At 36.6% G+C, this 57671-nt stretch carries 61 protein-coding genes, 5 tRNA genes, 2 other RNA genes and 1 pseudogene (1 of these 69 running past the window's edge); 21 read left to right on the top strand and 48 right to left on the bottom strand.

The window, feature by feature from the left end:
• The 7 genes from N2Z58_01865 to N2Z58_01895 form a co-directional block, all read left to right on the top strand.
• The coding region (locus tag N2Z58_01865) for a PD-(D/E)XK nuclease domain-containing protein (protein MCX7653416.1) at positions 1–290 on the top strand (290 nt) is incomplete at its 5' end.
• Between the two features lie 173 nt (positions 291–463).
• Positions 464–539 (top strand) — tRNA-Lys (locus tag N2Z58_01870).
• A gap of 9 nt (positions 540–548) precedes the next feature.
• Positions 549–638 (top strand) — tRNA-Leu (locus N2Z58_01875).
• 21 nt (positions 639–659) lie between these two features.
• Positions 660–734 (top strand) — tRNA-Gly (locus N2Z58_01880).
• A 139-nt stretch (positions 735–873) separates the two neighbouring features.
• A tRNA-Leu gene (locus N2Z58_01885) sits at positions 874–961 on the top strand.
• Between the two features lie 104 nt (positions 962–1065).
• Positions 1066–1428: a transfer-messenger RNA gene (ssrA, locus tag N2Z58_01890) on the top strand.
• Between the two features lie 313 nt (positions 1429–1741).
• Positions 1742–2692, top strand: a complete 951-nt coding sequence (locus N2Z58_01895) for a radical SAM protein (GenBank protein ID MCX7653417.1) — start codon at positions 1742–1744, stop codon at positions 2690–2692.
• Positions 2693–2754: 62 nt separating this feature from the next.
• On the opposite strand, the gene N2Z58_01900 is transcribed toward N2Z58_01895, so the two are convergent.
• The 8 genes from N2Z58_01900 to N2Z58_01935 all read right to left on the bottom strand — a co-directional run bounded on the left by N2Z58_01900 (position 2755) and on the right by N2Z58_01935 (position 10411).
• The gene (locus N2Z58_01900; GenBank protein ID MCX7653418.1) at positions 2755–3777 is read right to left on the bottom strand and encodes a thiamine pyrophosphate-dependent enzyme; all 1023 of its coding nucleotides are present in this window, start codon (positions 3775–3777) and stop codon (positions 2755–2757) included.
• Between the two features lie 15 nt (positions 3778–3792).
• On the bottom strand, positions 3793–4962 hold the full coding sequence (gene porA, locus N2Z58_01905) for a pyruvate synthase subunit PorA (GenBank protein ID MCX7653419.1): 1170 nt from the start codon (positions 4960–4962) through the stop codon (positions 3793–3795).
• Between the two features lie 12 nt (positions 4963–4974).
• On the bottom strand, positions 4975–5325 hold the full coding sequence (locus N2Z58_01910; protein ID MCX7653420.1) for a 4Fe-4S binding protein: 351 nt from the start codon (positions 5323–5325) through the stop codon (positions 4975–4977).
• The gene (locus N2Z58_01915) at positions 5318–5893 is read right to left on the bottom strand and encodes a 2-oxoacid:acceptor oxidoreductase family protein (GenBank protein ID MCX7653421.1); all 576 of its coding nucleotides are present in this window, start codon (positions 5891–5893) and stop codon (positions 5318–5320) included. The genes N2Z58_01910 and N2Z58_01915 overlap by 8 nt, the downstream gene beginning before the upstream one ends.
• 135 nt (positions 5894–6028) lie before the next feature.
• Positions 6029–7630 carry a DUF1957 domain-containing protein gene (locus tag N2Z58_01920; GenBank protein ID MCX7653422.1) on the bottom strand — a complete coding sequence of 534 codons (1602 nt, stop codon included), beginning with the start codon at positions 7628–7630 and terminating at the stop codon, positions 6029–6031.
• Positions 7631–7632: 2 nt separating this feature from the next.
• Positions 7633–8421: a DUF4912 domain-containing protein gene (locus N2Z58_01925; GenBank protein ID MCX7653423.1), complete on the bottom strand. Its 789-nt coding sequence runs from the start codon at positions 8419–8421 to the stop codon at positions 7633–7635.
• Positions 8422–8798: 377 nt separating this feature from the next.
• Positions 8799–9668, bottom strand: a complete 870-nt coding sequence (locus N2Z58_01930; protein MCX7653424.1) for a PfkB family carbohydrate kinase — start codon at positions 9666–9668, stop codon at positions 8799–8801.
• Complete coding sequence (locus N2Z58_01935) at positions 9665–10411, bottom strand: hypothetical protein (protein MCX7653425.1); 747 nt, start codon at positions 10409–10411, stop codon at positions 9665–9667. Before N2Z58_01935 ends, N2Z58_01930 begins: the two co-directional genes overlap by 4 nt.
• 188 nt (positions 10412–10599) lie before the next feature.
• On the opposite strand from N2Z58_01935, the gene N2Z58_01940 reads away from it, so the two are divergent.
• The 7 genes from N2Z58_01940 to coaE all read left to right on the top strand — a co-directional run bounded on the left by N2Z58_01940 (position 10600) and on the right by coaE (position 14900).
• Positions 10600–10956: a DUF1292 domain-containing protein gene (locus N2Z58_01940; protein ID MCX7653426.1), complete on the top strand. Its 357-nt coding sequence runs from the start codon at positions 10600–10602 to the stop codon at positions 10954–10956.
• A gap of 53 nt (positions 10957–11009) precedes the next feature.
• Positions 11010–11086 (top strand) — tRNA-Thr (locus tag N2Z58_01945).
• 139 nt (positions 11087–11225) lie between these two features.
• On the top strand, positions 11226–12164 hold the full coding sequence (locus N2Z58_01950) for an inorganic phosphate transporter (GenBank protein ID MCX7653427.1): 939 nt from the start codon (positions 11226–11228) through the stop codon (positions 12162–12164).
• A 55-nt stretch (positions 12165–12219) separates the two neighbouring features.
• Entirely contained in the window at positions 12220–12732 is a 513-nt protein-coding gene (locus N2Z58_01955) for an adenine phosphoribosyltransferase (protein ID MCX7653428.1), read from the top strand.
• 44 nt (positions 12733–12776) lie between these two features.
• Entirely contained in the window at positions 12777–14138 is a 1362-nt protein-coding gene (locus tag N2Z58_01960) for a glucose-6-phosphate isomerase (protein ID MCX7653429.1), read from the top strand.
• Complete coding sequence (locus N2Z58_01965) at positions 14138–14356, top strand: hypothetical protein (protein MCX7653430.1); 219 nt, start codon at positions 14138–14140, stop codon at positions 14354–14356. The genes N2Z58_01960 and N2Z58_01965 overlap by 1 nt, the downstream gene beginning before the upstream one ends.
• A gap of 4 nt (positions 14357–14360) precedes the next feature.
• Positions 14361–14900: a dephospho-CoA kinase gene (coaE, locus tag N2Z58_01970; protein MCX7653431.1), complete on the top strand. Its 540-nt coding sequence runs from the start codon at positions 14361–14363 to the stop codon at positions 14898–14900.
• Positions 14901–14916: 16 nt separating this feature from the next.
• On the opposite strand, the gene N2Z58_01975 is transcribed toward coaE, so the two are convergent.
• On the bottom strand, positions 14917–15288 hold the full coding sequence (locus N2Z58_01975) for a hypothetical protein (GenBank protein MCX7653432.1): 372 nt from the start codon (positions 15286–15288) through the stop codon (positions 14917–14919).
• Between the two features lie 113 nt (positions 15289–15401).
• Between N2Z58_01975 and nadE the strand changes: the two genes are divergently transcribed.
• Genes nadE through N2Z58_02000 form a run of 5 tightly spaced genes read left to right on the top strand, consistent with a single transcriptional unit; the run spans position 15402 to position 21593 of the window.
• Entirely contained in the window at positions 15402–16250 is an 849-nt protein-coding gene (gene nadE, locus N2Z58_01980) for an NAD(+) synthase (GenBank protein MCX7653433.1), read from the top strand.
• A gap of 28 nt (positions 16251–16278) precedes the next feature.
• Positions 16279–18963 carry an ATP-binding protein gene (locus tag N2Z58_01985; protein ID MCX7653434.1) on the top strand — a complete coding sequence of 895 codons (2685 nt, stop codon included), beginning with the start codon at positions 16279–16281 and terminating at the stop codon, positions 18961–18963.
• Positions 18964–18984: 21 nt separating this feature from the next.
• On the top strand, positions 18985–19335 hold the full coding sequence (locus N2Z58_01990; protein MCX7653435.1) for an aspartate 1-decarboxylase: 351 nt from the start codon (positions 18985–18987) through the stop codon (positions 19333–19335).
• Positions 19336–19369: 34 nt separating this feature from the next.
• Positions 19370–20755, top strand: coding sequence for a FapA family protein (locus tag N2Z58_01995; GenBank protein MCX7653436.1), 1386 nt, complete (start codon positions 19370–19372; stop codon positions 20753–20755).
• Between the two features lie 22 nt (positions 20756–20777).
• Complete coding sequence (locus tag N2Z58_02000) at positions 20778–21593, top strand: class I mannose-6-phosphate isomerase (GenBank protein ID MCX7653437.1); 816 nt, start codon at positions 20778–20780, stop codon at positions 21591–21593.
• Positions 21594–21659: 66 nt separating this feature from the next.
• On the opposite strand, the gene N2Z58_02005 is transcribed toward N2Z58_02000, so the two are convergent.
• The 20 genes from N2Z58_02005 to N2Z58_02100 form a co-directional block, all read right to left on the bottom strand.
• Positions 21660–21911, bottom strand: a complete 252-nt coding sequence (locus N2Z58_02005) for an acyl carrier protein (protein ID MCX7653438.1) — start codon at positions 21909–21911, stop codon at positions 21660–21662.
• Between the two features lie 138 nt (positions 21912–22049).
• Complete coding sequence (locus tag N2Z58_02010) at positions 22050–23780, bottom strand: M3 family oligoendopeptidase (GenBank protein ID MCX7653439.1); 1731 nt, start codon at positions 23778–23780, stop codon at positions 22050–22052.
• A gap of 20 nt (positions 23781–23800) precedes the next feature.
• Complete coding sequence (gene lepA, locus N2Z58_02015; protein MCX7653440.1) at positions 23801–25615, bottom strand: translation elongation factor 4; 1815 nt, start codon at positions 25613–25615, stop codon at positions 23801–23803.
• Positions 25615–26412, bottom strand: coding sequence for a mechanosensitive ion channel family protein (locus N2Z58_02020; protein ID MCX7653441.1), 798 nt, complete (start codon positions 26410–26412; stop codon positions 25615–25617). The genes lepA and N2Z58_02020 overlap by 1 nt, the downstream gene beginning before the upstream one ends.
• Before the next feature lie 33 nt (positions 26413–26445).
• Entirely contained in the window at positions 26446–27429 is a 984-nt protein-coding gene (gene trpS, locus N2Z58_02025; GenBank protein ID MCX7653442.1) for a tryptophan--tRNA ligase, read from the bottom strand.
• A gap of 81 nt (positions 27430–27510) precedes the next feature.
• A complete protein-coding gene (locus N2Z58_02030) occupies positions 27511–28008 on the bottom strand; it encodes a ferritin family protein (protein ID MCX7653443.1) in 498 nt (165 codons plus the stop codon).
• A gap of 86 nt (positions 28009–28094) precedes the next feature.
• Positions 28095–28373, bottom strand: a complete 279-nt coding sequence (locus N2Z58_02035; GenBank protein ID MCX7653444.1) for a thioredoxin family protein — start codon at positions 28371–28373, stop codon at positions 28095–28097.
• Position 28374: 1 nt separating this feature from the next.
• Positions 28375–30036 carry a penicillin-binding transpeptidase domain-containing protein gene (locus N2Z58_02040; GenBank protein MCX7653445.1) on the bottom strand — a complete coding sequence of 554 codons (1662 nt, stop codon included), beginning with the start codon at positions 30034–30036 and terminating at the stop codon, positions 28375–28377.
• Between the two features lie 16 nt (positions 30037–30052).
• Positions 30053–32692, bottom strand: coding sequence for a CBS domain-containing protein (locus tag N2Z58_02045; GenBank protein MCX7653446.1), 2640 nt, complete (start codon positions 32690–32692; stop codon positions 30053–30055).
• Entirely contained in the window at positions 32689–33873 is a 1185-nt protein-coding gene (locus N2Z58_02050) for a metallophosphoesterase (protein MCX7653447.1), read from the bottom strand. The genes N2Z58_02045 and N2Z58_02050 overlap by 4 nt, the downstream gene beginning before the upstream one ends.
• 22 nt (positions 33874–33895) lie before the next feature.
• On the bottom strand, positions 33896–34732 hold the full coding sequence (locus N2Z58_02055) for an MBL fold metallo-hydrolase (protein MCX7653448.1): 837 nt from the start codon (positions 34730–34732) through the stop codon (positions 33896–33898).
• A 25-nt stretch (positions 34733–34757) separates the two neighbouring features.
• The gene (gene rplI / locus N2Z58_02060) at positions 34758–35207 is read right to left on the bottom strand and encodes a 50S ribosomal protein L9 (GenBank protein ID MCX7653449.1); all 450 of its coding nucleotides are present in this window, start codon (positions 35205–35207) and stop codon (positions 34758–34760) included.
• Positions 35208–35224: 17 nt separating this feature from the next.
• The gene (gene prmC / locus N2Z58_02065) at positions 35225–36052 is read right to left on the bottom strand and encodes a peptide chain release factor N(5)-glutamine methyltransferase (GenBank protein ID MCX7653450.1); all 828 of its coding nucleotides are present in this window, start codon (positions 36050–36052) and stop codon (positions 35225–35227) included.
• Positions 36049–36357: a metal-sulfur cluster assembly factor gene (locus N2Z58_02070; protein MCX7653451.1), complete on the bottom strand. Its 309-nt coding sequence runs from the start codon at positions 36355–36357 to the stop codon at positions 36049–36051. The genes prmC and N2Z58_02070 overlap by 4 nt, the downstream gene beginning before the upstream one ends.
• Positions 36354–37658: a phosphoglucosamine mutase gene (gene glmM / locus N2Z58_02075; protein MCX7653452.1), complete on the bottom strand. Its 1305-nt coding sequence runs from the start codon at positions 37656–37658 to the stop codon at positions 36354–36356. Before glmM ends, N2Z58_02070 begins: the two co-directional genes overlap by 4 nt.
• A gap of 43 nt (positions 37659–37701) precedes the next feature.
• Entirely contained in the window at positions 37702–38376 is a 675-nt protein-coding gene (locus N2Z58_02080) for a TIGR00266 family protein (protein MCX7653453.1), read from the bottom strand.
• Positions 38366–38929: a bifunctional pyr operon transcriptional regulator/uracil phosphoribosyltransferase PyrR gene (gene pyrR / locus N2Z58_02085; protein MCX7653454.1), complete on the bottom strand. Its 564-nt coding sequence runs from the start codon at positions 38927–38929 to the stop codon at positions 38366–38368. The genes N2Z58_02080 and pyrR overlap by 11 nt, the downstream gene beginning before the upstream one ends.
• A gap of 2 nt (positions 38930–38931) precedes the next feature.
• Complete coding sequence (locus N2Z58_02090) at positions 38932–39678, bottom strand: hypothetical protein (GenBank protein MCX7653455.1); 747 nt, start codon at positions 39676–39678, stop codon at positions 38932–38934.
• Complete coding sequence (gene tgt / locus N2Z58_02095; protein MCX7653456.1) at positions 39656–40777, bottom strand: tRNA guanosine(34) transglycosylase Tgt; 1122 nt, start codon at positions 40775–40777, stop codon at positions 39656–39658. Before tgt ends, N2Z58_02090 begins: the two co-directional genes overlap by 23 nt.
• Positions 40758–41384, bottom strand: a complete 627-nt coding sequence (locus N2Z58_02100) for a cyclodeaminase/cyclohydrolase family protein (GenBank protein MCX7653457.1) — start codon at positions 41382–41384, stop codon at positions 40758–40760. Before N2Z58_02100 ends, tgt begins: the two co-directional genes overlap by 20 nt.
• A gap of 304 nt (positions 41385–41688) precedes the next feature.
• Between N2Z58_02100 and ffs the strand changes: the two genes are divergently transcribed.
• Positions 41689–41952: signal recognition particle sRNA large type (gene ffs / locus N2Z58_02105), an RNA gene on the top strand.
• A 73-nt stretch (positions 41953–42025) separates the two neighbouring features.
• Here ffs and N2Z58_02110 read toward each other — a convergent pair.
• The 16 genes and pseudogenes from N2Z58_02110 to N2Z58_02185 form a co-directional block, all read right to left on the bottom strand.
• On the bottom strand, positions 42026–42406 hold the full coding sequence (locus N2Z58_02110) for a hypothetical protein (protein ID MCX7653458.1): 381 nt from the start codon (positions 42404–42406) through the stop codon (positions 42026–42028).
• The gene (locus tag N2Z58_02115; GenBank protein ID MCX7653459.1) at positions 42393–42518 is read right to left on the bottom strand and encodes a hypothetical protein; all 126 of its coding nucleotides are present in this window, start codon (positions 42516–42518) and stop codon (positions 42393–42395) included. Before N2Z58_02115 ends, N2Z58_02110 begins: the two co-directional genes overlap by 14 nt.
• A 70-nt stretch (positions 42519–42588) precedes the next feature.
• Positions 42589–43533: a phosphoribosylformylglycinamidine cyclo-ligase gene (locus N2Z58_02120; GenBank protein ID MCX7653460.1), complete on the bottom strand. Its 945-nt coding sequence runs from the start codon at positions 43531–43533 to the stop codon at positions 42589–42591.
• A gap of 27 nt (positions 43534–43560) precedes the next feature.
• Positions 43561–44769 (bottom strand): annotated as a pseudogene (gene purD, locus N2Z58_02125) (phosphoribosylamine--glycine ligase).
• Between the two features lie 9 nt (positions 44770–44778).
• Complete coding sequence (locus N2Z58_02130; protein ID MCX7653461.1) at positions 44779–45693, bottom strand: phosphoribosylaminoimidazolecarboxamide formyltransferase; 915 nt, start codon at positions 45691–45693, stop codon at positions 44779–44781.
• Positions 45694–45700: 7 nt separating this feature from the next.
• Entirely contained in the window at positions 45701–46306 is a 606-nt protein-coding gene (gene purN / locus N2Z58_02135) for a phosphoribosylglycinamide formyltransferase (GenBank protein MCX7653462.1), read from the bottom strand.
• Complete coding sequence (purF, locus tag N2Z58_02140) at positions 46270–47574, bottom strand: amidophosphoribosyltransferase (GenBank protein MCX7653463.1); 1305 nt, start codon at positions 47572–47574, stop codon at positions 46270–46272. The genes purN and purF overlap by 37 nt, the downstream gene beginning before the upstream one ends.
• 141 nt (positions 47575–47715) lie before the next feature.
• A complete protein-coding gene (locus tag N2Z58_02145; protein MCX7653464.1) occupies positions 47716–47946 on the bottom strand; it encodes a DNA-directed RNA polymerase subunit omega in 231 nt (76 codons plus the stop codon).
• Entirely contained in the window at positions 47939–48580 is a 642-nt protein-coding gene (gene gmk / locus N2Z58_02150) for a guanylate kinase (protein MCX7653465.1), read from the bottom strand. The genes N2Z58_02145 and gmk overlap by 8 nt, the downstream gene beginning before the upstream one ends.
• A 5-nt stretch (positions 48581–48585) precedes the next feature.
• Positions 48586–48867, bottom strand: coding sequence for a DUF370 domain-containing protein (locus N2Z58_02155; protein MCX7653466.1), 282 nt, complete (start codon positions 48865–48867; stop codon positions 48586–48588).
• Between the two features lie 37 nt (positions 48868–48904).
• Positions 48905–49780 (bottom strand): YicC family protein, encoded by an 876-nt coding sequence (locus N2Z58_02160; protein ID MCX7653467.1) that lies wholly within the window; start codon positions 49778–49780, stop codon positions 48905–48907.
• 117 nt (positions 49781–49897) lie between these two features.
• The gene (locus N2Z58_02165; protein ID MCX7653468.1) at positions 49898–51772 is read right to left on the bottom strand and encodes a transketolase; all 1875 of its coding nucleotides are present in this window, start codon (positions 51770–51772) and stop codon (positions 49898–49900) included.
• A gap of 20 nt (positions 51773–51792) precedes the next feature.
• Positions 51793–52947, bottom strand: coding sequence for an iron-containing alcohol dehydrogenase (locus N2Z58_02170; GenBank protein ID MCX7653469.1), 1155 nt, complete (start codon positions 52945–52947; stop codon positions 51793–51795).
• A 136-nt stretch (positions 52948–53083) separates the two neighbouring features.
• Positions 53084–54007 carry an ABC transporter substrate-binding protein gene (locus tag N2Z58_02175; GenBank protein MCX7653470.1) on the bottom strand — a complete coding sequence of 308 codons (924 nt, stop codon included), beginning with the start codon at positions 54005–54007 and terminating at the stop codon, positions 53084–53086.
• A complete protein-coding gene (locus N2Z58_02180; protein ID MCX7653471.1) occupies positions 54004–54717 on the bottom strand; it encodes an ABC transporter ATP-binding protein in 714 nt (237 codons plus the stop codon). Before N2Z58_02180 ends, N2Z58_02175 begins: the two co-directional genes overlap by 4 nt.
• On the bottom strand, positions 54702–55448 hold the full coding sequence (locus N2Z58_02185; GenBank protein MCX7653472.1) for an ABC transporter permease subunit: 747 nt from the start codon (positions 55446–55448) through the stop codon (positions 54702–54704). Before N2Z58_02185 ends, N2Z58_02180 begins: the two co-directional genes overlap by 16 nt.
• Before the next feature lie 159 nt (positions 55449–55607).
• Here N2Z58_02185 and N2Z58_02190 point away from each other — a divergent pair, with 159 nt between their 5' ends.
• The gene (locus N2Z58_02190) at positions 55608–55877 is read left to right on the top strand and encodes a hypothetical protein (protein ID MCX7653473.1); all 270 of its coding nucleotides are present in this window, start codon (positions 55608–55610) and stop codon (positions 55875–55877) included.
• A gap of 77 nt (positions 55878–55954) precedes the next feature.
• Here the strand turns inward: N2Z58_02190 and hydE are convergent, their stop codons facing one another.
• The 3 genes in view from hydE to hydG are tightly spaced (at most 14 nt apart) and all read right to left on the bottom strand, a layout consistent with a single transcriptional unit that may run on beyond the window.
• Positions 55955–56986 carry a [FeFe] hydrogenase H-cluster radical SAM maturase HydE gene (hydE, locus tag N2Z58_02195; protein ID MCX7653474.1) on the bottom strand — a complete coding sequence of 344 codons (1032 nt, stop codon included), beginning with the start codon at positions 56984–56986 and terminating at the stop codon, positions 55955–55957.
• A 14-nt stretch (positions 56987–57000) separates the two neighbouring features.
• Positions 57001–57249, bottom strand: coding sequence for a hypothetical protein (locus tag N2Z58_02200; protein ID MCX7653475.1), 249 nt, complete (start codon positions 57247–57249; stop codon positions 57001–57003).
• Positions 57236–57671, bottom strand: the end of a protein-coding gene (gene hydG / locus N2Z58_02205; protein ID MCX7653476.1) for a [FeFe] hydrogenase H-cluster radical SAM maturase HydG. 974 nt of this gene lie beyond the right edge of the window; the window shows 436 of its 1410 coding nt (coding positions 975–1410); the start codon falls outside the window, past its right edge; it ends in the stop codon at positions 57236–57238. Before hydG ends, N2Z58_02200 begins: the two co-directional genes overlap by 14 nt.

The raw sequence follows: 57671 nt of genomic DNA on the forward strand, positions 1-57671 counted from the left end.
TAATAAGTGGGATACTGATGGGTAGTGGGATATATCATGAGATAGAAGTAGAGGTAGCGGGGGGAATAATAGACATAGTGATAGAGAACAATGGGGTGGTGTACATAATAGAGTTGAAGGTAGACAGAAGTGCAAAAGAAGCACTTGAGCAGATAAAAGAAAGAAGGTACTATGAAGGTTTTGCAGGTAAGAAATGCTATTTGATAGGAGTGAATATAGACAGTAATAAGAGGAACATATCGGAATGGGAATATGAGGTGATAGAGTTAGATAAAAATTGTACTTTTTAGGTCTTAAAAACAATTTATAAGATTTTTTTGAAAAGCAACAATTGATAGTACTTGTTGTATTCAAAGTTGCAAAGCATAATCGAATATTACGAAGAAAGTGAAATATCAAATACCTACTTGACACAGGGAGTTGTCTATGATATTATTCTTATCGGCGCATGTGAGTCGTAGGTGACCTGGTAGCTCAGCAGGTAGAGCACCTGACTTTTAATCAGGGGGTCGCGGGTTCGAATCCCGCCCGGGTCACCAGAAAAAGGTGCGAGAGTGGCGGAATTGGCAGACGCGCTGGACTTAGAATCCAGTGGGACTGATAATCCCGTGAGGGTTCAAATCCCTCCTCTCGCACCAAAGAAAAGCTAATTCTGTAAAGCGGGTGTAGCTCAGCGGTAGAGCACTTGCTTGCCAAGCAAGGGGTCGCGGGTTCGAAACCCGTCACCCGCTCCAAAATGTAGGAGCGTGCAAGCGCTCCTTTTTTATTGAGTGAATCGGTATTAGACAGTGAGTGCATAAAATCATTCTTGACGATTTGAGCTTTTATGGTATAATATTTCATGGTTGTAGCAAGATAAATTTATTTTGGCATGCCGAGGTGGCGGAATTGGCAGACGCACATGGTTGAGGGCCATGCGGTCATTGGGACCGTGCGGGTTCAAATCCCGCCCTCGGCACCAAATTCGATAAGACGATGGTATGGTCCATCGTCTTTTTGTTTCAATCGAACGATTGAAAAATATCAGGTGTCTAAATTCACGAAGGATAGCAATTTATGATTTGAGGGGGCGAACGGTTTCGACGGGGGTAAGCTGTCCCAGGAAGCGAGTCGAGGTTGCCTGTTGTCCTCGTTAAAAAACAGCAGGAAAAAGATAAGTGCCAACGAATACGTTCCTCTTGCTGCTTAATTAGATAAAAGCAGCCGTCCGCTACGAAAGTTGGCTGACCTTTCGTAGGTGGGCGTGACCCTGTCAGCCAGGTAGTCAGAATGCGCCTCACGTTCTGAGCTACCTTAGTTAGTGAGGCTAGCTGTCTTAAAGCCTGTCTGTGGGCGTTAAGATAGCGAAAATCAAAACACAGACTGCGCTCGGAGAAGCCTGGGATGGTTTACTTTCGGACGCGGGTTCGATTCCCGCCGCCTCCACCAAAATTCTGAACAGAGAAAATACTTTATTGTTCGTGTAAAAGTCCTTGATTTCAGGGACTTTTATTGTTTTTTATGAGACAGTTGTTAAAATTCTTTAGAAAACTAGCAATTGATGAATAAGTTTGGACGTTTCCATAGAATTTTTGTTGATATTTTTGATTGTTAGTTTATAATGTCTTATTAATTAATTGCTGAAAATGTAAAAGGCCCTTTGATACAAAAGCTTTAAATTAAGAAGTTGTTTGGTGAGAAAGTTTTAGAATAATTTATGCTTCGATAATGTAAAGGCAGATAATAAGGAGGTATTTGCATTATGAGACCTCGGAATATTGAGTTTGAAATTACTACAGCTTGTAATTATTCTTGTTTGCATTGCTATTGTAATGCTGGAAAGAAATCGAAAGTTGAGTTGTCCACAGAGGAAATTTTTGAGGTAATAGATCAACTTGTTCAAGCTGAAGTTGAGATACTTGATGTTGTTGGTGGTGAACCTTTGCTAAGAAATGATCTATTAAAGATATTTTCGTATGCTAAATCTAAGGGTTTGAGTATGATTATGAACACAAATGCTTCTCTCGCAACAAAGGATTTGGTAAACAAGATAAAAGCTATTGTCCCTGATTTGCATGTTGGTGTTTCACTCGATGGACCTGTTTCCGAAGTGCATGATAAAATTAGAGGAAAAGGAACTTTCGAAAGCACTATGAAGGGACTTAAGAATTTTCTGGAAGCTGGATTTAATGTTACGGTACTTTTTGTGGTGAATAGGTTAAATTACAGTTATATTGATGACATGGTTCTATTAGCAAAAGATTTAGGAACAAGTTTGTATGTTGACAGATTTATTCCTGTTGGTCGTGGAATGATAAATAAGGAATTGTTACTTCCTACACGAGATATGATTGAGCATGTGGCAAATAGGCTTCAGATATTTTTGAAGCGTGAAAACAGTGTTGAGTTATATATTGAGGAAAATATATTCGGATTGGAAGAATGTACTGCTGGTAGAACACATGCATCAATTCTTGTAGATGGTAATGTGGTACCTTGTGGACATTTTAGGTATAATCCTGAATATTATGTTGGAAATGTTAATAAAGAACGTTTCATAGATATTTGGCGAAGAATGGAGGAATACAGAAGCAAATTAATACCGCAGAGTTGTTTATTGTGTGCTTTGAGGGGAAATATTTGTAGTGCTGGATGTTTGGCAGCAGCTAAGTTTTATAAAGCAGATATTGACAGCGTAATTTGTAAAAGATGACATGTTAAAAAACTGAAAAAGTCCCATGGCCAATACCATGGGACTTTTTTCTAATGAATTCATTACATTGCATGCTCATCAGTTTGTATATCTTTCTTCACTTGTCCTTTAACTCTTATTGGTTTGTCTTTTGTAGCTTCTTCAAGTGCAAGAAGTCGCTGATATCTTGTTGTAACGTATTCTTGAAGTTCGTCTATTATTTCTTGTGCGTCTGGTCTCGAAAGGAATAGTTTGAATCTTCCTTGTGATTTAATGTAATCAGCTACTGGTCGTGGATTTGTTATCTTCTTTGTTACTCTGTAAACACCTCTTTCGACTTCATACAAAGGCCAGTATAGTGTTTCGATTGCAAGCTTGCTTGTTTCAACAGCTTTATCATCGGAAACTCTCCAAAATCTTACACATGCTGAATGCGCAGCAATAAATGCTGGCCCATCGAATTCAAGGGCTTTTTCTATTTTTTTCATGAAGTCAATTGGCTCAGAAAGCGCAACCGTGGCAACGTAGACATTTTCGTGAGCGGCCATTATTTCAACCATATTCTTTTTGAGTTGTAATTTCCCAGCGAGTTTTTTTCCAACCGGAGCTGTTGTTGTATCTGAACCAGGAGGTGTTGCGCCAGATCTTTGGTTACCAGTATTCATGTAACCTTCGTTGTCGTAGACAATGTATATAAATTTGTGCCCTCTTTCTACAGCACCAGAAAGTGATTGTAAACCAATGTCGTACGTTCCACCATCTCCCGCAAAAGCAAAGAATGCAAGTTTCTTATCTTCAGGAATTTCTCCTCTCTTCTTTGCTGCTCTAAATGCTGTTTCCACACCACTGATTGTAGCTGCTACGTTTTCAAAAGCGTTGTGAATGTATGGTACATTCCATGCTGTATATGGGAATATTGTTGTGGATACTTCAAGACACCCAGTTGCAAGAGCAACTACAGGTTCGTAACCATTTGCCATGGCAGTCATCAGTGCAAATTTTACAACATTCGGTGCTCCACAACCAGGACACATTCTGTGACCCGGGGTTATTCCAGGGTTTTTGTCATAAAATAGCTTTGCAAGTTCTATAGCATTTAATGGCATTTAGTACACCTCCTTTTATTCTCTAAGCCCAAGGTATCTTTCTTCATCAGCAATCAAATAACCTTTAAAGGCGTCTTCGAATGCTTGTCTGATATGTTTCGGTGTTATATCTCTTCCACCAAGACCATACACATAGCTCCCAAGTTGGGGTCTAACTGCTACTTCGTAAAGTGCTGACTTGATAGTCTCGTAAAGTGGTGCTTCTGAACCAAATGAAACTGATCTATCGAGAACTATAACAGCCTTTCTTCCATTTAATATTCTTTGATATTCTTCTTTCGGGAATGGCCTAAACATCCAAGGCTTTACAAGTCCTACTTTTCTGCCTTCTTTTCGCAGTTCGTTAATTGTGTGTTTGATTGTTCCAGCTGTGGAACCAAGGGCTATCATAATATATTCAGCATCGTCTGCCATGTATTCATCAACAAGATCGTATTTTCTACCAGAGATTTTTGCAAAATCTTCTGCTACTTGTTTGAAAACTCTTGGAACGTGTTTCATCGCTTCAATTTGTTGCCTTTTGTGCTCGAAGTAATAGTCGTACAAGTCAAGTGGACCGTATGTAACTGGTTTCGAAGTATCAAGTAATGAATACATCTTTATAGGTTTTCCAACAAATTTTTTAACTACTTCATCATCAAGCGTTTCAACAACTTCAACACTGTGAGATATAATGAATCCATCAAAGTTCACCATTACCGGCAATCTGACATCTGGATGTTCTGCTATTCTGTAAGCCATCACTGTAAAATCGTAAGCTTCCTGCACATTTTCTGCCCACAATTGTATCCAACCACTGTCTCGTTCGGCCATGGCATCGCTATGATCACAATGGATATTGATAGGTCCTGAAAGCGCTCTATTTGCAACTGCCATGACTATCGGGAGTCTTAAAGAAGCTGCTATGTATACAACTTCGTGCATTAATGCAAGACCAACAGCCGCAGTTGCAGTGAATGACCTTGCCCCTGCTGCTGCTGCACCAACAAGGGCACTCATCGCTGAGTGTTCGCTCTCCACTGGAATCATTTCAGTATCAACAGCACCATCAGCAACGTATTTTGCAAAATATTCCACAACAGGTGTTTGCGGAGTGATTGGATAAGCTGCTACAACGTCAGGATTTATTTGCTTCATCGCGTAAGCTATTGCCTCTGCACCCGTAATAGCTTGTTTTAAAGGCATTTTCACACCTCCTTATTCTTCAGCAAAGTCAGTTTCAGGTTTCATTATTATTGCTCTCTTTTCTTCCGGAGCAGGCTGTTTTGTCTTTGGATCTATACTTTTTGGACAAACATTTGCACAAAGTCCACAACCTTTGCAATAGTAATAGTTATATCCTCTCATTTTTGGCTTTCCGTCAACAATCTCAACCACGATAGCCTGATCTGGACAGTACAGCCAGCACTGCATACAATGAATACAATTTTCCGCTTGGTAGATAGGTCTCATTACTCTCCATGTACCCGTTTTGTACACTTTGGCATTTCCTGGTTCAATTATAAGACCTCCGATTGGTAAATCTCTCCATCCTTTGAGCTCAGCCATTGCATATCACCTCTTCGTACCCTCTGTGCAAGGCTCTTATATTTTTCTGAACCACTTGTTCACCAAATTTTTTCAAAAACATGTCGCTGATCTTATCTTCAACATATTTAAGTTCAATTATGCCTGTTACTTTCGCAATAGCACCAAGCATAACCGTATTTGGCGTACCTCTACCGAGTTCTTCAAGAGCAATATCAGTCGCCTTTACAACGCAGATCTTTCCTTTAAAACCCGATTTTTTTCTTACCCATTCTGGTGTTCTTACTGTGTTTACAATAAGAATAGTTTCTTCGTTTGTACCAGCAAGTATGTCCGGATTACCCAAAAGTGTATCGTCGATAACAACAACAAGGTGAGGAGTTTCAACCGAGGAATGGAGTAGTATAGGTTCATCTGATATCCTGTTGAACGCTTTCATCGGAGCTCCAGTTCTTTCTGCACCATATTCTGGGAAAGCTTGCACATATTTTCCCATGTCGAGTGCCGCTTCTGCAAGCATTTGTGAAGCGCTCTTTGCACCCTGACCTGCCCGACCATGCCATCTGACTTCGAAAATGTTTGCAGGCACTGTAGTTACCTCCTTTCAAAAATTAAAGTTTTTTGTTTGATACCTCTTTCACAAGTATATCTAATATCCAAGACAACACCCCGAGATGCTCACGCACCTCGGGGGAGTATTGAAAATGGTTGCAAATTAAGAAGATTAAATCTTTAGGTACATTTTATAATCTGCATCTGGAAAAATGTCGTCTACGTATTCTAATCTCTGTAACTCCCCTACATTAATATTACCACTTTTGAGCATATCGTACAAGTTTAAGAATCGTTTAACATGCGTTTTGGTTCTGTTAACAGCATATTCCACACTTGTTCTAGTCGTCATGATGAATGCCCAGTCGCTTGATTGAGCCAAGAGTAATTCACGCGCCATTTGATTTAAAACACGTATTTTAATTGGATCAGTTTCTTGAGAATGTATTTTTGCCATCTCGGTCATTTTTTCCACAAGTTCATGCAAATGAGGATAAATCCAGTCATTTGTACCGTTCAACCAAACTTCGTTATATCCATTGGCACCCCAACTTGATGCCGCAGGTGTTAGTATTTGGACTTTTTCAATCCAGTCCACAACATCGCAAGCTCTTACAGGTCTCAATTTCTGACTTTTCATGACCTCTCTCATAAAGTACTCTATGAAGAAAGGACCTTCAAACCACCAATGACCAAATAACTCAGCATCAAAAGGCGCAACAATTATTGGTTCAAGACCATCAAAAAGATTCATCAAATATTCAACCTGGGATTCTTTTTTCCTTAGAAAATCTTTTGCATGTTCGTAAGCAACGAATTTTGCTTCATCAATATCATAAAAATCTTTCTTATCAAGAGGTGTGTCTTTTGACGTGATCTTATGATATTTTATGCCCGTGTTCATCCGTACACCACTTGGATCAATGTATGGCTTTATGTAGTCATATTCTCTATCAAAACCTATATCCCTGTAAAATTCCCTGTACCTGGAGTCACCAGGATAACCTATTTGTGCACTCCAAACTTGTTCTGAGCTTTCCGGATCTCGTGCAAAGACAAAGACATTATTAGGTGTAATAACAGGTCTGTAAACCCCGTATCTTGGTCGTTCATCTGCATACCAGAGTCCGTGAGAATCTACAAAGAAATATTCCAATCCGTATTCTGATAAGTATTTATCAAGTCCTGGAAAGTAAGCACACTCAGCAAGCCATATTCCTCTGGGCTTGACTCCGATGTGTCTTTCATACGTTTTTACCGCCTGCTCAAGTTGAGCTCTGATCGCTTGTGGGTATTGCTCCATAAATGGTAAATAACCATGTGTAGCATTACACGTTATTATATCTAAATATCCTTTTGAGAAGAATTCTTTAAAACCATTCAACAAATTTCTTTGATAGACATCCCTGAAAAGATGCAACGTTTCTTCAAAAAAGTTTTGGTAATACTTTGCCATTTTATGTTTCAGCGGATGTTCAATTTGTGTTCTGTTAACTTCTTTTCTTGAAAGTTCCAGCAATTTTTCAAGATGCTTCTCATACTTAACTTGCAGATCCGGATTTGCGAGCATTTCCATCAAAGGAGGTGTTATGGACATCGTCAGTTTAACAGATATTTTCTCTCTTTCAAGGGTTCTAAACATTCTTAATAGTGGAATGTATGTTTCTGTCATTGCCTCAAACAACCAATGCTCTTCCAAGAAAAACGGATATTCTGGATGATGCACGTAGGGGAGATGTGCGTGAAGTACAAACATTATTTGTCCGCGTGGCATATTTATATCCCCTTCCCACTAAGGCGTATAACACTGATGCTCCCGGCACTTGAAACCCAAAAAAGATGTTCCATTCCCTGGACCGAACCTGGTATTCGTTCCACTATAGGTGTCAACATACCACCTGATGGCATGACAATTCTTCTGCGCTTTCTGAGATCCATCCATCTTTCTCTTGTTGATTGACTTGGAGAATTCACTGGTATTTTGCAAAGATTTGATCTTAAAAGAACTTTGTAACTACCTTTGATATCATAATAGCCAATTTCACCAAGGTAATGAGCACCCGGGACAGGAACATTTAGATAGTAATTCTTAATGTTAATTGGATCAAGTGAAATTTCAAACGTTCTATGAGCATTAGTACCATCGAATTCAATGTAAGTGACGTCGTAAATCCTGAGAACTACTTTTGCAACCTCGCCTGATTTTAAAAACGCTTTGTTTTCCTCAGAGAAATCCCAGTAAAAATGAATCCAGTGAGGATTTACGGGCATAGCGACAAGTTTATCCTTTAAATAGGTATCTGGGAGGGATATATCTTCCTTTTCAGAGGCAACTGTTTGTAAAAATTCAGCGGGTGGAGATATCTGTGAAGAAGGTTTGTAACTTGCTTGTTCACCAGTAGTTGCAAGTTTGGCCCTTTCAAGAAACCGTTCAATCAGTTTTTTCACATCACTTTTACTCATTTGCTTTTTAACAGTTAATCCAAGATCTTTCGCTTTCGCTTTCAACTCTTGGATAGTTCTTTCTTCACTTAACCAATCCTCAAGTTCTTTCCACATCGACATAACCTCACCCCCGTTTTCACTTGGCCAATTATAATCATTATGATCATTGCCTAATTTGATCTCCACTTTTTCGATTCTATTGATTTGTAAGCTCAATAGAAATTATACGTGTTTTTTGAATGTTGTAAAATGTTGTAAAAAAACGAAAAGGTATTATATTTCATTATAAATTCGTTTATAAAACAATAGTCGTTGTTAATTATATAATTACAATTGTTGTAACATAGTTAAGAGTAATTATCACTTTGTTAATTGAATTTAATAAAAGGCCATGGATACATCTTCGGTATCGTTAAAGTGATTATCGAGATTTTATCGTATTCCATGCTTATCAAAACAATATCGAGAGAGAAAAAGTGGGTTTGATAAAATCAAGATCAAGATCGATTGAGGAGGCGAAAAACATCTTCAAGTAAAGGGAATGCTTCAGTTGTTCCTTTTTTTAGACATGTCAAAGCCCCGCAGGCGTTGGCAAATTTAAGAGTTTTTTGTTTATCGAAATTGTTCAGCAATGAGTAAATTATACCAGCAGTAAAAGCATCTCCCGCTCCGGTTGTATCAACAGCGTCTATCTTCAAAGATTCAATAAATATCGTTTCGCTTTTTGAATAGTACATACTACCTTTCTGTCCAAGCTTTAGAAAAATTTCTTTAATACCATAAGAATATAGTTTATATAGAGCTTTTTCTAAGTCAATTTCATCAGTTACTTTTGTTAGTTCATGCTGGTTTAAGGATATGTACTTTATGCCTTCTAATAATGATGGCTCCATTGGTTCTGTCAATTCAACAAATATGTTTTGGTTAATCTCTTTGATGTGTTGTAAAATTTGCGAATTCACGCCTGTTTGAAAAAATACAATATCTGAGCTGGATATAATTTCTTTAAAGTGTAAAACATCTTTGATGTTAAGTTCTTTATTAGCACCAAGGTAATTGAACATTGTGCTATTTCCTTTTCTATCAACAACAATGAAGGTTATTCCCGTGTTTTTTGACCTGCTCAAAAGTGGTATAACACCAAATTTCTTTAATTTCTCTAATGCGATCTTTCCGAATTCATCTTCTCCAATTTTTCCAATCAAGTAAGACTTTATACCTAGTTTACTTAATGCAACAGAAACGTTGGTGGCCTTACCACCAACGTTCATTTCAATTTCGTTACTGATATGGTTCTGGTTTAATTCGAGATTTTCAACTTCGTAAAATATATCGATGTTTACTTTTCCTATGCAAACAACACTCATTTTAGTTTTGATAATTCATCTTTTGCAGTCTTTACAGCCCCTTCATGGGTTTTTAAGAGCAATGGATGTGGTTTTGAGTCGATGACTTTCTGGAACATTTCCCTGGCCTTTACTTTATCGTTTGTTTTCAGATAAAGAAACCCCATTTCCAAGTAAATGTTTGGATAATTTGGCGTCAATTTTGATGCCGATGTGAGTAGTTCTTCAGACTTTTTGTAATTGTACAGTGGCCACGGAACGTCTCTGTACCTCATACCCGAAGCAATATATGCAAACGTTTTATACAACCTACCTTCATCATCGTTCTCGTCCAACAATTTTAATGCCGTGTCAATGTTCCTATCAAAATCACCAAGCATAAACAAACTCTGAATTATTCCTTTATACTGAGCTAATCTTCCGATAGCAGCTCCAGCTATATAATAGGCCCTCCCATTTTTTGAGTCTAACTTTACTGCTGCTTCTGCATTTGATCTGGCTTTTTCGAGAGTCTTTTCCTTATCTTTATCCGCTACCCCCCATGTAGCATATTCAAGATAACAATCTGCAAGAATAGTTAGTAATCTACTGTTCTTTGTATAGTCAGGAGTACTTTCAATTTCTTTAATAACCTTTAAAATCTTTTCAACATCGTAATCTCTTCGAGCTTCGTAAAATAGTTTGTTTAGCTCTTCAACTGTTGCAGAAAATGAAGTTGCAAAAAGTAATAACACAAAAAACGCTACCGAAAACTTTCTGAGCATCCTCAAACCCCTCCTTTGATGTCTTGATTTCAATGTACATTTTTATATTATAACATAACCTATAGAAAAATTCTCATAAGATATAGAAATAAACATATTTACAATTCAATGTTAACCGTTTCTTAAACAACTCTTGGCATTTTGTGGTATTATATATACGTATATTTTGTGTAGGAAGGAGAGATATTATGTTTGAACATGAACATGAACATGGACATCACCATCACGATCACGAACACATCGATGCATTCACACTTATGGATGAAGAGGGTAATGAGCATCATTTTGTTCTACTTGGCGAAGTTGAAAACAAAGGAAAGGTTTATTGGGTATGTGAAGAGATATTCGTGGAAAACGAGGAAATTTCTGAATTTGGTGACACGTTCTTGTTTCTAAAATCGGAAGACCAAGATGGAAATGTTTTCCTTGATTCTATACAAGACGAGGAAGAGTTCAATGAAGTTGTTAGAATATGGGAAGACATGATGGGAGATGAGGATTTCTTCGTTGACGTAGAAGAGGAAGACGAAGAAGACGAAGAATAAGATTCTTGACAGTTCTTCCATTTTTTTGTAAAATATGAACTGTTAAGTTTGGTGCAGGCGTAGCTTCAAGCGGTGGAGCGCCTCCTTGGTAAGGAGGAGGGTGTGGGTTCGAGTCCCACCGCCTGCTCCAATTTGTAAAAGTTTTTAGTGCAAGAGAGGACAAAAGGTCCTCTCTTTTATTTTTCGTTTGCCAAAGTATAAGATTTTGTTGTATAATATAATTTCAAAACCTCAATGTAAAAAAAGCTGTTAGAGGTGAGTTTTTTATAGTGGTATATAGCTTATTAATTTTTTTGCCCTCTATAGTACTTGGAATTATAATGGGAGCAACTGATGCGGGTAATATTCTGGGTCCAACTGTAGCCAATGGAATTTTTAAATTCAAAAAGGCGGTAGTAACTTGCTCTATAATGGTTGTCTTGGGTTCTTTGCTTGGTGGCCTGCCAGGACTAAAAGTTGCATCAAGTCTGTCGCAACTAAGGATTCCAGAAATAATTGTGATCAATTTAGCTGCATCGATTGTTAGTATGTTTTTCCTTATGCAAAAATTACCAGTTTCTATAACACAAGCTATTGTAGGTGCAAACGTAGGTGTTGGAATACTTAATCGACAGATAGAGCCCAAGGTACTTTTGGCTGTTATCTTAGGTTGGTTTTTAACCCCCGTTGTCTCTTATGTATTTGGTTTTATCCTTTTTAAAACTTTTTCTTTAATTTTCAAGAAGATCAAGAATATTAGATTTAGAACTATTTTTCTAAGGTTTTCCTTATGGTTGTTCACTATTTATGGTTCTTTTTCCTTAGGAGCAAATAATGCTGGAAAAATAATGGGCGTATTTTACCACAAAGGATTCAGTGTTTTGCTTTTACTTGTTTTGAGTGGTATTTCACTTTCTTTGGGTATTGTTTTGTTTGGTAAAAGAACCATTTACACTGTAGGGCGTGAGCTGATTCACATGGATGATTTTTCTGCAATGGTAGCTGTTTCTTCTTCGGCTTTTACGATATGGTTTTTTTCGTTATTTGGTTTACCTGTATCAGCAGCGCATGCTATTATAGGTGGTATACTTGGCATTGGAGTTGCCAATGGTACTAAAATAACTAATAAGAAAGTTCTCAAAAAAGTAATTTTCTCTTGGTTGGAAGCACCTGTCTACAGCGGGATTTTTTCAGGTCTACTACTTTCAATTTACAAACTTTTGTGGTAAAATACATACTGTTAATAATAGTAGTATAATAGTAGTAAATTTGGAGGTGTAAAAGGTGGACCTAAGAGCTTTTATAAGAGATATACCTGATTTTCCACAAAAAGGTATTATATTTCGTGATATTACTCCATTAGTAAGAAGTCCAGAAGCTTTCAGATATGCTATAGATACCATAGCAAGTGAACTTGAGAAATTCGATTTTGACTTAATAGTTTGTCCAGAAGCAAGAGGTTTCATGATTGCCGCACCTTTGTCTTATAAGTTGGGCAAAGGACTCGTTCCTGTTAGAAAACCTGGAAAACTTCCCTATAAAACTGTTAGTGACATGTATGAATTAGAGTACGGCAAGGCAGAGTTGCACATGCACATAGATGCTGTAGAAAAAGGACAAAAGGTTGTAATTATCGATGATGTACTTGCTACTGGTGGCACTGCTATGGCTCTTAAAAGACTCGTTGAGAAAGTTGGTGGTGTTGTCGTTGCCTCTGCATTTCTAATTGAATTAACATATCTCAACCCGCGGGAGTTGTTGAAAGATTTACCCATTGTTGCCCCAATAAAATATTAGTAATACGTTTCCGGTTGCTTTTTGTTGATTTGGAGGTGTTTCCTATGTTAAAGTTTGACTTTACCTACACAATCTCGGAAAACGTCTTAGGTGGACTAACCGAATCAGAAATTGGTGCGTGTGAGCAAAAGGTGTCTGATTTTTTACGCAGATTTGATGAAAATAAACCTGGTTTTGTGAACGCAGTTTTGACAAGAAAGTGGATAGACTCGGTTAATGAACTCAGTGATTTCTTGTTTACATTTGATAATATTGTTGTCCTTGGCATCGGTGGCTCAGCACTTGGAAATATAGCTATTCAAAATGCACTTAGACCTTTTAATTGGAATTCAATGAATTCTGAAGAAAGAAATGGGTATTTGAGGGTTTTTGTGGTAGATAATGTCGATCCAGACTATATAGCTTCCGTACTTGATAGTATTAATTTAAAAATGACGCTGTTTAACATAATTTCAAAGTCCGGAACAACAGCCGAACCAATGGCAAATTACCTGATAATACGGGGTATACTTGAAGCTAGTGGACTTGATCCAAAAGAACATATTGTTTTTACAACTGACCCGGAAAAAGGAGTACTCCGAAGAATTGGTAGAAGTGAAGGAATTAGAATGCTTGATATCCCACCAGATGTTGGTGGAAGATTCAGTGTTTTGACTCCTGTAGGTTTGCTTTCTGCAAAGGCTGCGGGTGTTGATATTGAAGAAATGATTATTGGAGCAAGGGACGCTTATGAAAAGACAGTTAAAACTCCTTTTTGGCAGAACCCAGCAGCACTGCTTGCAGTCATACACTATCTGCATTACAAAAAGGGTAGAAACATATCTGTTATGATGGCCTATTCAAATAAGCTTTATCACCTTGCAGATTGGTATCGACAACTCTGGGCAGAGAGTCTAGGAAAGATGTACGATAATGATGGAAATAGAGTGAACGTAGGGCAAACACCAATTAAAGCATTGGGAGCAGTTGATCAACACTCTCAAGTACAACTCTACAATGAAGGACCAGATGACAAGATTATAACGTTCCTTAAAACTGAAAAATTTGAACGAGAGATAACTATACCGAAACTGCACGAAAATGAACCGGAGTTAGTTTATCTTGGTGGCAAAAGGTTATCCACTTTATTAAACAGCGAGCAACTTGGAACACAATTGGCTTTGGCAAAGCATGGAAGACCTTCCATTACCGTTACATTCCCACAGATCGATGAGTACCATATTGGTCAGTTCTTCATGTATTATGAAATAGCCACTGCTATTACAGGAGATTTACTGAATGTAAATCCTTACGATCAACCTGGTGTTGAGCTTGGTAAGAAGATAACGTATGCCCTTATGGGAAGAAGTGGTTTCGAGGAGTTCAATTATTCAAAAAATGCTAACAAAAGGATTGAGATAGAATGATGAAAGAATACATAGATGCATTGAAGAGAATATTTGATCCAGTGGCAATTTTCATGAAGGATGAAGAATTCATTGTTATCGTGAAAGATGAGATCAATGTAAACGAAAAGGTGAAGGAGCTTTATGGAACAATAGATGGAGAATTAAGCCTTATGCTTTTAACCAAAGCTGAATATGAAAAACTTGAAGATAAAGACTTAGGAGAGAAATTAGTTTAAATGTATGATAATATGCGTCACTGGTAAGATAGGAACAGGAAAAAGTACTGTTTCGTTGTTTTTTAAAAACTTAGGATTTGTGTATATAGACGTCGATAAACTTGGTCATAAAGCTTTCGAACTGAATGCTGATCTGATTAGAAATGAATTTGGTACATCAGATAGAAAAGAAGTTGGGAAAATAGTATTTTCTAATTCCGAGAAGCTCAGAAAACTTGAAAGCTTAGTTCATCCCACGTTAAAAGAATTGTTAGACAAGGAACTACAAAAAAACGTCGGAAAACATATTGTCATCGAAGCAGCCATAAAAAGGAGGTTGAATATAAATCTTTGCGACCTTGTAATAACAGTTGTTGCAGATAAGCAAGTAATCAAAGAAAGATTAAAGGGCAGATACACTCCTGAGTTGGTTGACAAAATCTTGAACTTGCAAGAAGACATACTTGAAGAGGGAATAGTAATAAAAAACAATGGGACTTACGAGGAACTTGTTGAAAATTTAAGGAAAATATGGGAGTTTATATCAAAAGATTTTTTAAAATAAGTAGAGAAGGGAGCGGTTAGCTCCCTTTTTTCTTGTAAAAAACAAGGTTTGAAACACTGCCAACTGCAATTGTAATCAACATACTGGAAATTCCAAAAAGTACGCTTCCCTTTGCTATAGCAGTGAGTAAAATATCGAAGGTACCAAAATGACCAAAAAAGATGAAAGATAATACTTGAAGCAAAACAAAAGAAAAAGCAACTGAAAGAGCGGAAGTTATCAAAAGCTCTACTAATTTCAACTCCATTCCAAGGAAGAACGAGAAAGCAATCAGTAATATCTCTGGGAAAAATCGAAATGTGAGTTGTTGGAAAAGTCGGTGAACTACAATATATGAAGTTAGAAAACTTAGAAAAATTGTGTAAGAATAAACTTTTTTGCTTTTCATTCGATGCCCACCTTCTTTCGATTTGTTTTGCTCTATTTGGTTTATAAATATTTTACCACATAAATGTGGTAAAATATTTAAAGAAAGTTTATAAGAAGCGGGAGGTGAAATTTATGAGTTTTGATGTAAGAAGAGAATGTGATAGGATAATAGAATTCATAAATTCAGTTATTCGGACTTACAACTTCAAGGGTGCGGTAATAGGTGTTAGTGGAGGTATAGACTCCGCTGTGGTTTTAGCACTTCTTGTCCAAGCAGTTGGCAGAGAAAAAATCAAGGCGCTCATATTGCCAGAACGTGATAGCTCAAAGAAATCAGTTGAGGATGCAAAGTTAGTTTGTAAAACATTTGGTGTCAATTATGAACTACATAACTTATCAGCTGCACTAAGAGGCTTGGGAGTTTATTCATTATTTCCACCTGCTATACTTATACCCGAGAGTGTTAAAATACAATATTCAAGAAATAGATGGCAAAAATACGATGATCCATACATACTCGATCTCAAAAATGAGGGAGATGAAGAGTTTTTAAAAGGGATTGCTTATTATAGATCAAAGCATCGTATGAGAATGTGTAAACTTTACATGGAAGCTGAAAAATGCGGTTATTGCGTTGTTGGTACAACTAACAAAACAGAATTATTGCTTGGACTTTACGTAAAATGGGGAGATGATTCAACAGATATAGAACCTATCAAGCATCTTTACAAAACACAAGTCTTTGAACTTGGTAAGTATTTAAACGTTCCAGAAAGAATACTGAGTAAAAAGCCTACACCTGATCTGATTCCAGGTATTACAGATGAAGATGCTTTTGGTATAACCTACGAAGAAGTGGATAGTGTCTTGATGGATTTGGAGAGAGGTATAGAAAGAACAGATCCAGCTGGTTTAAGGGTCAAAAAGATTATGGAACTAACAAAACTTAGAGAATTGAAATCATTGGGACCGTTAGATTAACACAATATGTTAATAAGGTGGTGAAGTAATGATAAGTAAGAAGATTTGTGATGTACTGATAAAAATATTTGAAATAGATAAAAATTGCGGAGAAGTTACAAAGATCGCTGATGAGATATCACAACTAGTTGGTGTGGATAAATTATCAATTGCCATTTATGAAGAAGGGAAAACGCTTTTTAGAGTTTTGATAACAAACTTCTTACCTGCGTATTCAAAGATTCCATACGAATTTATCAACGAACATGAGTCGTTTTCAAAAATAGTTTTGGACGAAAAATATGAAGCATACGTTTATAGATTAAGAAATGGACATTCGAGTAAAGTTACTGGCCTGATACTCACAGATAGCGTACCGCAGAAGATGGCAAACTTTAACGAACTTTCAGATTTTCTGGGTTTTGCACTTGGGTTTGTACCAAGCTATGAAAAAACAAAAAAATATCTTGAGAAATACAGATCGTTGTGGATGTTAACGAATATATTTGAAAGCAGTGAAACAGTAACGGAACTAACCTCTGATTTTCTTAAAGTAATGTCACGAATAATAGATGCCGAAGTTTCCTACATTTTGAAAAGAAACGAAGAGAAATTTATTGTTACGCACTATAATTCTTTAACTGATGAACTAAACGAGTTTGAATTAGACCAAAGTGATATAGAAAAGGATGTTTTTCGATACTTCAAAGGTTCAGATAAGATTTTGTATAAACCTACAGGTTTAGAATTGTTATTGAAAGTTAATAAAGTGCTTTCCGCACTCATAGTTCGCTCTGACTTAGGATGGTTCATTTTTGCTAACAAGAAGGAGCCATATACTTATTCGACTTCAAAATCTTTTGATTCAATGGATCTGGATATAGTTCGCGACTCTGTCAATAGACTTTACTTAGCCAAGGGTAGAATCGAGTTTGAACGTAAGCTTAGGGAAGAAGTGGAAAAACTTCGGCAACTTCAAGTAAGTTATGAGTCGCTGATAGAAGATCAGAGAGAACAATTAAGAAAAATGAATGCCGTTCATTATATCAGCCAGGCGATAAGAACGATGTACAGTGTTAAGAACGTGTACAGGACACTTTTGCTCGGTATAACATCTGGGAGACTACTTGGCTACAATCGTGCTCTGTTACTTTCTTACGATGAAAGGAAAGATATATTAGTAGGTAAGGTATGGCTTGGTCCTGAAAGTGAAAATGTGGAAGATGATTGGAGAAAGGCAAACCAGAGAGCTATGAGGTATGCCGATGTTGTTCAATATCTCAGAGAAGAAGCCATGGTTCTTGAAATCAAAAATAAACTCACTGAAATGATAGAAGGAAAGGTATTTCCATACAAGGGTCATCCTATACTTGAAAGGTGCATCTTAAGAAAGAGAATCTTTATATCTAATGAAAAAATAATCGACACAATGGGATTGGATGCTATTGACTTAGTGAATTTACTCGGAACAAAAGAATTTGCCGTTATACCATTGGTTGGCAGAGAAGGAATATTTGGGGTTATTATCGTCGATAATTATTACACTAAGAAAGCAATCAAAGACACCGACGTTGAAATTCTTAAAATACTTTCTGACAGTGCAAGTCTTGCGATAGAAACAGCTATAAATTATGAGGAACTAAAAAATAAGACACTTTCCCTTGAACGTCAAAAGAGCTTAACAGAGTATTTAAGGGAATTTTCCGAATCAATACTCCAAAACATGTCCTCTGCCATTATTGTTATTGATAAGGAAGGCAAAATCACAGAATGGAATAGGAAAGCAGAAATATATTTTGGAAGACCAAAAGAACAGATGACAGGAGTTGAATTAAGAACGTTGGGTACAGAGTTTGATGATATACAAGAGATGGCCTATCAAAGTATGAAAATTAAAGAAGAAATAACCTTAAATAACTACTTGATACAGGTCATGGGAATCGAGAAATATTACGATATAAGAATTACTCCTTTCTGGGACGCAGAGAAAATAATTTTAAGAGGTGTTATTATTACTCTTGATGACGTAACTGATCGGGTTAATCTTGAAAAGGAACGTAAAAAGCAAGAAAAACTTGCCGCACTTGGTGAAATGGCGGCACGTGTTGCACACGAGCTGAGGAACCCTATCTCAGTGCTTGGTGGGTTTATAAAAAGGCTTGAAAGAAATATCGATATCCCAGAAGCGCGTGAAAAATATGTGAACATATTGAAAGACGAAATATTGAGATTAGAGAACATCGTTAACGAAATACTTGATTTTAGCAGAGAGCCAAGAACCCTTGAGTTTACTGATTTCAATATTAACAAGTTAATAAGCGATGTTTATTTGCTTTTGGAAGAGAAGATTAAAGAAAAAAAGATACTCTTTTCTTTTGTGTTTGACTCGGAAGAAGTTAATGTGCATGCTGAGTATTCGCGTATAAAACAGGTAATAATAAACATTCTTCAGAATGCAATTGAAGCAACACCAAACGGTGGTAAAATATTAGTAGAGACTCGCATAGGAATTGAAAAAATATTAGTTTCTATCTGGAACGAAGGTAAACCAATCGACAAAACCACCTCAGAGAAGTTGTTTACTCCGTTTTTCACAACAAAAGTGCACGGTACCGGACTTGGACTTGCTATTTGTAAGAAAATAGTAGAAGATGAACATAAGGGGAGGATATACCATGAAGCAACAGAAGATGGTAACAAATTTGTTGTTGAACTTCCAAAAAATACTAAGTAGCTGGATAGGAGGAGTTAAAGAATGATGGAAGTAATGTTAAAAGCCAAAATTCATATGGCAACTGTAACAGAAAAAGAATTAGAGTATGAAGGAAGTATAGGTATAGACGAAGAATTATTGGAATTGAGTGGCATAAAGATAAATGAAATGGTCTTAGTTTCAGATGTCAACAATGGAAATAGGTTAGTGACTTATGTTATTCCAGAACCACGTGGTAGCAGAAAAATTTCTCTCAATGGAGCTGCTGCAAGGCTTGTGGAAAAAGGAGATAGAATAATCATCATGGCTTTTGGAATCTACACACCGGATGAATACAAAGGTGCGAAAATTGTTATACTAAACCCAGATAACACGGTAAAGGAAATTAGATAAGTTGTTTGAGTTATGTACGTCAAGGAGGATAACAATGGATGCAACTGTTAGTGTATCACAAGACAAAATGGAAGCATACATAAAGATTTCCAATCTGCTCCCAGGAGAACAAGTAACCTTAGAAAAATTAATGGAGTATATTAGAGGAGCAAAAATCGTTCATAACATCGATTACGATGCACTGAGGACTTTTTGTAAAGATCCTGTTCAGGATGTTCCTGTTTTGTTCGCACGTGGCGATCCGCCAAAAGACGGTGAAGACGGTAGAGTTGTTTTTGAGGTCACAGCGACAAAAGGGCCGAGCACATTTTTAAAAGATAATCGCGTTGATTTTAGAGAATTTCCCGTTCAGAAAAGAATAATAGTGAAAAGAGGACAAAAAATCGCAACTATATATCCACCAACGGAAGGTATCCCTGGAAAAAATGTATATGGCGAAGTAGTTCCGGCAAGAAAGGGCAGTGAAGCTAAAGTAAACCTTGGAAAAAACGTCACACTGAGTGAAGATGGAATGCACATTCTAGCAACTTCCGAAGGTATTCTCAAAGTTGATCCTGAAAAAAATTATGTAGAAGTTAGTGAGTATTTAGAAGTAGAAAACAATGTTGATTACACAACCGGAAACATAGACTTTCCGGGTATAGTTTTAATAAAAGGTGATGTCAAACCAGGGTTTGTAGTAAGGGCAAAGGGTGATATAGACATAAACGGCGTAGCAGAAGCTGCGACAGTTATTTCTCTTGAAGGGAATGTCAGAATTTCTGGTGCTAAGGGAAAAGATAAAGGACTTATAAAGGCAAAAAAGGCTGTGTACGTTAAGTACGCAGAATCTATAACCATAGAAGCAGAAAATCTTTTTTTCGAACACGATCTGCTAAACTGCACAGTAAGGGTTACAAATTCAATAATTGGAAGGGGTAGGAATTCTTCCATAATAGGCGGGGAATACATTGCTTCAAGTTGCATTGAATGTGACGAAATTGGCTCAGACATGGGTGTTAAAACGTACTTGGAAGTTGGTGTAAATCCGTACATAAGAGAGGAAATTAAATTATTAAAAGCGCAAATAGAGATAGATAAAGCAAGCATTCAAAAACTTTTGGCTATCGTAAAACAGTACAAAGAACTCAAGGAAAAAGGTATAAATATTCCAGAAGGCAAAGAAGAGCAGTTCTCTAAAGTTACTAAAACTTTGATAAATCTGCGAGAACAACTTGAGAAAAATATCGCACGACTTCATGAACTTGAAGATAAAATTTCAAGAATTACTTTTGATTCAAAAATCATAGCACGGAAGGCTCTTTATCCGGGAGTTGAGGTGTTCATTCATAATACCAGATATTATTCCGAAATCTTACTCCAAAAAGTTGTTTTGCGATTTGATGGAGAAAAAATAGTGGCTGGGGGTTACTCTGAATAAGCTTACTAAAGGAGAGGGGTTTATGTCTTTCTTGAAAATTTTGCCAGAATTCAGACCTATGGTGTGGGGAAATGAAGAGATAAACAAGATATTTGATTTAAAACTGAAGGAACCGATAGGGGAAATTTGGCTTCTTTCAGGACATCCTTTGTTCGAAAGTAAACTTGAAGATGGCAGAACTATGAATGAATTTGGTAAAAGATTATATGATGCAAAATATCCAAGATTCCCCATTTTAATAAAACTTGTTTCCACAAATCAGTGGCTTAGTGTTCAAGTTCATCCTGATGATTATTTTGCAAAAACGGTTGAAGGTGAACCGTGGGGGAAAAGTGAGGCTTGGTATTTTCTTACAGATGGAGAATTTGCTATTTGCGAAAATGTCGAAAAAATGATTAAGATAATTGAAGATAATGATATCGAAAACATGGGACAAATTTTAACCTATGTAAAAGTCAAACGCGGCACCTTTGTTAATATACCAGCTGGTACGGTACACGCACTTGGTCCAAACAGTACGGTCTTAGAAGTTCAGCAAAGCTCAGATTTAACATACAGAATATACGATTGGGGAAGACCAAGGGAAACACACTTACCGAAAGCTCTTAAAGTCTCGAAAAACGTAAATATTTCGGATATAGTTTTTGAAAATATTCAAAAACTTTCGACAAATTATTTTACTATGGAAGTAAAAACTGTATCTGGAAGATTTTCAGAGGAAGTTTCGTTACCTGTAGTTTCCATACCTTTGGAAATAAACAAGGATTTTTGTGCTACTTTGAGTTTCGACAGGTCGTTTCAGAATGATAATCTGTATGTGTACAATTTCATAAAGTAACAATGCTTACATTGCAAAACAAAGCAGGCTTAACGCCTGCTTTGTTTTATAAAACCATCGAAAAATTTATTCTTCTTTAAGTTTTTCTATAAGAGTATCTAAAATATCCTTTACTGTTAGGAGCTTTTCAACTTCTTCGTCTTCAAGCTTGATTCCAAATTCATCCTCAAAAACCATGACTAAATCAAAAGCATCAAGTGAATCCGCTCCAAGATCCTCTATAAGATGGCTGTCTTCATCAATATCTTCAATTGGTACGTTTAGTTTCTCCGATATAATTTCAGCTACCTTCTTAAAGAGTTCTTCTCTATCCACTATAATCGACCTCCCAAAAGATTTGTGTTGATTTTGTTTTGCTTCTCAAATTTAGTGATTATCGTTTTTAAAATTTTATGATTTCCGCCTTTATGTCTTGGTATATTTTAATCAATCTTACTATTTTTGTCAATAAATTTTCTATTCTAGCGCGTATAATTGACCAGAAAGATAATTGATAAACTTAAACGAATCTTCCCAAAAACTTGGTTTTGATATGTCGATGCCTACTTTATCAAGTAATTGTTTTGGTGATAGGCTCCCTCCAGACTCAAGAAGTGACTTGTAACTTCTTGAGAACAGTTTTCCAGATTCAAGGTATTTCTGATAAAGTGATATAACAAGACAATGAGCAAAATTGTAAGCATAGACATAAAAGGGAGTTTCAAAGAAATGCGAGACCATAGCCCATTCATTTTTATACCATTCTGGTATGTTTACAACATCACCGAATGTATCTAAGAGCACTTTGTGATAAATTTCGTTCAATTCGTTCCAATCAGCAAAGCCTGTTGAGCTTATTAAGTCGTGCGCTTCGATCTCAAAATTAGTAAACATATTCTGCCTAAACGTTGTAGCGAAGGTGTCTTCTATTTTCGAGGCCATAAGTTGAATCTTTTCTTCATTCTCGATGGTTTCTTTTAGATATTCAAAAACTAAAAATTCTCCGAAAACTGACGCAAGTTCTGATAATGTAAGTGGTGTATCGTAGTTAAAGAATGTTTGTTTCTTAGAAAGAGTTCCATGCACTCCGTGCCCGAGTTCGTGTGCAAGGGTCATTATATCGTACATATCGCCGTTGAAGTTTGTTAAAATGTATGCAGGAAACTTTGTGGTTGAGTATATGCAATAAGCTCCTGATACCTTACCTTCTTTTGGATATAGATCAATTCTGTTTTCGTCAAAAAATGATTTCACAATCTTCCCCAAGCATTCATCAAACGAATAATATGCATTCAAAATGATATCTTTTGCCTCTTGAAATGTAAACTTCCTGACATTGTTACTAAGTGGTGCATAGAGATCTGCGAGTGTCAGTTCTTCACCAAGTACACCACTTTTCCATTTGTAGTAATTTCTGACTATATGTACATTTTCATTTGTAACATTTATCAGATTATCCACTATTTCATCTTCAACTTCGTTCTCAATATTCATCATACAGATAGGTCTTTCAAATTTTCTCAATTTGCTCTCTGTATCGTAATCTTTTACTATGAGATTATAAATTTCCGTTAGTACTATTGAATCGTTTGCAAAACGGTTTAACAACATCTTCATCGCATGTTTTCTCAACTTGGAATCCGGGTGGCGACGCAATGATTTTACTTCTTCTGTTGTTAATCTCTTTCTCTCACCTTCGATTTCCAATTCGAATACATAAGAACTTTCGAGTCTGCTGTGTATTTTAGAAATGGCACCACGTCTTGAACCAGACATCAAAGCCAATACTTTTTCCGCCTCTTTGTGAAGTATATGTGGCTTTTTTCTTTCTATAATATCTAAAAGATGCTTATAATTTTCTGCCTTGTTCTTGAAAGAAATTATTTTTTCATCGTTGAGTTGGGAAAGATGAAGTTCCATCCTTACTAAGATTTCATCTATCTTAGTTGATAAATCGTAAACTATCCCAAGCAATTTTTGACTTTCCAACTCGTTGGTTTTTACAGAGTATTTCATCCAAGCATACTGATTTGTTTTTGAAAATTCATCAGCATTTTCCTCAATGTCTTTAAGCAATCTTATTAACTTTTCCTCGTCAAATGTACTTTCAAATTCTTGTATTAAGTTTTCTAATTGTCTAAGATGCTTTTGTGCATGCTCAATTGCTTGCTCATCATTACTAAACAACTTTTCTAATTCCCAATCCAAAAAATCACCCCCTTGGAATTTTATTCTTCCTCCTCACCTATCCTGAGCATTGCGAGAAATGCCTCTTGTGGAATTGTCACGTTTCCAATTTCTCTGAGTTTTTTCTTTCCTTCTTTTTGTTTCTCCAATAACTTCATCTTTCTCGTTACATCTCCACCGTAACATTTTGCCAAAACATCTTTCCGTAATGCCTTCACTGTAGAACGTGCGATGAATCTACCCCCCGCCTTTGCTTGTATCGGAATCTCGAATTGATGCTGTGGTATGAGTTCTGCCAGTTTATCAACCAACTTTCTTGCTATCGTGTACGCCTTATCTTTGTGTGCAACAAACGAAAGTGCGTCAACTGGTTCTTTATTGACGTAAATTGTAATCTTTACAAGGTCACTTTTTCTGTATTCAAGGAACTCATAGTCCATAGATGCGTATCCTCTACTGACAGCTTTCATCCTATCAAAGAAATCAAATATAATCTCAGCAAGTGGTACTTCAAAATGCATTACGACGCGTTCATGACCTGCGTTTTCTGTCGAAACAAGTGTTCCGCGTTTTTCGTTTTGTACTAAGTTCATCAGCTTCCCTATGTAATCTGGAGGAGTTATGATAGACAGCTTAACGTAAGGTTCGTATATCTCATAAACTTCTCCATCCTCAGGAAATTTGGCGGGATCATTTATCATTATTTCTTCCCCACTGTGGGTAATTATCTTGTATTCCACATTCGGTGCAGTTAAGATAACAGCTATCTCGAACTCCCTTTCGAGTCTTTCCCTAACTACGTCCATGTGAAGCAACCCAAGAAATCCACATCTGAAACCAAAACCTAATGCAGGTGAATGATCTGGCTTGTAAACAAGTGCAGCATCGTTAAGTTTGTATTTATCCAGAGCTTTTCTCAATTCTTCATAATACTCAGGTAATCCTGGATACATGCCTGCGTATACCATCGGTTTGACTTCTTTATAACCTGGTAAAGGATCCGGTGCAGGGTTTTCCGGTTTTGTTATCGTATCACCTATTTTTGCCTTCGAGACATCTTTGAGACCAGCAATTATGTAACCTATGTCCCCAGCCTTAAGACTTTCAACAGGTGTCATATCGGGTGTAAATGTACCAACTTCATCTATCTCATAAATCTCTCCACTTGACATCATTATTATCTTGTCTTTTGGTTTGATCTCACCATCGAAAATCCGAACGTACGTTACAACACCTCTATATTTATCGTATTTTGCATCGAATATTAGCGCACGTAGATATCCATCATCCCTTGTGACAGGAGCAGGAACAAGTTTAATTACTGCTTCTATCAGTTCTTTTACCCCTATACCTTCTTTGGCACTTATACGATATATTTCTTCGCTCGGAATGCCTATTAAGTCCTCTATCTCTGCTATTGTCTCTTCAATGTTGGCCGTAGGAACGTCTATCTTATTGATAGCTGGTATTATTTCAAGATTGTGCTCTAATGCTTTGTAGGTGTTGGCAACAGTTTGCGCTTGCACACCTTGCGTAGCATCAACTAATAATATTGCACCTTCTACCGCTGCCATACTTCTGTCTACTTCGTAAGAAAAATCCACATGGCCTGGTGTGTCAACTATGTTTATTTCGTATTCAGTACCATCATCTGCTCTATAAAATACCCTAAGAGGGTGAGACTTTATAGTAATTCCTCGTTCACGTTCTATGTCCATGCTATCAAGGTACTGCTCACGCATTTTTCTTCTGTCTATGGCGTTTGTCATCTCGAGTATTCTATCTGTAAGCGTTGTCTTTCCATGATCTATGTGAGCTATTATACAAATATTTCGTACATTTTCTACCTTTCTCATCAGATTTTTCCCTCCGAACTATTTATCTTAACTTCGACAACGTTATTAGGTATTCTCACGCCGTATGCATCAAATGTTTTCTTTATTCTTAAAGCTACAGCGTTTATAGCATCAAAATAAGTATCCTTTTCAACCCAAAATTTTACAGAGAGTGTAACACCGTTGTTGTCAAATGAATTGAAAAGTACTATATTAGTTAAACTGCTATCTTTTACAACCAGTGGCTCCTCCTCAAGTACTTTTCTTAGTAAATCAATTACAAAGCTCATATCAGATGAATAATCAACTGCAATACTTACATCAACACGTCTATATTTGCCCGGCCAAAATTTTGTAATTGTCCCAGACCACACTTTTCTGTTGGGAATAAGTACGAGTTTACCATCAAAAGTCAAAATATGAGTATGGTTCATCTTAATAACGTCAACCACACCTGTCTGACCTTCTATGTCTACTACCTCTCCTTCAAAAACTTTTCTTGTCACAAGTACCATGAGGCCGGAAAGAAAATTAGTTAATGGTTCTTGGAACGCAAGACCAAGTACAACACCAGATATACCAAGACCCGTAAGATAGGGGGTCAAGTTCACATCCCAAACCGCAAGTATACCAGCTACAGCAAAACCATATATCAAAAAAGCAAGTAAAAGTGATAATGTTTTTGGAGCTTTTAGCTCCTTACCAAGTGTAGACATAAATTTATCAACAGATTTCATTATTACCTTATGAACAACATAAGCTACCAAAAGTGCAGAGATTGACACAAGTAATTTCAACACAGTGGATGTTGCAATCATTTTATTATCTCCTTTCTTACTTGTAAAATTCGCTTAAAACATTATCTTCACTGCGTCTTTAACTTCCTCCATAGTCTTTTGGGCTATTTGTCTTGCCTTTTCGTTACCTCGATGTATCATTTCTTGTACATCTCGCTCATGTATTGAATTATACCTTTCCCAAACCGGACTCAATTTTTCTATCATGTGCTTAAGTAGCAATTTCTTGCAATCAACGCATCCAATCTTAGCTTGCGTACATCCCTCGAAGACCCACTGTCTTTCTTCTGGAATGTTAGCTGTTCCAAAAGCTTTGTGATAATCCCATACTGGGCAATTTTCAGGATTACCTGGGTCGGTTCTCCTCTTTCTTGCAGGATCTGTGACCATAGGCAAGATCATTTTCGAAAGCTCGGCTTCTGTTGATATCAAAGGTATAGTATTTCCATAGCTTTTACTCATTTTTCTACCATCTGTCCCAAGTAGCTTTGGAACCTCAGATAGCAATTCTTTCGGCTCTGGAAAGATTTCTTTTTTGAATATGTAGTTGAACCGACGCGCAATTTCTCTTGTCAGCTCAACATGGTAAACTTGATCTTCTCCAACTGGTACACCATCTGCTTTGTAGATCAATATATCAGCTGCTTGTAATACTGGGTACATTAAGAAACCGGCATTCGACAAATCCCTGTTGGTTATCTGTTGCCTCATTTCTTTGTACGTGGGGACTCTCTCAAGCCATGAAAGTGGTGTAATCATCGAAAAAATAAGCATCAGCTCGGCATGTTCTTTTATGGCAGATTGAACAAACAACGTAGATTTATCAAGCCCAATTGCCATGAGCACTTTTATCAAATCCTCAGTGAACTCCTTTATTTCAGATGTGTCTTCATAATGTGTTGTTAACGCATGCCAATCTGCTACAAAGTAAAATGTGTCATGACCTTCGTTTTGAAGTTTCAACCAATTTTCAAATACACCCACATAATGACCAACATGAACCTTACCAGTTGGCCTTATACCACTGAGAATTCGCAAAGTATTCAACCTCCTCGCAAAAAGTTACACGTGACAAGTTAATTACAACAATTCAACAGTAATATATTTGAATTTCTGGACTTAGAAAAGCGGTGTAAAGCCTTGCTGACTCCAATAATTTTTCATTGTTTCCTCATATAATTCAAGTAACATTTTCTTGTGATTTTCTTCCCAGCCTGCAAGTACGTTCAAGAGTTTTTTCATATCAGAATCTTCGACTTTTTCTGCACTTAAACGATAGAATTTCTCAAAGTCTTCTTCAATCAAATAAGCCATCCTAAGAATACTTAAATCGTTTGCCATGTCATCAAGTGTGCCTGACACAAGCTCACTTTTTTCTCTTTCTTCGAAAAAGTCAGTTCTTGTTATCTCGGTATCGATACTTATTTCAATGTCTTTTTGAATTTTCTCCATCAAACCTTTGAGAAAGTTCACATGCTCATCTTCCATTTTCCAAAGACCTTCGAGTGTGTCTTTGACATCTTTTGATTTTACTCTCTCTACCTTATTTTTGTAAAATTCTCTGCCTTCTATCTCTCTTGCCAACGCAAATCTTAAAATACCAAGAAGTTTTTCCATTTTTACACCTCCATTGAAAAAAGTTTTAGTTCGACGTACAGTTCAATTCCACAGTAAGGAATTTTGCAAAAAATTTGTCTATTAAATTATTTCTCAACGTCAAGTATACCATAAATTCTCTCCACGTATTCTCTAATCTCCAATTCTGAAAAATTCCTAGCAAATCTTTTTATTTCATTTCCTTGTAGGTCATAAAAAACTACCGTAGGTACGGTAAATACCAGACTTTGACCTGCTATCTCTGGCTTTTGAACAACATCAACTATTTCTAATGTCAAATTATAATTTTTTGCTATTTTTTCTACCTTTGGCAAAAACGTTTGACAAACTTTGCAACCATCATTTTTAAAGTATTTAATTATCACTCTATTTCCCTTCCTTCGTTTCTTTGATGTTTTTGTTAAAGAATCCATTTTTGTACATATAGTCAAATATTTTTCGTGCTATTGGAGCGGCGTAGCGTCCTCCACCTTTTCCATGCTCGATAAAAACAACTATCGAGTACATCGGTTTTCTACTTGGTACAAACCCAACAAACCAAGCGTGTGGTTGGCCGTTATCTGTCTGCGCTGTGCCTGTTTTCCCAGCAACAGTTAGTGGAAAACCTTTAAAAGTATCTGCAGCAGTACCCCCATACTCGGCACTCCCTTGAATTGTTGTAACTTCTTCCAATCCTTTTGTAATAATGTCCCAATAATCATCTGGGACCGGAATATCAAAATGTTTTTCACTACTTTCTTCGTTTACAACAAGTTTGGGTTTAACTATAACTCCTTTGTTAGCTATAGTATTATAAATATGTAGTACTTGAATAGGTGTAAGACTCAGAAAACCTTGACCTATACCACATAATATTGTATCTCCAGGATACCATTTTTCCTTTATATTTTGATATTTCCAATCTGGGGTTGGCAGTATTCCGGTAGTTTCACCTGGAATGTTTATCCCCGTCTTTTCACCAAGTCCAAAAGCTTTCGAAACCTTAATTAAATTATCTATACCAATATCAAGTGCAGCTTTATAAAAATACACGTTACACGAAACTCTGAGTGCTTTTTCTATATCAACATTTCCGTGACCAGTAGGTAACCAATCATTGTATCTCCCAGTCACTCTACCTCTTGAATCTCGATAATAAAAAACCCCTTTACAACTGATTGGACTTGGTTGACCATAAATCATTTGTGCTAATCCAGTTACAACTTTAAATGTTGAACCAGGTGGATAACTACTTGATATAGCTCTATTCAAAAGTGGCTTCATTGGATCATTTACTAACTTCTGCCATGTCAGAGAGTCTAAATTGTTTAAATCAACATTCGGGGCTGGATAAGATACCATTGCAAGTATCTCACCTGTTTTGGGCTTGGAGACTATAACGACGGATGGCGTATCGAATTCTGTTAATGTTTCGTATATGAATTTCTGCAAACAGTAGTTTATCGATGTTTGTAAATCTAATCCATTTTCTGCCTCGCTTTCTATTATTCCCTCTTGATATTTTCCTCCAGGTGTTTTTATTCCATACGAAACACTTACCTTTCCCTTCAAAACCTCGTTATATGTGTACTCTAGTCCAGACATGCCATCTCCATCTGCGTTTACACTACCAATCAGAGGGTATAAAAATCCATATGAGCGGCGTTTTTCTACAGCGTAGATATTGTAACCTATACTCTTCAACAAAAATGCTTGTTCCCAATTTAGTTCTGCCTTTCCTGTGTTTCTTAAATTGGTCAATTGTTCAACAGATAGGTATTTTTCCAATATTTGTTGATCTTTTTGCGAATATTCTTTCAGTGCTATTACAGGAACCTTTTCGCTCCAAGCTAACTTAACTCCATCAGATGAATAAATTGTACCTCTCAAACCTCTCTTGTATTCATTCTTACCTATTAAGTCCATTAGTATTTTTTTATTCTCTACTTGCTCTAATATTTGTACCTTAACAAGCCCATAAATCACGTAACAAAACATCAAAAAATATATAATATATATTGTATATTTTCTTGAAAGATTGCTTTTCAAAACAATCACCACCAAATTACTCGGATGATAGATTGTTCTTATTTATATATTTCACTACGAGAGTATCAAGAAATTCTTCCTCGTCTAAATTGTTATCATCAAGTTTTCTGCAAAATACTTCTTCCAGTATTGTATTCAAGATAGGTCCTGATTTGATTTGATATTTTTCCATCAGCTTTTTACCAGAGATTTTTTCCAATTTTATATTTTGAACAGTATCTATGTAATACTTCAAGTAATCCTGTGCCTCCGTTGTAAGATAAGCAGATATGTGTGCATAAACGTATGGATTAGATTTTCCCAGTACTTTGTATATATCAGAGAGCGGAAATTTGTTTTCAATCATAGATTTGACAGGAAGTATCATATTTTCTGTGAATTTTAAACTTTCTATAAATTTTTTCGGATATCCATATTTTGATCTCATATCCTCAAGTGAAGTTTTATCGTAATATTCAAGAAGAATAGTCGAAATTGCATAGAAATGATTAAAATTATTGAACTTATCTCTCAAAAATGGAATGAATGCGAATAATCTTTCTAACTTTTCTTCCATAACAGTTGTGTAATAGGTTTTTGGAAATATATGCTTAATCATACCAAGTTCCGCCATTCTTTTGATAGCATTGAGAGGATTCTTTTCTTCCAATATCTTTTCTAATTCTTGTCTTATTCTCGAACCAGAAACCCTCTCAAGATAATTTTCTTCGAGGTTTTTCTTGAGTAAGTATAATGTATGCTCTTCCATATGAAAACCATATCGCTGTTCAAATCTCACAGCTCTGATCATTCTTGTTGGATCTTCTATAAAACTAAGATTGTGTAATACCCTTATAATACCTTGTTCTAAATCTCTTTGACAGTTAAAAAAGTCGTACAGTACACCAAACTCCTGAGGATTTAGTTTTATCGCCATTGCGTTGATTGTAAAATCTCTACGATAAAGGTCTTTCCGAATTGTACTAATATCAACTTGCGGAAGTTCTCCTGGACTTTCATAGTACTCTGTTCGTGCTGTAGCAATATCAATCTTAAAGCCGTCCTTAAATACAATAGTTGCTGTGAAGAATTTGTCGTACGGAACCACGATAGCATTTAATTGTGTTGCTACGTATTTTGCAAATTCTATCCCATTTCCTTCAACTACAATGTCAATATCGTAGTTTTCTATATTCAATAATAAATCCCTGACAAATCCACCAACCACATAAACCGGCGAATTCGTTTCGCTGCCATAGAATCCTATGAGTCTAAGTAAGTTTACTACGCGTTTTTGCAACCTTTCGTTTATTAAAGAACTAAGGTTTTTGAAAGAAGGTGCACTACGTATCTCTTTGGTAAAACTACTACTTTGCACTATACTTTGTGAACGAATTATGTCAGACCTTGTAACTATACCAACAAGGATATTATTTTCATCGAGTATAGGAATCCTACCTATGTCGTTTTCTACCATCAAACGTCTAAGTTGTGTAACTGGCGTATCTACTTTCGCTGTTATTAATTTTGATGTCATTATGGATTTTATCGGTCTTTTACCAAGACCATGATTGAGCGCTTTGTCTACAGCCTTTTTAGTAACGATACCTACAAGTTTGTTACCCTCAACAACAGGTATACCGCTATGTCCTGTTATTTCCATAATTTTATTTACCTGTTCTATAGTTTCTGTTGAAAATGCTGTACGTACCGGTGAAGACATAATGTCTTTTGCTTTTAAACCAATGGATAAGTACTTTGGTATGAGTTGTAATATTTTATGTTCAACTTCTTCTACAGATGCCATATTCACCGTTGCGGAAGCTGCTTGACGGTGTCCACCCCCACCAAATTCACTCATCAACCCTGCTAAGTCAATATCTGGGGATTTCGTCCTACCAACTATAAATATCTTTTTTCCCATACGCACAATGGATATGAATGTTTCCACGTTGTGAGCATACCAAAATTTAGAGACTATTATTGATAGTCCACCAACAAACTTCTCTGTCTCATCTACTGAGATTGTAATCTGATAGTTCTCTATGTTGTAGTTTCGTGCATTTTGTAACAAGTTGTTTAATATTATCTTCTGATCGATAGTTAAATCAAACCTTATGTATTCTGAAACAGTGTTAAGTTGAAGGCCATTATTGAAAAGATACATTACAGCTTCCAAATCTTCTATTGTTGTACTCGAATATAGGAAGCTACCTGTATCTTCGTAGATTGCTATGCCTAATAATGTAGCCTCTTCCTTAGAAAGCTTGACACCTTTCTCTTTAAGCATATTGACAACAATAGTAGTTGCAGCACCTGTTAGCTTTAATATTTTCTTTGATCTGCTATCTTCATTATCTGAATTTCTTATATCTGGATGATGGTCAATAATTGTTATTTTAGTATCTGGGTTTAATTTATTTTTTATTTCTTCACCTACCCTTTCCAATCCTGGAGTATCTACTATTATTATTTCATCGATATCTTCGTTAATTCCCTTTAACTCATTCTCTGTGAGAAATGGAAAATAATCTTCGTAAAATCTGAGGAATTCCTTCAAATTTTGTACAGGATTTCCTGCGATTACTATCTCATAATTTGGATAAACTTTCTTCAGTGCAACACAACTTGCAAATCCATCAAAGTCTGGGTTGCTATGGCATGTTATAACTTTCAATCTATCACTTCCCGCTTCTTTATCTTATTAATCGTTCCAGTCATAATTTCAACATCCGAACCTTCAATCTTAGCTATTCCGTAGAATATTTCAAAGTATTTTTGAAACATACCATGAGCCCTTTTTTCCACAACCGGTTTCCATGAACCACAGTTCATAAAAAATTTTAACTGACCGTTTATTTTTGTTATTTCAAATACAGGTTTGTGGCTGTGTCCTACAACTATTCCATCAATTGATTTTAAATCGATCATATTTGATGGATTATCAACATAACCATCCATATACGTTTTTAATATCCCGGTGTTTTTAAATACCTTAATAGCTGCCTTTTTCAAATAGTCTGTTTTTTTCAATTTTCTGATGTTCATGATAATTCTTACTATCAACTCTCCGAGCTTTATTCCACCAATTTTGTTTAGAAAGATTATTGAGAGCTTACTCATAAGTGGATAGTTTTTCTTCATCCATTTTTGTGCCTCTTCTTCTTTCATCATTTCAATGAAATTGTCTATCCACAGTTTCAATAAATCAACGCTGTTTTCGTAAACATCCGCTATTTTTTCTAACCAGAGAAACACATCCAACACAGGTCTAACATTATCATAGTCTTTTACAACGTGCTCAGGAAGATGTTTCTTAAGATCTTCGTCAAAATTCACCATCATATACCTGGCTATAAAATCACCGAGTGGTGGTATGAGTTCACCATCTATTTGTGTGAATTTGTTTATCGAATCAAACTGATTACCGTGTACAGCTAAAATAGAGCTTTGTTCGTCATAATAGTATGGGACGATATTTAAATTCTTAATCTTTTCTTTCAACGCTGTTTGAAGTTTTTCGTTTTTAAGTATGTAATAATCGTGATTACCTATTACGTACCAAACTGTACCCTTGAATTTGTTTAACGTTTCAAAAATCGTTGGATGAGCTTTATTTATATCATCGATAACCGTTCCATCTAACATTTCAACACTTTCCCAAAAACCTAATAGTCCGAGGTTTCGGACCGCGTTAGATTCCAATATTTCAAAACCATCACCAACTATAACTATCTCCGGGTTTTTAAGTTCGTTCCATTCCAATACTAAATTTTCAAAGAGTTCATCTTGGTTGAAATCATCTTTGCTGTTCCCATCACCTATGTGCAAATCACTTATGAATATAATGTGTCTCAAAAAAGTTCACCCACTTTTTAGTTTAAAATTCGAATATCTTTTCAGGGTGGACGTACGTGATATCAGTACCTGGTATGTTTATCTTTCTTATTGCTTTCTCAAGCCCTTTAACATATCTTGAAGAAATATGGTACAAAACAAGTGTTTTGATGTTGGAATCTTTAACTAATTCTACAACCTCCTCAAGTGACGCATGATTGTTGAATTTCCTGTCTTCTTTCTTCAAAAAGGTACATTCATGAAACAAAATTTCTGTGTCAACAATATCCTCTTTTCTTAATAAAATAGTATCTCCAGATATGGTGAGAATTTTCTTCTCATAACTTTCAGTTATTTTTTCACTTCCAAGCTCCTTTGCCAATCTCGAAATATCCTGTACTGAGAGTTTTCTGTATTCCTCTTTCAACCTTTTCCGAACATCTATAACGTGATATCCGAAAGAAATTTCGCTGAAAGTATGATTAACTATGAACGGTTTTACATACCTTGTAAATGAACCAGAATTTCTCAAAAATATCTTCTCACCATGCTTCACAGGAATAAATTTTAGTTCAAATCTTAACTCACTGTTGGATCTTTTTAGAAAATCAGCGTACATTTCTATACCACGATTACCCTCTGGATAATAAACAAAAAGTGGCTTTTCTCTGTCACCCATTGCATTATTACGTGTGTTAATTACCGACCATAAGCCCGCTATGTGATCGACGTGACCGTGTGTTAAAAAGACATATTTTACTGCATATATCTTGTTACTTAACATTGTTGCAACACCTTCTCCGGCATCAAAAAGGATTCGCTCCGGAGAGTAGTATATCCAAGTTGAGTATAGAGCTTTACTAAATGCTGTAAAATTCAATACTATTGCACCCCTTTGATGACAGCTACTGGATTTTTTCTACTTGCACTTTTATCTTCCCAGATACACCACCAGGAAGCTTAACTACAATGTCGTATATTCCAGTCGTTTTAATTGGGCTGTCCAATATTATCCATTTCTTATCGAATTCTTTTCCTATAACCTTTGATATTTCTTCAGCGATATTTGAATTCGTTAGAGAACCAAATAACTTTCCACTTTCACCAGCTTTCGCACTTATTTTAAACACGTGTTGGTGTAACTGAGCCAGCAATTTCTCACTTTCTTTTCTAAGAGCTTCCTGTCTTTGCTTTTCTTGCTCTTTTTCTTTTTCAAGTTGTTTTATGACTTGCTCTGTCGCTTCCTTAGCAAGCCCTTTTGGGATGAGAAAATTCCTTGCATAACCATCTGAAACATTTGTTATCTCACCTTTCTTGCCAAGTTTTGGTACATCTTGTAAGAGTACAACTTTCATTCTTCTGCCTCCTTTATCTATTTTATTTTACGAAATTTATCAATAACCAAGTATCTATCCTTTCCTGCGAGGTCCTTAATTACCGTTCCTCCGGTTAATCTTTTCAAAAAATCTCCCTGGTCTTCTCCTATCTCCATCAACACTATTTTACCTTCAATATTGTAACGATTAAAGAATGTTTTGTAAAAATTTAAACCATCTTTTCCGGCAAACAGAGCCTCACGGGGCTCAAAATTTACTTCTTTTTGCAACCTTGTACCCTCTTTTACATACGGTGGGTTTGACACTATCAATTGTATATTATTGAATTCTTCCGTAAATGGTTCTATAAATTCTCCCAACCTAAGTTCACATTTCAGGTTATACCTTTCCAAATTTTTCGTACACACCTCTATAGCTTTCTTACTTGTATCCGTCCCGAAGATAGTTATACCAGTTTCAGCTGCGATTGTTATCAACACTACCCCACTTCCCACACCTATATCTATGGCATATTTTAAATTGTAGTTTTTGATATAATTTATAGCAAGCTCTACAAGTCCTTCTGTTTCCCAACGTGGAATTAAAACTCCTTCTTCCACATAAAACTTTCGACCGTAAAATTCAACCTCACCAAGAATGTATTGTAAAGGATAGCCCGTTAACCTTTTTTCTAAAAGTGCTAACGCATGTTCTGGACAAATTAACTCTTCATGTGCAATTAAATATTCTTTTGGTTTGTTCATCGCATGTGCAAGCAAAATCAGAGCTTCCCTCTCGGGAAGCCCTTTAATCTTGTAAAGTTTCAAGACCTGAGAGATAGTTAACTTTTGAGAAGAGCTATAATTTTTGAGATTATTTTTCATATACCAAGTTGTTTTCTTACTACAGGATCAATCCTATCTGGTGTCCACGGAGGATCGAATGTAAGTTCTACCTCTACATTACCTATACCTTCTATTGTTCTGACTTTCATCTCTGCATCGCTCATGATACTACCAGCAAGTGGGCACATAGGTGTTGTCATAGTCATAAGCACCTTAACGTTATTTTGTTCATCTACTTCTATGTTGTAAACCAATCCAAGTGTAACTACATCAAGCCCTATTTCCCAGTCGATAACTTCTTTCAACTTATTCCATACAACTGTGCGAAGTTCATCCTTAGTCATTCTAACTCATCCCCTTTCGATAGTTGCTCAATTTTTCCTGCAATTTCGTAAGCTACGTTTGAAATATAAGATTCATCAGGTCCTTGGACAAATATCCTTATCAAGGGTTCCGTTCCAGATGCTCTAACTACAATATCAACATCCTCCCTTTTGTTTTTCTCAATCAATCTTCTTACTTCTTCATGTTCTATGATAAGCTTATTCTTCGTTTTAACATTTATCATTATTTGTGGATAATCTGGTACCATGCTTGATAGTTCTGAAAGCCTCATCCCTTTTAAAAGCATTGTACGTATAACCTCTAAGGCAGTTATTAGTCCATCACCTGTTGTACTTCTATCCAAGAATATTACATGTCCACTACGCTCACCACCGATGTTCGCTCCAATTTCAATCATTTTTTCAAGCACGTACCTGTCACCAACTTTTGTTCTAACAAGTTCTATCCCTTGTTTTTTTAAAAATACTTCTAATCCCATGTTTGATAGAACTGTTCCAACAACGGTGTTACTTTTAAGTCTACCTTCCTCTTTCATTTTTAGTGCACACACACCCATTATTTTATCACCATGAAATTCTTCCTTTCTCTCGTCCAACAAAATACATCTATCAGCGTCTCCATCATGAAGTATTGCAATGTTATGATTTGTCATTTTCGACATTGCTTGTCTTGGTTCCGTAGAACCACATTCAACATTTATATTGTAGCCATCTGGGTTATTGTTAATAACCTCAACTTTAGCACCAAGACTCCTTAATACATATGGAGTTGTTTCATACGCTGCTCCATTGCCCGCATCAACTAATATTTTTAGACCTGTTAAGTCTAAATCAGAAAAATGCTGAATCACATAATTTGTGTACTCTTCAAAAGCGAGTTTGTAATCTACAACACATCCAATTTCGTTATATGGCGAGTAATGTAATTCCTTCATACGCCTTTCTAAGGTATCTTCAATTTCATCCTGGAGTTTGAAGCCTCGAGAGATTACCTTTAAGCCGTTGAATTCTGGTGGGTTATGCGACGCAGATATCATAATACCTACGGCATCCTCCAATTTGGTAATGACAGCTAACGCAGGAGTAGGTAAAACACCGCACCTGTAAACAGTACCACCTGCAGATGTTGCACCTGCAATAATTGCTGCCTCTAGCATGTCACAGCTTGCACGTGTATCTTTGGCGACGAAAATTCTTTTGTCCACATATTTTGCAAGTGCATTTCCAAGTCTGAATGCAATTTCTGGTGTGAGCTCTTCATTGATTACTCCTCGTATTCCGTCTGTTCCAAAAAGTTTCATGGAAATTCCTCCTTTTTCTACTCCGCAAGTCCAATTTTGATCATTACTTGCTGCCAGTTTCATTCGGAACTAAGGACTTTATCCAAGCAACAAATGCTGGGTAGTTACGTGTTTGAATGTAAACTCTTCCAGGACCAGTAAATGCACAAACAAGCCCTTCGCCACCAAATATGGTTGATTTAAAGCCACCAAATGTTTTAACACTCCACTTCACACTACCGTCAAATGCAACCACATGTCCTGTATCTATCGTTATCTCTTCTCCCATTTGTAATTCAATTAGCTTTATTCCACCAAAGCACGAGATAGCAGCATCACCAACCCCCTGCAACTTTAACAAAAATATCCCTTCACCTGTGAAAAACGATTTGAAACCTCCGAAAGAGACATCTATATCAATGGACGAATCACTTGCCAAGAAAGAAGTAGATTGTACGTACAAAGTACTATTAACAGGGATGACTTCTATATCACCTGGAAGTTCAGGTGCGATACCTATTTCGCCATTTCCGTGTGATGTGTAAGTATTCATAAAAAAGCTTTCACCCCCAAGAATCGCTCTTTTGAGAGCTTTCCATACACCACCTGTAGATGTTCGGATTTCGAGGGGGCCTTTCATATATACCATTGCACCTGGTTCTACCTTTATACTTTCTCCTGGGCCTACATAAGCCTTTAAAAGAGCATAACTACCCCTAAATTCGATATCATATCTCATTTTCTTCACCTGCCATTTTGATGATGTAAACTCCATCTTCACCATCAATTTCTCTCAATCGCACCTTAACTAATTCTTTTTCCTTGGAACTTGGGATATTTTTTCCAACATAATCTGGTCTTATTGGAAATTCCCTGTGCCCCCTATCAACCAAAACTGCAAGCTGTATACTTTTAGGTCTTCCTCTGGATATAATCGCATCCATGGCGGCTCTAATTGTTCTACCAGTGAAAAGTACATCGTCAACAAGTATGATGTTCTTATTATTTATATCAACACCAACGTTACTTCTATCGCTTTCTTTCGATGTCCTTTTTTCATCATCCCTGAACGGTGCAACATCAAGTATGCATACTGGTATCTCTGTGCCCTCGATAAAGGATATGTTCTCGCCTATTCGCTTGGCAAGAACCGCTCCTCTTGTTATAATTCCGACAAGCACAATATCTTCTGCACCTTTATTTTTTTCCAAAATTTCGTGTGCTATACGCATTAACGACCTTCTTATATCATCTTCACCTAGAATCTTGATATTCTTGTGATGAATGTTCATAATTACATCTGCACTCCCAAGGAGAATTTTATTCCGTATTTATATTTCAAATATCTATCGTCTGATACAGTATCTGAAATATTGTAAAAACCGGCTAAAGAAAAACTAAAATTAGATAGTGTAGTTTGAATTATTCCCTCTACTATGTTAAATAACTTACCATCCGAAAGTCTATAAATCGGACTATAAAAAACTGCCAATCTGTTTACAGGTGAAAATCCAAATGCACCAAATCCTAAGGAAAACCTTACTTTGTTGGTTTCAAAATTGTTTACTGTAAAAGACAATTCAAAGTTTTTTCCAAAGACAAGATCAATACCACCAAATACTGTAGGTACACTGCTCATTGACGTATCCATCACTAACAGTGATAGATCGTTGAATCCAAAATTTATTAGAGCATAGTTGTTTAGTACAATTCTCCCGCTCGCGTCAAGTCTTATGAAAAATTTTTCTACAGGAAGAACATTAAACTTTACATTCAAACCGTATAGATTTTTCATATGAGACAACTTGTAATTGATCATTCCGTATGAAAAATTAGAATCCGTTGTGTAACCAAGTTCACCACACAAAACTCCTTCTCTTTGCTGCCAAGCTACTTTTAAAGTATTGTCTGATAAATCATAAAATTCAGAACCAACAAAAATCACGTTACCATTAACCAGCAAATTTACCGGGTTATCAATGAACATTCCAAACGCAATAAATGTAATCAAAAAAAGGTTAAGTGTTACTATCTTTTTCATAAGCCACCACTACCTCCTTCTTGAATTTATCAAACGTACCACTTTCAATACTTTCTCGCATCTTTTGTCCAAATTCCATCATAAAATGTACATCGTGAATTGTGAGTAATATCTGCCCGAGTACTTCCTTTCTGTCAAATAGATGCCTTATATAAGCTTTTGAAAAATTACGACACGTATAGCAATTACACTTTTCGTCAATAGGAGTTTTGTCATATTTAAACTTTGCAGATCTTATATTGAATTTACCATTCCAAGTAACGGCAAGTCCATGTCGTGCAACACGAGTTGGAAAAACACTGTCAAACATATCGACACCACTTGAGACTAATTCAACGAGCAAATCTGGAGATCCTCCGCCCATAAAATATCTGGGTTTATTGCTGGGCATCTTTGGTGCAATAAACTTTACGATATTAATGGTCATCTCCCTTGGTTCTCCAACACTGAGACCTCCTATAGCAAAACCATCAAAGTTAAACTGTGTGATCTCTTGAAGACTTAACTCTCTTAAATCTTCGTAAACAGCTCCTTGAATTATACCAAAGATTGCTTGATTGGATATTCTTCTAAGATGTTCAAGACTTCTTTTTGCCCACTTTGTAGTTAATTTCACTGCACGTTTAGCTTCCTCGTAACCATCCTTTGGATCCGCACAGTAATCAAAAGCCATAACAATATCAGAACCAAGAGTTGCCTGAATTTCCATGGAAAGCTCTGGGGTAATATAATGTTTGGAACCATCAATAGGGGACATTATCCAAACTCCATCATCTGTAATTCTCTGTCCCTTTTTTAGGCTGAACACTTGAAAGCCTCCACTATCTGTTAATATAGGTTTCCTCCAGCGCATAAACTCATGAAGTCCACCAAAATTTCTAATCACGTCCAATCCAGGTTTTAGATAAAGGTGAAAAGCATTCGACAGAATTATTTGAACATTATTTTCTTCCAATATATGAGGAGTTATGAGCTTAACGTTTGCATTCGTCCCAACTGGCATAAAAGTTGGTGTTTCAACAATACCATGCGGTAAATAAATTCGTCCCCTTCGTGCAAGTCCATGCTGGTTGATTATCTCAAATTTTAGTGAATCCATTTTCTTTTACCAACTCCTGTATTCTCTCGTAATATACCTTTGCTTCATTCATTACCTCGTACATTTCATCCAGAATCTTGCTTTTGTACTTTTCATCAACAACCGACTTAAGATTTATCATGACGTTATACTCACCTATCTTGCAAGCGGCTCTAGCAAGCTCTGCTGCACTAAAGGCATCTGAAATCGCGTTTTTGTTTCCCCATTTAGCAACTATCTCACTGAACTTGAGGATATCCCTTGCACATTCGATAAGTTGGAAAGGAGTTTCTATTGCTTTTATCAATGCATTCTGAAGCTTTTCATCACGTCTCTCATCTTCCTTTGGCAGTTTATAAGCCTCCATGACCGAATTGAACGCCTCCACATCCGCCTGAGCAAGTCTGAGAGACTTTTCAACGATAAGTTCCATATTTTCAAGAACTTCTTGCATTAATCCATCAAATTCTTCGTATTTCTTCTTTCCGAGAGTAAGATTAGCAACCATTGAATTCAACGCTCCACCAAGAGCTGCAACAACTGCACCAACAGCTCCACCACCAGGAACTGGTGTCTTTTCCTTTACTTTGTTGCAAAACTCCAGTATAGTCAAACTCTTAATGTCCATAAATACCCCTCCCTCTTTTGCAAAATCTATGATTCTTTGAGAATCTCCCTCCATTTTCCGTCCTCTAAGTTGTTGCAAATAGTTTTTATTATTTGTAATTTTAACGATTTTTGAATGTACCACGCTAAACTTACAAATTGCCAACGGTGAATTTTGATAAAAAATTAAACAAATTAACTATAAAAAATAAAACTAACAATCATCACAGTGATGCTCTTTCATTGTTGATCGCAACTCAAAAATTATTATACCATAAATTCACAGATTGAAAATTACAAAATCAATGATAAAATAAAATGTGGTGCTGTACTAAGCGGGGGGTTGGTGGTCCCCTGTACCCGAAACCCACCTTAGCGGGGCTGAATTCCCTGACTGAGGCAACTTGGGTTCGGAAACGGTGTATTCGATGGCGTTGAAGGTTGGGTCCTACGCAACAACTACCTGTGAACCGGGTCAGGTCCGGAAGGAAGCAGCCCTAAGCAGGCAAGTGTGTGCCGTAGGGTTGCCCGGCCAGAGCCTCTACGAATACATACGACCGGGTCCAGGTTTGTCGAAGCAGGGTGTACAGCACCATATTTTTTTAATTCGCACTTTGTAATCACAAAAAAATAAATGCCCCGGAAAGGGGCACTTATTTTGTATTATTGTTCTAAGTCAGAGTAGAACAGTTCATTTATTTGACATAGATCATCTGGAGAAACGTAATCAAATCTCAGAGGCGTAAAAGGTGAGTCATTACACTTTGGTGGTTTTTTTCCGTACATCATTATCGAAACAACTTTTTGCCGTATATACCAATTTAAGAAACTTTCTTCTGACCCTCTTCCATCGAATTCTCTTAATCCAACCATTAAAATGTACCAAATAGTTTGTTGTAAATCTTCATATGAGTACAAGTAAGACTTGTTAATATTCCAAAAGTATCTTGTCCATCTTTCAACAAGATGTGTATAGCTTAGCACTCTTTCTTGCCATGATTTGATCAATATGTCATTTTCTGGCTTACTTTCAAGCACCTGCATGTTCAATTACCCCCCACGGCTTAACAAATTTTTGTACTATGCGAAGAAACCAAGCTTTAATAAGCTTTTGCAAAATTACTAATAGTATACAAATGTATACATATTGTACCACAAACAACCCCCTCGTGTAAAGAGGGGGTGATGCAATATTATATATCTACTATCACATATATTAACTTTTGTTATTTTATGTGAATATTTGTTGTTGTTGACACTTCTCCAAGTACATTTCCGTTAAGATTGTCGATAATTGGTTGAACGAATTTTTTCTCGGTTACCAATATCATCCCGTAGCCCATATTAAATGTTTTTAAAGCTTCTTCTAAACTTACATACTTAAGGATCCAGTTTATATAATCAGGGAGCTCTAATGTTATTTCCCATCCTTTATCTTTTAATATCCTCCGCAATGCCCTTAGTATTCCTCCACCGGTAACGTGTGCTATTGCTTTTACGGAATTAAAAAATTGTGGTACTTCTTTGTAAATTCTAGTCCCAACTAAAATATCAAAAGGAAGTTCTGATATATCTATTTTCTCTTCTTGGAGTATCTTTCGAATCAAGGACCAACCATTTGAATGAAAACCGCTTGCTGGTAATCCTATGATTATATCTCCATATTCAATCGTCTCGATAGGAAGCTTTTTTTGTAGTATTCCAACACAAAATCCCGCAACATCCCAATCACTTTCTGTGTATACAGCTGGGATTTCCGCAGTTTCCCCTGCTACCAAGGCCATATCGAGTTTTTCAAGTTCCGAACTTAGAGCTTTCACAAATTCGTAATGTTCTTCGGCGATATGATGTACACCGAGGTAGTCCACAAAAGCTTTTGGAACAGCTCCCGTACATACAATGTCGTTGTAGTTCATACCTATAAGGTCTTTTGCAGCATCATTCCATCTTTTGTATTGTATGTGAAGTAATAACTTTGAACCTATTCCGTCGGCGGTTAATACAACAGGCGGATTTGTAAAGTTTAGTATCGTCGCGTAACCAGTTGGTTCTTTGATTACCCATTCCGGAACTCTCACAATAGATTTTATAAAATCTGTGAAATCATCGTTCCTTGTTACGTCAACACCTGAACTTGAGTATGTGTATTTTTCCTTTTTTTGATTGCTCATACAGAAATGTGCATCATCCGTGATTTTTGCAATGTCTTCTCTGTAAAACATTCCATCAAATGAAACATTCTTTATGTTTTCATATGCCCTATTACGTGCTTGATTTAAAGTGTCACCAATTCCAACTGAATGAATTACCCTACCGCCATTTACAAACATCTTATTATCTTTGTCAGCTACGGCGGCATAGAACAATAATCTTTCTTCGTTGTCTTCATAATTACTATTTATTGTTATCTGCTGTCCTTTTGCAGGGTTGTCAGGATAACCTTCCGATGCTAAGACTACATCAACAGCATACTTTTTCGGTTTATATTCTTCATATTTTTCTGAATTGTATGCCTTTAAAACAGTTTCGACAAACTTTTCTGGTTCCATCGCAACAATGACTTCTGTCTCCGGATCACCAAGCCTGACATTGTATTCAAGTACAAATGGTTCATCGTCAACTATCATAAGTCCTACGTAAAGAAACCCTTTGTATTGTATACCTTCTTTCTTTAGACCTTCCAGTGTTTTTCGAAATATATCTTCTATCTTCTCTTTTAACTTATCTTGTATTTGCACAGGTCCATACGATCCCATACCACCGGTATTTGGACCTTCGTTATTTGTGAACGCCCTCTTATAATCTTTCGTAAATGGCAATAGAGCAAAAGTCGTATTGTTGACAACCGCAATAGCTGACAATTCCCAGCCATTCAAAAATTCATCAACAACAACTGGTCCTTTAACATTTGGTATCAGCTGACCGTTGATGAGCTGTGTACCTTTTTCTAAGGCTTCTTCCAAAGAATCACAAATGAGCACACCTTTACCAGATGCAAGCCCATCAGCTTTAATAACATATGGCGGTGTGAATTTTTTTAATACGTCGTATAGTGATTGATCGCTGGTTGCAATTTGAAATCTTGCAGTTGGAATCCCATGCTTTTGCATGAACAATTTTGCAAAGCATTTAGAACCTTCGAGTCTTGCAGCATGTGAATCAGGTCCAAAGATATTCTCTTTGCCATCTGCCACACCTTTCACAAGGTATTCCTCAGAGCCAGGTATGACTAAATCAAATTTGTCAAGCTCTTCAAAATTTTTTATGTCAATGTTATTACCTATTTTCTTAGTACCTGCGTTACCTGGATAAAAATAAACAGAAAATCCAGCTTTCTTAAATGCCCAACCTATAGCATGTTCTCTGCCACCACTTCCAAGGATACAAACGCTCTTAATGTTCTTCATCCTATCACCTCAATGTCTAAAGACTCTAACAGGGGATTTGTAAAATGTTATACCTTTTTCTTTTGCATAATTTAATACTTCCTCGTCTCTTATAGATCCGAGTGGTGCTACAATACACTTTACGCCTGAATTTATAAGTATCTCTAACCCATCTGTAAAAGGGAAAAACGCATCGGATGCAGCTATTGCATCCTTTGCTCTTTCATTAGCAAGTACCGTTGCAATCCAACATGATCGTTTTCTTGACGGTTGACCACCACCAATGCCAACTGTAACGCCGTCTTTTACAATGACTATCGCGTTTGATTTAACTGCTTCTGCAACAATGAGGGCAAATTTAATGTCTCTTAAATCATATTGGTTTCCGAATAGCAGTTCAGGTTCTCCAATAAAAACTCGCTCAGATATTACCAAGCTTCCGAATGCTAACTTACCCGCGTACGGGACATATTCCTTTGGACGTATCAGTCTCACTTTTTTCTTTGAAAGATAATCAATTGCTTCTTGCTCAAAGTCTGGAGCTACAATAACTTCAAGGTACGTCTTAACAGATTGCGCCATTTCGAAGGTAAATGTAAAACTAGTTGCGAGTATTCCACCGTAACTTGATTCGCTGTCAGCATCTATAGCCTTTTGAATACAAAGTATTTTATCTTCATCATTGCTTCCATTTCTCAAATAAGCAGCGCCACACGGCGTTTGATGCTTAATCACACATACACCGCCACCTATTAGATTAAGATTTCTTGATAGTACCCAAGCTGCTTCTGCATCAAGGATGTTGTTGAAAGAAAGCTGTTTGCCTTCATGCAATAGTTCAAACGCAGGTTTACCGTAAACGTACGCCATTTCATGTGCGTTTTCTCCATATCTTAACTGAATATCTTGTTTTTCAAGTTCCAAGTTCTTTTTACCAACTTCCATACCTCTTTCACTCCCCCCACGTGACTTTTCTTCCATGTATCTCAAAACGTGTGTATAAAATTTTATTCACTATCTGCCAATAATACTCGTGTTCAAGTTTGTGTATCTCTCTTTCAAGGTCTTCAATATTCCAATCATCCTCTATTTCTATAGCTTTTTGAAATATAATTGGACCGGTATCGATCCCACTATCAACAAAATGTATTGTGATACCTGTTACTTTCACACCATAATCATAAGCTTGCTTTATACCATCTTTTCCAGGAAAAGATGGCAATAGAGATGGATGGATGTTAATAATCTTTGGAAAATATTTTCTAACTATTTCTTCGGGTATTATTCTCATGAACCCAGCTAGAACTATCAAATCCGGAGAGAGATTTTCAATAATTTTCTCAAAATCTACATACCATGGTTTCTGAAGTAAAACGTAAGGTATTTCAAATTTCTTTGCACGTTCTACAGCAAAACACATTCGATCAGCAACAAGTGCTTGAATCTGCGCTTTCAACCTTCCATCAACGTAGGCGTTGGCAAGTGCTTCAAAATTGCTCCCACTTCCTGAAGCACAGACTATTATGCGGGGTAATTCAGATCGAAACATCCCATACATATTTTCACCCCACATTCATCAAAAACTTCCCTGAATTTTTCAACTGACAAGTAAAAAAGCTCGTCAGCACCTACAAAAGATTTAAGAGCTGATACATCTTTTTGTGAGGCAATAAGTTCACTTCTTCTTGATGTGTCAATACCGTAATTGCATGGTCCTATAACAGCTGGTGAATGGATACCAACAAAGACATGTCTCGCTCCGGCTTCTTTTACCATATCTACTATTACTTTCATTGTTGTGCCTCTCACAATGGAATCATCTATGAGTATTATATCTTTTCCCTTTATAACAGAAGGGAGGGGTGACAGTTTTCTTCTCACAATGTCTTGTCGATTCTTAGGCATTATAAAGCTTCTGCCTATGTAATGATTTCTTATCAACCCATAATCTATTGGTATACGTGATGCAGAGCTGTAACCAAGTGCACCAGAAAATCCACTATCAAGTACAGGAACAACTACGTCACCTTCAATCTTATGTTCTTCATAAAGCTTCATACCAAGCTTCTTTCTAACATCGTGCACGTTTACACCGTAAAAATTACTGTCTGGACGAGCGAAGTATACAAACTCAAATGAGCAAAATCTGTCGTTTGAATCACCAAACCTAATAACTTCAGGTTCTTTATCTTGGCTAAAGAAAACTATTGTACCAGACTCTATTTCACTAATATTATTACAACCTATCGAATAAAGCGCTGAGTCCTCGGAAGCAACAACGTAGCCGTTGTTGAATTTCCCGTAAAACAATGGTCGAATACCGAATGTATCACGTGCAGCTGCCAAGAATGTATCATGGAGTATTACAAGCGAATAAGAAGCCTTTATGCGTGAAAGTGCCCACTGGATGGACTCTTTGGGATCACGATAGGGGGCTATCGAAAAGTAATGAATGAAAATCTCAGAATCTAGTGTTGTAGAGAATATTCCACCGTTTTCCATGACAAACTTTCTACGTTCGTCTGCGTCAACTATATTGCCATTGTGAGCTATAGATAAAGTGCCTTTGAATGTGTATGCTGTAATAGGTTGGATTTCATTTATTGAACCATAGGTAGAATACCGCACATGTCCTATAGCACAATTGCCAGGTAGAAACTTATCATCAGTCAAGACGTTTTCAACAAGTCCTTCTCCTTTCACTGCTCTAAAACCGTTTACAACAACGCCTGCTGCTTGTTGACCACGGTGTTGTAATGCAAGTAATAAATCATGAATTACGTTGTATGATTCGTCAACGTTCCATGTACCTGCTATACCGCACATGACTTTCCCCCCACGATATTTGTCACTATTTTGAGCAAATTTAATCAATTTTTGCTCTTTTCTATTAAGTGTGTTAAACCTAAAACCATTTTAGATTTCGAAAAAACAGAGGACCCTCTCGGGTCCTTCTGCATGGCATAGCTATTTCACTTCAGGTATTAGTATCTTCAGGATATCTTCGTTTTTGATTCTTATATATCCATCCTGAAGTTCTTTAAATGCGATGCTGACTGAATAATCGTCAGTAGTTGTTACAAATGGTTTGGCAAAATCGTTTATAGCTTCAGCTCTTTTAGCAACTATTACAGGAATAGCATATTTATATGGAATTTTCTGTAACAGCTTATCGTAGTTGATTACAAATTTACTCAAACGTGCGCACCTCCTCTAAAAGCCTCTTCACTTTCCTCGTTTCTTTTTGCCTTTCATATCTTAAGCGCTCTGCGTAAATAATTGCGGATAAATTCTTTACAGATTCCTCTAAATCCTCATTTATAATAAGATATTCGAATTCAGGAATGAAAGACAGTTCTTTTTTTGCCGTTTCTAAACGGCGTTTTATTTTTTCTTCACTCTCTGTACCGCGTTTTTTAAGTCTCTCACTCAAAATTTGATAACTTGGAGGAGCTACAAAGATAAATTTGGCACCATACCAATTTTTCTTAACTGTAAGTGCTCCCTGCACATCTATATCAAGTATCACATCGTACCCACTTTTTAGGTGTTCGTTAACAAAATCCGCTGGGGTACCATAATAATTGTCATGCACTTGTGCCCATTCGATGAATCTATTCTCTTGTATCATTCTATTAAACTCTTCGTGTGTTATAAAAAAGTAGTCTACCCCATGGACCTCACCTGGGCGCTGTTTTCTTGTAGTACATGATATTGAAAATACAAGGTTATCAACACGTTCAAGAACAGAACGTATAATACTTGTCTTTCCAACACCACTTGGACCGCTTATAACAAAGAGAATACCTTCCGATCGCTCAGAACTTTCCATGTACTCTAACCCTTCCTTATTTTTTCAAGCTGCTTTTCTATTTCCGCCATGGATTCGATAAACCTTTGCGCTATTGTCTCAGGTTGAATAGCACTGAGAATTATATGATTCGAATCAGTGATAAGAATAGATCTTGTCTTTCTCCCATACGTAGCATCTATGAGTTTTCCCTCTTCTTTTGCATCTTCCTTTAATCTTTTAAGCGGAGCACTCTCAGGATTAACAATCGCAATAACCCTGTCACCTGCAATCACGTTACCAAACCCAATATTGATTAAACCAAACATATGCTTGCACCTCCCAATTTTTTAGAAAATGACGGAATTATTCAAGGTTCATTACTTGTTCTTTAAATTGAGAAACTAAATATTTACCTTCAAGTGCCAAGCTACTTATGTCAAGCGTCTTACTTTTCGATAAAATAGTGTTGAATTCCCTTTGTATCTCCTGAGACAAGAAATTAAGCATATCTCCAACAGGCTCATCTTTCATTAGCAATTCGTCAACGCGCTGCAGGTGACTTTCAAGTCTTGTTATCTCCTCACGTATATCAGCTCTATCTGCCAATATCGCTAACGCATTTTCAAAAAGTTCTTTGTTAATCTCTACATCATCGGGTAAAATTTCTTTCATATTTGTTCTTATTCTCTCAGCAATGTATTTAGGTACTTCATTGGCTTTTGATCTTATCTCTGTCACAATTTGCCTCATTTTTCGACTCATGTTAGACAAGTCATTTACTAACTTTTCTCCTTCGGTTTTTCTTTCTTGAACAACCTGTTGAAGTACTTCTTGTAAGATCGTCGCAACGCTTTTCCAAACAATTTCTATTTCCTCATTTGAAAATTCGAATTGGAAAAGTTCCCTAAAACTTAGCAGATGACTAAGTTCAACAGGAACAGGTATGCCAAGATTTTCACGTATCTCTGATAGCATTTCATAATATGTTCGTACTAACGAGTAATCTACAGTAATTTGGACAGGTTTTATAAATCTTACCCAAACTCGTACCGATACCTTACCTTTGGTTATGTATTCCTTCACCTTAGAAATAACATCGAGTTCCTTAGAGTTCAAAAAATACGGTAGATAAACATCTACGTTGAAACCCTTAGAATTTAGAGTTTTAATTTCACAAGTAATTTTGTAGTCGTTGATTATAGATTGGATCTTTGCATATCCAGTCATGCTATATGGCATAAAAATAGCCTCCTAAAACTCATCGAGTATATTATACATGAAATTTCCAAAAATTCCAAGTATTTCATGAAAAATTAAAAATATGTGCGGAAGAAAACCTTCCGCACATTATTTCTATTATTTACAATTTAACTTACTCAATATGAACTCTGCCACTCTCTCTCCACTTAAACCGTAGATCTCAAAAAGTGCTTTTGAATCACCCGACACAGGAAATTCTGAGAGCCCAAGTTTGATAAACGTGCCAGGTAACATTCCCATTTCAAAGTATTTTTGAGCGATTAAACTCCCAAGTCCGTTTAACAAATTGTGGTCTTCTAAAGTTACAACAAAGTTTGAATATTCTCCTAAGACCTCTTCATCAAGTTTGTAAGGACAGCTTACATTAATTATGGCAAAATGTATTCCCTTTAATTTTAGTATTTCATAAGCCCTTATTGCACTTGGTACAACCGAACCAATGCAATATATTACTCCGTCTCTACCATTACGTAGTATATCCATCTTACCATACTCAAAGGTGTAGTTTTCATCAAAATATAAACTTCCATCTTCTTTTCTTATTGGATCAACTTTGCTTCTTCCCATCGCTACGACAAAATTTCCATACTCCTTAGCAACAAACCTTACAACTCTATCAGTCTGATTAGGATCGGCTGGAACAATCACTTTGAACCCATACCAAGCAAGTGGCGCCCCGATGTAGTTAAGTGCATGGTGGGTCTTTCCGTCTTCACCAACATCAATACCACAATGTGTGACCACCACCTTCAGATTGGTGCTATTAATAGCATTTAATCGATGTTGATTAAACGTTTCATCAATACCAAACACTCCAAAATCTGCAAAAAATGTAATTATTCCATCAGCAGAGAGTGCACCAGCTAAAACCGCAGCGTTGTGTTCTTGTACACCCAACTCGATGATCCTATCTGGTCGTTCTTTGTCAAGAAAATCGAGCTTAACAGAACCTTTTAAGTCGCAGTCGACTGCGACAATATTATCATTTAGTGTTGCAAGATCTGCAATTGCTCTACCAAGTGCACTTCTATTGTCTGTTGGTTTGTCGTAAAGTCTTGGTTTTCCTGTATCCACTTTAACTTCGTACTCCAACTTCACCTTTTTATGAGCAATCACAGGCAGTTCTTTTCGCATTTTGATATATTTTTCCACATCATTTTCTACCCCAAGTTGTGCGAGCGCTATTTCAAGTTCTTCTTTTCCCAAAGCTTTACCATGGTAATCTGGTTTATTTTCCATGAAATCCACGCCTTTACCAATAATCGTGTGAGCAATGATAGCCGTTGGTTTTCCATCGTTCTTAGCTATCGTAAGGGCTGATAGGATCTGTTCATGATCGTGCCCATCTATCTCAATAGTTCTCCAACCAGCAGCTTCAAATTCTGCTTTTATATCCACATACATTACTTCATGTGCATGTCCACTTATCTGAATATCATTGTAATCTACAATAACAGTAATATTATCCAATTTGTATTTCCTTGCTGTTCTTCTCGCCTCTTGCACTTGCCCTTTTGCACTTTCTCCATCACTCATAAGCACATAAACATGATAACTTTTCTTTTTGTATTTCGCAGCAAGTGCGAATCCTACACCAGCACTTAAACCTTGTCCAAGATTACCCGTTGTCCATTCAACGCCTGGAATACCACGTGTTATGTGTCCTTCAAAAATTGATGCTGGATGTCTGAATCCTGAAATAACTTCATCTCTGTCAACAAATCCATAAACAGCTAGCGTTGAATAGACGGCTGGGGATATATGTCCGTGACTTATCACAATACGATCTCTTTCTTCGTTCCATGGATCTTTTGGGTCAATATTGGCAAACGCATAAAGCGTTACAAGTATATCTATAGATGACATTGAACCTCCAGGATGTCCAGAATTTGCTACATACGTCATTTTCAAAATATCACCACGGCATTGCTTTGACAATTTTTTTAGGTGTTCGATATTCACATTCTCCACACGTTATCCCTCCGTAATTTTCAAAACGCTATCTCGTAGATTCTTCTTATATCGTCGTAATGAAGTTCTTTGACAGTTCCAAAAGGAGCATGTTTGCTCGCAATTTTCGTAAGCTCATCTATATCACTCTTTGTAAATCCTACCTCATTTAACGTGACAGGTGCCCCCATTGAAGAGTACAACTTTTTAAGTTCTTCTATTGTGGTTTCAGGCGTTATCTCTCCGTTTAACTCAAGGACATTTTTACCAAATTTAATTAACTTTTCCGATATTTTATCTTTGACATACGTCATCCAAGCTGGAAAAACAATTGCAAGTCCTGCACCATGAGCAACATCAGGATTTAAAGCGCTGATCGCATGTTCAAGCTCGTGCGAGGACCAATCTCCTCCGTTGGTACCTATGCCCGTTAGGCCGTTAAGTGCAAGTGTAGTGGCAAGACAGAAGTTGGCACGCGCTTCATAATTTTCCGCTTCTCTCAGTATAATTTGCGTAGTTTGAATAAGCGTTTTAATTATACTCTCATCGACTTTGTCTATCAGGGTGCTACCTGATGTATCGAAATAATATTCCATAACATGACTAATAGCATCGATAGCACCGTACACTACTTGTTCTTTTGGGAGCGTAAATTGCGTTGTTGGATCTACTATAGATACAACAGGATAAACGTGCTTTGAACTGAAGTAAAACTTCTCCTTTGTCTGTTCATTTGTAACAACAGCATTTCCGTTCATTTCTGTACCCGTTGCAGACATTGTTAATATCACGTAGAGTGGAAGTGCTTTCCTAACATTATACTTTCCTACGAAAGCATCCCATATATCGCCCTCATAGTAAAATCCTGCAGCTATTGCTTTTGCACTATCAACAACACTTCCTCCACCAACTGCAAGAATAGCCTGAACGTTGTTTTGTCTTGCAACCTCTATAGCTTCATGTACCTTCGATAGTACAGGGTTTGGTCGAACACCGGATACTTCCACTTTTTCCACACCATTTTCAATCAGCGATCTGACAACTCTTTCGTATACACCATTCCTCTTTATCGAACCACTTCCATAGAGCAAAAGTACCTTCTTTATGCCATCTTTCTTAAGGTATTCACCTATCTTTTCCACTGTACCTTTCCCAAAGACTAGTTTTGTCGGATTATGAAACACAAAATTTTCCACTTTGTTCACCCCCACTTTTTGAAATTCTTATACATGATCAGTATTTATCATTATACCACCAAGTCTTCTCAAAATCAAAAATAGGTAGGCAAAAAGCCTACCTATTTTTCTCGTTTATTATCTTTGATACATTGACCTATTTAGTTTCAATAAAGAACTTTTCATCTGGAACTTTCGGCATACCCTCTGGATAAAGCTCATTAAGCCTTCTTAAATAATTAAGCACTTCCTCTTTGCAGTCCTTTGAAGATACATAGTTGTACTGACTTCTTGAGAGAGAGGTTTTCAACACATTAGTTGGAATACCTAATTGTTTACTCGTTATTTCAACAGCTTTATCTATGTTATTGTAAGACCAGTTTAGGCTTGCAATGAAAGATTTCTCAAAGAGCCTTACTGTATTTAAGTAATCCTGCAACTTTCCAGTCACAAATATTCCGGTTATAGGAATACCATATTTGGTTCCACTGGCTTTGTTCCATTCGTCCTGTAAGTCAAGGATTATTTTTCCTTTTGACAGTGTCATCGTTACGAAAGGTTCGGGAATCGCCGCTAATCTTATCTTACCTGAGTTAAATAGTGATACTATTTCCTGAGGCTGTGCGTACGCAAATGTAACGTCTTTATCTGGTTCCAACCCGTTTTTGACAAGTAAATATCTCATCACAACATCGGCAGTTTGACCCCGTCCGTGAGCAGTGTATATCTTCTCACCCTTTAGGCTTTGATAATTTTTAAATTCAAAATCGGTTGAAGCAACGACATAAAATAATCGCCAACTGTATACACCAACAAGTCTTACGTCAATACCTTTTGTATACAAATTTGCAGCAAATGTTACTGGTAAAGCTGCAAAGTTCACTTTCTTAGATACAATATAGGCCGTAGCCTCATCGAGTGTCTTCCAAAACCTCATATCAAGTGCGATATCGGTTTTAACCTCTTTACCAATCAGCCCAGCTACAGGGAAGATCGTTGGACCAAAAGGATTGATAAAACTTACTGCATAGATCCAGATGGAAAGAAAAATCATAGCAAGTACGAAAAACTTTTTAGTCATACACTCCACCTCCTCATAATTTCCGATAGTATAGCTGATTCCATTTTTTGAAATTCTTCAGATAGTGCATTCTTTGGTATGTGTTTTGTCTTAAATTCTCCAATTATTCTGCTTGGTTTATCACTAAGTAATATAATTCTATCTGCTAACAAGAGCGCTTCACGTATATCGTGAGTAACAAGGATCATCGAAAAATTTCCTATTTTTCTTTTTTCTATAATATCTTCTATTATTGAAAGCTTCATATGGACATCCAAAGAAGCAAAAGGTTCATCCAAAAACAAAACTTCTGGATCTGAGATTAAAGCCCTTGCCAAGTTCACCCTTTGCTTCATACCGCCACTGAGCTTTGAAGGTAAGTAATGAGCAAAGTTTTCCAGACTAAATGTCTTGAGAATGGAAAGAGCCCTTTGTTCATCATTATAAACAAACAAAATATTTTCAAGTACATTTTTCCAAGGTATCAATCTTGGCTCTTGAAAAACATAACCTATCTTTGAAAAGTATTTTTGTATATATCCATTGTAGTTTTTGTCAATCCCTGCTACGATTTTTAAGAGTGTTGTCTTTCCACAACCAGATGGACCAAGAAACGCTACTGATTCGCCTTTAAGTAGCTCAAAAGATAAATTTTCTATAACTTTTAGTTTTCCAAAGAATTTTTCCAGATTTTTAACACTCAATATTACATCATTCACACTAATTCCCAATTCTTAAGTAACCTCCTTACAAGCCTATGAACAATGCTTTCTACAATCAATCCTATAGTTATTATTACGATTGTGTAAGCATAAACTTTTTCGACAGAAACAGACTGCCTTGCCCAAGCTATCAGCACACCAATCCCTTTTTCCCCACACATATATTCTGCAACAACAACAACCTTCCACACATTTCCAATGACAACCTGAAGTGTTGAAACAAATTGAGGGATTATTGAACCAAGATACACATCCTTCAAGATCCTACTTTTTCGTACATTGTAGACATGTGCCATCTCGATAAGTCTTTTGTCAGTTGTCTGGATACCAACTGCTGTTGATAAAATTGCGTGCGGAAGCAACGATAGAAAGCTAACAACAACAGGTCCAGTCCAACCAATACCCCAAATGAACATCACAAGCGCAAGCCAGGTTACTATTGGAAATGCTTGCATGAACAGTATAAAAGGTCGTGAGATCTCATAGAGAATATCGTTCAGACCAACCAAGAAACCTAACACCACACCAACAAAAACTACAGAAAAAAGCACAACCAATACCTTTGACAATGTTTGTACCAAGTTCATCCAGAAAATTTGTTTAGTTATTTCATCTGCTATCGTCAAAAAAACACTCAAAGGATTGGGTAGTATCAACTGTGAATTGATAAGATATGATGCAATTGTCCAGATGAAAAATATAAATAATATGCCGACAATATAATTAGCTTTTTCTACCAATGTTTATCTCCTTTCATTTAGGATTATTCAAATCGTCCTCTAAGTTTGTAATGTATGAAAAAATTGACATGGTATAAACAAATTTGATATAATATTAAAGGTACAAGTTTCGGTTTCGTATTTACTTTTTATTGAATTCCATTAAAGGAGGTGTATCTCATGGCAAGAGATATTACAGTGAGAACGGTTATGGCTGTCTTGGTTGACAAAAGAGAACAAGCCGCTGTTGAAGTACAAAAACTTTTAACAGAGTATGGTTGTTATATAAAAACAAGGCTTGGTCTTCATGAAGGTGCAGGTCAATATTGTTCGCCAGTTGGTTTAATTATACTAGAGCTTGTTGACGATGAAACAAAGCATGATGAGCTTTGCCAAAAGTTAAACCAAATTGATGGTGTAACGGCCAAGTACATGAAACTTGAGCTGTGAACAAATGATCTATTAAAATTTTCAAAGACAACGTATGATAACAAAATGGTCAGCGGTACGCTGACCACTTATTTTTATTATACCATATTGGAAATGTATCCAGATTTTCGATAGCCGTAACCTTCCCCTACTTTTAAACCTAAACCTTTTATCATTGTCCTTGTGCACTCAACACACGCAGTGTCTTTTTCAAACAAACATATTTTTCCCGGGTAAAGTGAATAATTGGGTCTGTAAGGATTCGGTGTTAAATTCGGCATTATTACATTGGCGCCGTATTTCAAACCGAGCTGCCTTCCAAATGGATTTATAGAACCAAGTGCTGTTGTGGCAGGTATATTAGCAGTTGGTATTATTATCCTTGCAAGTGCAATCATCTTAAGTGTTGTATACAAATCACCGCCACCTTGATTTGCTAAGGGTGTATCGGGATTAGGTATAAACGGTCCTATACCTATCATATCTGCATCAAGTTCTTTTAAAAAAGCAAGATCGAGCGCCAGATCGTAATATGTCTGACCAGGAAGACCAACCATACAGCCTGCACCAGTTTCGTAACCAAGGCGTTTCAATTCAAAAAGATGTGCTTTTCTGCTTTCAAATGAATCACCAGGGTGCAGCTTAGCATAAAGTGATTTAGAAGCCGTTTCATGACGCATTAGATATCTATCAGCTCCAAATTCTTTCCAGATTCTATACTCTTCAAAAGTACGTTCTCCTATACTCAAAGTTATTGCAACGTCCAATTTCTTTATTTCGGTTATCAAAGTATTTATCATTTCTGTTGTGTAATACGGATCTTCCCCTGATTGAAGGACAATAGTTTTAATACCAAGCCTTGCAATAAGTTTTGCCCTTTCTATAATTTCCTCCAGGCTCATCCGGTAACGAACAAGATTCTTATTCTCTGATCTAAGACCACAGTACAGACAACGTTGAGAACAATAATTAGAAAATTCAATAATAGCTCTTAAGTGGACTTCTTCACCAACATATTTTTTTCTTATCTCGTCAGCTTTCTGAAATATTTCTTCGTTGTGTTTATTTGTACTAAGCAGATAGGTAATATAGTCTAAATTCACGCTTTGAATTTTTTCAAGCTCTATCATACAACCACCTCAGGTTATTTTTTTAAGTAGTAAGTAATGAAGTTAGAAATCTCTGTCAGTACTTCGGAACCTTTTAATTCCTTTTGTGAAAAAACAACATATTTATCATCCTCGTAAACTATAAAGCCTTCTGTGTAACTTTCTTGTCCAGCTCTTGCTATACAAGATAATCTCTTACCTATTTTTTCACAGATCCAAACTTTTGTGTTGAATCTTTCGGCAATCGGGGAGAGTAATTTACTGAGTTTTTCAAAATCTGACATCGCGCTCACCACGTTCAATTCTTTCAAGGTACTTAATCACGAGTTCTTTATTGTTAATCTTTTCGATTTCTTCTTGGATTAGCTTGTTACCAAGTGTTTTCGTTTGCTCTGAAGCATAGTCATTTAAGTATTCTTTTAGCGTAAATAGTGCATTCGGAGTACAGAACCTTTTAACAAAACCAGGAATAGCAAATTCCATAAAGTGTTCACCCGTTCGTCCCATTCTGTAGCAAGCAGTACAGAATGATGGTATATAACCTTCTTGGAGTAAATCATATATAACTTCTTCAAGCGACCGATTATCCCCGAGTATAAATTGACTTTTTCTGATCTTTTCTGGATCACTTTGTGAATAAGAGCCTATACCTATACTCGAACCACCATCTATTTGTGAAACTCCCATCTTAAGTACTTCTTTTCTA

Source organism: Fervidobacterium sp. (assembly GCA_026419195.1).
Taxonomy (GTDB): domain Bacteria; phylum Thermotogota; class Thermotogae; order Thermotogales; family Fervidobacteriaceae; genus Fervidobacterium.

Coding starts and splice junctions, on each gene's coding strand:
- N2Z58_01895 (MCX7653417.1), top strand. CDS start 1,742: ATGAGACCTCGGAATATTGAGTTTGAAATTACTACAGCTTGTAATTAT.
- N2Z58_01900 (MCX7653418.1), bottom strand. CDS start 3,777: ATGCCATTAAATGCTATAGAACTTGCAAAGCTATTTTATGACAAAAAC.
- porA (MCX7653419.1), bottom strand. CDS start 4,962: ATGCCTTTAAAACAAGCTATTACGGGTGCAGAGGCAATAGCTTACGCG.
- N2Z58_01910 (MCX7653420.1), bottom strand. CDS start 5,325: ATGGCTGAGCTCAAAGGATGGAGAGATTTACCAATCGGAGGTCTTATA.
- N2Z58_01920 (MCX7653422.1), bottom strand. CDS start 7,630: ATGCCACGCGGACAAATAATGTTTGTACTTCACGCACATCTCCCCTAC.
- N2Z58_01925 (MCX7653423.1), bottom strand. CDS start 8,421: ATGTCGATGTGGAAAGAACTTGAGGATTGGTTAAGTGAAGAAAGAACT.
- N2Z58_01930 (MCX7653424.1), bottom strand. CDS start 9,668: ATGAGTGTTGTTTGCATAGGAAAAGTAAACATCGATATATTTTACGAA.
- N2Z58_01935 (MCX7653425.1), bottom strand. CDS start 10,411: ATGCTCAGAAAGTTTTCGGTAGCGTTTTTTGTGTTATTACTTTTTGCA.
- N2Z58_01940 (MCX7653426.1), top strand. CDS start 10,600: ATGTTTGAACATGAACATGAACATGGACATCACCATCACGATCACGAA.
- N2Z58_01960 (MCX7653429.1), top strand. CDS start 12,777: ATGTTAAAGTTTGACTTTACCTACACAATCTCGGAAAACGTCTTAGGT.
- N2Z58_01965 (MCX7653430.1), top strand. CDS start 14,138: ATGAAAGAATACATAGATGCATTGAAGAGAATATTTGATCCAGTGGCA.
- coaE (MCX7653431.1), top strand. CDS start 14,361: ATGATAATATGCGTCACTGGTAAGATAGGAACAGGAAAAAGTACTGTT.
- N2Z58_01975 (MCX7653432.1), bottom strand. CDS start 15,288: ATGAAAAGCAAAAAAGTTTATTCTTACACAATTTTTCTAAGTTTTCTA.
- nadE (MCX7653433.1), top strand. CDS start 15,402: ATGAGTTTTGATGTAAGAAGAGAATGTGATAGGATAATAGAATTCATA.
- N2Z58_01985 (MCX7653434.1), top strand. CDS start 16,279: ATGATAAGTAAGAAGATTTGTGATGTACTGATAAAAATATTTGAAATA.
- N2Z58_01990 (MCX7653435.1), top strand. CDS start 18,985: ATGATGGAAGTAATGTTAAAAGCCAAAATTCATATGGCAACTGTAACA.
- N2Z58_01995 (MCX7653436.1), top strand. CDS start 19,370: ATGGATGCAACTGTTAGTGTATCACAAGACAAAATGGAAGCATACATA.
- N2Z58_02000 (MCX7653437.1), top strand. CDS start 20,778: ATGTCTTTCTTGAAAATTTTGCCAGAATTCAGACCTATGGTGTGGGGA.
- lepA (MCX7653440.1), bottom strand. CDS start 25,615: ATGAGAAAGGTAGAAAATGTACGAAATATTTGTATAATAGCTCACATA.
- N2Z58_02020 (MCX7653441.1), bottom strand. CDS start 26,412: ATGATTGCAACATCCACTGTGTTGAAATTACTTGTGTCAATCTCTGCA.
- N2Z58_02030 (MCX7653443.1), bottom strand. CDS start 28,008: ATGGAAAAACTTCTTGGTATTTTAAGATTTGCGTTGGCAAGAGAGATA.
- rplI (MCX7653449.1), bottom strand. CDS start 35,207: ATGAAAGTTGTACTCTTACAAGATGTACCAAAACTTGGCAAGAAAGGT.
- prmC (MCX7653450.1), bottom strand. CDS start 36,052: ATGAAAAATAATCTCAAAAATTATAGCTCTTCTCAAAAGTTAACTATC.
- N2Z58_02070 (MCX7653451.1), bottom strand. CDS start 36,357: ATGACTAAGGATGAACTTCGCACAGTTGTATGGAATAAGTTGAAAGAA.
- glmM (MCX7653452.1), bottom strand. CDS start 37,658: ATGAAACTTTTTGGAACAGACGGAATACGAGGAGTAATCAATGAAGAG.
- N2Z58_02080 (MCX7653453.1), bottom strand. CDS start 38,376: ATGAGATATGATATCGAATTTAGGGGTAGTTATGCTCTTTTAAAGGCT.
- pyrR (MCX7653454.1), bottom strand. CDS start 38,929: ATGAACATTCATCACAAGAATATCAAGATTCTAGGTGAAGATGATATA.
- N2Z58_02090 (MCX7653455.1), bottom strand. CDS start 39,678: ATGAAAAAGATAGTAACACTTAACCTTTTTTTGATTACATTTATTGCG.
- tgt (MCX7653456.1), bottom strand. CDS start 40,777: ATGGATTCACTAAAATTTGAGATAATCAACCAGCATGGACTTGCACGA.
- N2Z58_02100 (MCX7653457.1), bottom strand. CDS start 41,384: ATGGACATTAAGAGTTTGACTATACTGGAGTTTTGCAACAAAGTAAAG.
- N2Z58_02110 (MCX7653458.1), bottom strand. CDS start 42,406: ATGCAGGTGCTTGAAAGTAAGCCAGAAAATGACATATTGATCAAATCA.
- N2Z58_02120 (MCX7653460.1), bottom strand. CDS start 43,533: ATGAGCAATCAAAAAAAGGAAAAATACACATACTCAAGTTCAGGTGTT.
- N2Z58_02130 (MCX7653461.1), bottom strand. CDS start 45,693: ATGGAAGTTGGTAAAAAGAACTTGGAACTTGAAAAACAAGATATTCAG.
- purN (MCX7653462.1), bottom strand. CDS start 46,306: ATGTATGGGATGTTTCGATCTGAATTACCCCGCATAATAGTCTGTGCT.
- purF (MCX7653463.1), bottom strand. CDS start 47,574: ATGTGCGGTATAGCAGGTACATGGAACGTTGACGAATCATACAACGTA.
- gmk (MCX7653465.1), bottom strand. CDS start 48,580: ATGGAAAGTTCTGAGCGATCGGAAGGTATTCTCTTTGTTATAAGCGGT.
- N2Z58_02155 (MCX7653466.1), bottom strand. CDS start 48,867: ATGTTTGGTTTAATCAATATTGGGTTTGGTAACGTGATTGCAGGTGAC.
- N2Z58_02160 (MCX7653467.1), bottom strand. CDS start 49,780: ATGCCATATAGCATGACTGGATATGCAAAGATCCAATCTATAATCAAC.
- N2Z58_02175 (MCX7653470.1), bottom strand. CDS start 54,007: ATGACTAAAAAGTTTTTCGTACTTGCTATGATTTTTCTTTCCATCTGG.
- N2Z58_02190 (MCX7653473.1), top strand. CDS start 55,608: ATGGCAAGAGATATTACAGTGAGAACGGTTATGGCTGTCTTGGTTGAC.
- hydE (MCX7653474.1), bottom strand. CDS start 56,986: ATGATAGAGCTTGAAAAAATTCAAAGCGTGAATTTAGACTATATTACC.
- N2Z58_02200 (MCX7653475.1), bottom strand. CDS start 57,249: ATGTCAGATTTTGAAAAACTCAGTAAATTACTCTCCCCGATTGCCGAA.